Genomic DNA, 56,487 nt, shown 5'->3' with positions numbered 1-56,487 from the left:
CACCCGTACACCAAGACGTTGTTGTCCGCGGTGCCGGTGCCGGACCCGCTGGTGGAGGACAACCGGCAGCAGATCCTGCTCGCCGGTGACCTGCCGTCGCCGGCGAACCCGCCGAGCGGCTGCCGGTTCCACACCCGGTGCCCGTGGCGCCAGGAGACGCGCTGCGACACCGAGCGCCCGGAGATGCGCGAGCTCGGCCCGGGGCACCGGGTGGCGTGCCACTGGGCGGAGGACATCCGCGACGGCAAGATCCAGCCGCACGAGGTGCGTCCGGAGCTCGTCGAGGCGTCCGAGGCGCTGGGCGCGTCGAGCGTCCAGACGGTGACGGCGGAGATCGCCGGCACCCTCCCGCCCGGCCACTGACCGGTGGGGCGCCCGGGTGGCCGGGCGCCCCACCGTCAGTTGGTGGTCAGGGCCAGGTAGCCGTCCTCGAGCGCCGGGTCGACCGGCCGGGCCCCGGGGCCCGGGGCGTCGGCCGCCACGACCCGGTACCGCATGCCGTTCTCGTGCGGCAACGCGGACACGACCGTGCCCTCGGTCGGGGGCGGCCCGTCGGTGACGACCGACCAGACCCGGCCGTCGGCCCGGCGGACCAGTTCGTCGGCCGTGCCGCGGAAGATGAGCCGCCCCTTCGCCAGCACCGCCACCTCCCGGCAGGTCTGCGCGATGTCGTCGACGATGTGGGTGCTCAGCAGCACGGTGCGCCGGCCGGCGAACTGGGACAGCAGCGTCCGGAAGCGGATCCGCTCCTCCGGGTCGAGTCCCGCCGTCGGTTCGTCCACGATCAGCAGCTGCGGGTCGGCGAGCAGCGCCTGCGCGATCCCGACGCGTTGACGCATGCCACCGGAGAAACCGCGGAGCCTGCGGTCGGCGTGCGGGGTCAGCGCGACGACCTCGAGCAGCTCCCCGACGCGTCGCCGCCGCACCGCACGGTCGTCCATGCCCTTGAGCAGCGCCACGTAGTCGAGGAACTGCCGGGCCGTCAGATCCGGGTAGACGCCCAGGTCCTGCGGCAGGTAGCCGAGCTCACGCTGCACGGCGGTGCGCCCGGCACCGGTCGCGAGGTCGTGGCCGCCCACCGTCACCCGGCCGGACGACGGCCGCACGACACCGGCCAGGATGCGCATCAGCGTGGTCTTGCCGGCCCCGTTCGCGCCGAGCAGCCCGAACATCCCGGTGGGGACGGTCAGGTCGAGCCCGTCGAGCGCGGCGACGCCGCCTCGGTAGGTCTTGGTCAGACCGGAGATCTCGATCCGCACGACGAACTCCCTTCAACGAGCCCGGCGGACGCGGAGCGCGTGACCGCAGGCGAGGACGGCGACCGCGAGTGCCAGCAGCACGCCGATGGACAGCACCGCGACCGCAGGCGTCGGGTCGGGCCGGAGAAAGTTCAGCGTCGCGCCGGACACCGGGCCGGCCAGCGTGTCCTCCCCGTCGATGCCGCGGAAGTGCAGCAGCGCGGTGAGCGCGTAACCGCCGAGCGGGTGGACGAGGGTGCCGGAGAGCGTCGGCATCGTGTCCGGGGGCACGACGTTGCCCCAGAGCCAGTAGCCGACGAACAGCACCCGGAACAGCGGGGCCGGCACGACGAGCGGCCCGGCCAGCGCGAGAGCGGCCACGAACAGCAGCCCCGGCACGAACACCACGACGAAGGCGACGAGCGCCCACCCGATCGCGCCCGGCCCGCCGCTGTCGACCGCGTAGGCGAGTGCGAAGCCGAGATAGGCGACCAGGATCGGGACGGCGGTCGCGGCGCCCGCGCCCAGGTACTTGCCGAGCAGACGGGCCCGCGGCTCGGCCGGGGTGGCGTCCAGGATCGACGCCACGCGCAGCCGGTCGTCGCGCACCAGCCGGTCGGCGAGCAGGCACCCGAACCCGATCGCGAGCAGCCCGTGGAGCTGCACGGCCAGGCCGACCACGGCGGTACGCGCCTCGGGCGGCCGCTCGGCCGGGTCGAACAGATCACGCAGCAGACTGCCGCCGATCAGCACGAACAGCACCAGGGTCAGCGCGGGCACGATCCACACCGAGCGTTTCCGGACCTGCATGCGGAACTCGTAACGCAGACTCGCCGCGAACGCGCCGGTCATTCGTCCTCCTCGCCGATGAGACGCTCCGCGCGGCCCAGCACGACCAGCGCGAGCGCGATCAGTGCGGCGGCCGCGCCGAGCAGGGTCAGCCGGTTGGCGGTCCAGTCGTCCGGCGCCGCGCCGCGGGTCGTCGCGAACAGGTAGAGGAGCCGGCCCGCCCGGTGCTCCTGGGCCGCGCCCGCGAAGAACTGCTGGATCGCCCAGATCGTGGTCACCAGCGCGCCGGCGGCTGCCGGGCTGCGGAACACCGCGGCGGCGGCGAAACCGAGCGCGCTCAGCCCGAGCGTCGGCGCCACCCAGGTGAGCTGTCCGACCAGCGCCCCGTGGTTGGCCGGCCATCGCGCCCACCAGCCGGTCCCGATCAGCACGGCAGCGGTCGGCACGGCGAACGCCGCCGCCCAGCCCAGCGTCACGCCCAGTCGCCGCAGCAGCGTGACCCGGTACGACGTGGGCGAGGTCAGCTGCAGCTCCACCGCCGGATCCCGGCCGACGAGCGAGGCGCAGGCGACACCGGCCGCGAGCGGGATCGCCATCTCGAGCGTGCCCAGCAGGATGCGTGCCGTCGTGGTGTCGCTCGGCATCGGGTTTGCCAGCGCGGCCGCGATGCCGACGGCGACGGCGATCGGTGGCCCGAGGAGCGCGGACCAGCCGGCCCGGCGCACCTCGTACTGCCAGAGGGTCAGTGGTTTCACAACGGGTGGGTAGCGCGGTGGTCGCGGTGAGGTTCACTGCGTCCGGCGAGGAGCACCGCCGCGATCGCGAGCGCGGCGCTGAGCGCCAGTACGGGTGCGTTCGTCGACCAGGCCGGCACGATCACCCGCGCCGGCCAGGCGTCCGCGGTGAGGACGCTGACGGCCAGTACCCGCACGGCCCAGAGCCCGGCGGCCACACCGAGGGCGACGTCCGGGCCGAAGCGGACCGCGACGAGCAGGCTCAGCGCGGTCAACAGCATCATCGGGCCGAGCCAGGCGCTGACGAGCGTGTTCAGGTCGGCGGTGCCGGCGGCGCCGGAGACGGTCAGGACGGCCGACGCGGCCAGCGCGAGCACCAGGTCGTAGCCGACGACGAGCGCGAGGCGGACGAGGAGCAGGAGCCGCTCGGACGTCGGGGTGGCGGCGACCAGTTCGGCGACCGGGTCGCGGGCGGAGCGGTACGTGCCGCTGACCCCGGCGGCGGCGACGATCGGGGCGATCAGGGCGAGCGCCACGTCGGCGATCCGCTCGGGGCCGCCGAGGTCGGCTTGGACCAGCACGACGGCGACACCGACCGCCATCACGAGCGCGGAGGCGATCGGCACGGCGAGCCGGATCAGCCGGGCCTCGGCGCCGAGCAGCCCGGCGAGGTGCCGCAGCCGCCGGGTCGGCGTCCCACCGCGAGGCCGCCCGACCGGCTCCTCGAGCGTACTGCGGGCCAACACCTCACGCACCATCCGTCCGGCCTCCGGCGCGCGCGGGGCCGCGCCGGGGACCGGTGGCGCGGCGGCGGCGAGGGCCTGCCAGGTCGACAGGTCGGCGCGGCAGCGGGGGCAGCCCAGCAGGTGGGCGTCGACCCGGGCGCGATCGGCCGCGGGCAGGGAGCCGGCGGCGTAGGCGGGGAGCAACTCGTTCATTCGGGCACCTCCTGGGCGGCGAGCGCCGCGGCGACGGCGGCCCTGGCGTGGAACAGCCGGCTCTTCACGGTGCCGACGGGGATCCCGAGCACCTCGGCGACGTCCGCGAGCGGTAGCCCGGCCACGAAGACCAGCGCGATCACGTCGCGGTGATGGCCGGGGAGCCGGTCGATCGCCGCGGCCACCGGCGTGCCACCGGCCGCCGCGATCGCCAACTCCTCGGGGCCGGTGCTCACGTCGGGCCGGTCGCTCATCTCCGCGGGCGGCGGCCCGGCCCGCAGGCGGAGCCGGTTGTGCGCCTGCCGCCGGGCGATGCCGAAGAGCCACGTCGTCACCCGCGCGCGGCCCTCGAACGAGCCGGCCGACCGCCAGACGGCGAGCATCGTGTCCTGCAGGATCTCCTCGGCGACCATCCGGTCACCGGCGAGCCGGTGGAGGTACCCGAACAGCGCGCCGGAGTGCCGCTCGTAGAGCAGCCGCAACGCGGTCGCGTCGCCGGCGGCGATCGACCGGAGTAACTCGGTGTCGCTCCCCACCCGCTCACCTCCTCCCGGAAGTGGGTAGCGGTCACACCCGCGAATGGTTCAGCGAATCGGGGGGTACTCGCCGGTAACATCGGGACGGAGGCGAGGAGCCCAGGATGAGCGATCCGGCAGAGCTTCGACGCGTGTTCGACGGACAGTGGGCCGAGGTCCGCGAGGAGGCCCGCAAGGCACTCCGGCGGCCCGAGTTCGGGCTCGCCGGTGACCTCGACCGGGACGCCCACCGTCAGCGCGTCTGGGAGCTGCTCCAGCAGCTCGCCACGGTCGGGCACTCCCGGCTCGGCTTCCCGACGCGCTACGGCGGCCTGGGGGACACGGGCGGGTCGGTCGCGTCGTTCGAGATGCTCGGTTACGGCGACCTGAGCCTGATGGTGAAGTCCGGCGTGCAGTGGGGGCTGTTCGGCGGCGCGATCCAGGCACTGGGCACCGAGCGGCACCACGAGCGGTACCTCCCGGCGGTCATGAGCCTGGAGCTGCCCGGCTGCTTCGCGATGACCGAGACCGGCCACGGCTCCGACGTCCAGCACCTGCGCACCACCGCCACCTACGACCCGCAGGCCCGGGAGTTCGTCGTCGAGACCCCGCACGAGGCCGCGCGCAAGGACTACATCGGCGGCGCCGCCCGTGACGCCCGGCTGGCCGTCGTGTTCGCCCAGCTCGTCACCACCGAGAACCACGGGGTCCACGCGTTCCTGGTGCCGATCCGGGACCAGGACGGCAACCCGTGCCCGGGTGTCCGGATCGGCGACTGCGGCGGCAAAGCCGGCCTGGACGGCGTCGACAACGGGCGGCTCTGGTTCGACCGGGTGCGGATCCCGCGGGAGAACCTGCTCAACCGCTACGGCGACGTCGCGGAGGACGGCACGTACTCCAGCCCGATCGAGAACCCCGGCCGTCGGTTCTTCACGATGCTCGGCACGCTGGTGCGTGGCCGGGTGAGCGTCGCCGGGGGAGCCGGTAGCGCCACCCAGACCGCGCTGGCGATCGCCGTCCGGTACGGCGACGTGCGGCGGCAGTTCGCCGCACCGGGCCGGGACCGCGAGGTGGCGCTGCTCGACTACCTCGCCCACCAGCGTGCGCTGCTGCCCGCGCTCGCGAAGACGTACGCGCTGCGGTTCGCGCAGGAAGATCTCGTGCGCACCCTGCACGAGCTCCAGCCGGCCGACGGCCTCGCGGACGGGAACGCGCCCGACGGCGTCGAGCAGCGGGAGTTGGAGGCCCGCGCGGCGGGCTTGAAAGCGGTGGCGACCTGGCACGCGTCGGCGACGATCCAGGCGTGCCGGGAGGCCTGCGGCGGCGCCGGTTACCTCACCGAGAACCGGTTGCCGCAGCTGCGTGCCGACACCGACGTGTTCACCACGTTCGAGGGTGACAACCGGGTGCTGTTGCAGCTGGTCGCCAAGGGCCTGCTCACCGGCTACCGCGACCAGCTCGGTGATCTGGACGCGCTGGGCATGGTGCGCTTCCTCGCCGATCAGGTGTGGGACGCGGTCACCGAGCGGACGTCGGTGCTGCGTCGTTTCGGCGAGGGCGACCTGCGTGACCACGAGTGGCACCTGGCGCTGTTCGAGGACCGGGAGAAGCACGTCCTGGAAGGACTCGCGAAGCGGCTCCGCAAGGCCGGCGAACCGGACGCGGACGCGTTCGCGGTGTTCAACGACGCGCAGGACCACGTGCTGCGGCTGGCCCGTGTGCACGTCGAGCGGGTGCTGCTGGAAGCCTTCGTGGTTCCGGACGTGAGTGACGACCTGCGCGAGCTGCTGGAGCGTGTCCGGGCGCTGTACGCACTCTCCACGATCGAGGCCGACCTGGCCTGGTTCCTCGGGCACGGCCGGATGACGCCGAGCCGGGCCAAGCGCGTCACGAGCACGGTCAACGAGCTCTGCCGTGAGCTTCGTCCGCACGCGTCGTTCCTGGTCGACGGCTTCGGCATTCCGGAGGACTGGCTGGACGCCCCGATCGCGCAGGGCGAGGAGCAGCGGCGCCAGGACGCCATGTACTCCCACGACGAAACGGTCGCGGTGGGGTGAGAAGATCCCGATCGTGACCGAGCGGGGCGCGATCGCCGAAGTTTGCCAGCGGATGGTCGCCGACCGTCTGGTCGTCGGAACGGCCGGGAACGTGTCCTCCCGGGACGGGGACGTCGTCGCGGTGACGCCGACCGGCGTGCCGTACGCCTCGCTGTGCCCGGAAGACGTCGGGCTGTACGCACTGGACGGCACCCCGGTGGACGCGCGGCTCAAGCCCACCAGCGAGCTCCCGCTGCACCTCGCGATCTACGCGGCGCGCCCGGACGTCGGCGCGGTCGTGCACACGCACTCGACGGCGGCCACGGCCCTGTCGTGCCTGGTGCCGCAGATCCCGGCCGTGCACTACTACCTGGGGCTGTTCGGCGGGTCGCCCCGGGTGGCGCCCTACGTCGAGTACGGCACCGACGCGCTGGCGGCCGGTACCGTCAGCGCGCTCGAGGACCGCACGGCGTGCCTGCTGGGTAACCACGGCGCGGTAGCGGTCGGGAAGTCGCTGTCGGAGGCGTACGAGCGAGCCGTCTACCTGGAATGGGTTTGCGAGGTCGCGCTGCGGGTGTTGTCCTCGGGGATGATTCCGCGCTTGTTGGACGGCGTGGAGCTGGATGACGCCACCGCGCGTCTCGCGACCTACGGACAGCGATGACTTACACCCGAACGTACGTGGAAATGACCTCGCCCGCCGAGCTGCGGCCGGGGCGCGAGGCCGACGGCGTGGCGCTGCTGCCGATCTCCGACCGCCCCGAGCTGGTCCGGGAACTGGCCGTCCGGATCGGGGAGCCGCACGGCTGGCGGACGGTCACCCGCACCGACGAGGAGTGGGCGGCCGAATTCGCGAAGCCGGGGCTGCACAGCTGGGCGGTGACCCACCACGACGAACCGGTGGGGCTCGTCGACATGATCGACGCCCCGCCGGAGGTCGAGATCTACACGTTCGGTCTGGTGCCCGAGGCGGTGGGGCGCGGCATCGGCGGGCACGTGCTGACGCTCGCGGTGCGGCAGGCCTGGTCGCTGCGGTCCGGCGTCACCCGTGTGTGGCTGCACACGTCGACGCAGGACCACCCGAACGCGCTGCCCAACTACCAGGCGCGCGGTTTCCGGGCCTACCGCACCGAGGAACGCGGTTAGGGCCGGTAGGCCCGGTTGACGGCGCTCACCACGGCCTTCAGCGACGACGTCACGATGTTCGTGTCGACGCCGACGCCCCAGAGCACCTGGTCCTCACCGATCGCGCACTCGATGTACGCCGCGGCCTTGGCGCCACTGTCGGCGGACATCGTGTGCTCGGTGTAGTCGAGCAGCCGCACCGGGATGCCGGCCGCGTCCAGCGCGGTCACGAAAGCGTTGATCGGCCCGTTTCCGGACGCCTCGATCGTCTTCTCCGTGCCGTCCAGCACGATGTCGAACGAGACCTGGTCACCGACGTTGTGGTAACCACGCAGCGCCAGCCGCCCCCACGGGTTGTCGGGGTTCGGCAGGTACTCGTCGCGGAACACCGACCACATCGCCTCGGGGCTGACCTCGCCGCCCTCGTTGTCGGTGATCTTCTGCACGACCTGCGAGAACTCGATCTGCAGCCGGCGCGGCAGGTCGAACTGGTGCTCGGTCTTCATGACGTAGGCGACGCCGCCCTTGCCGGACTGCGAGTTGACCCGGATGACCGCCTCGTAGGTGCGGCCGATGTCCTTGGGGTCGATCGGCAGGTAGGGGACGGCCCAGCGGAAGTCGTCGACGTCGACGCCGGCGGCCTTGGCGTCCCGCTCCATCCACTCGAAGCCCTTCTTGATCGCGTCCTGGTGCGATCCGGAGAAGGCGGTGTAGACCAGGTCGCCGCCCCAGGGGTGCCGCTCGTTGACCGGCAGCTGGTTGCAGTACTCGACCGTGCGGCGTACCTCGTCGATGTCGCTGAAGTCGATCATCGGGTCGATGCCCTGGCTGAACAGGTTCATGCCCAGCGTCACCAGGCAGACGTTGCCGGTGCGCTCGCCGTTGCCGAAGAGGCAGCCCTCGACGCGGTCGGCCCCGGCCAGCACGCCCAGCTCGGCGGCGGCCACCGCGGTACCGCGGTCGTTGTGCGGGTGCAGCGACAGGATGATGTTCTCGCGGTGGGCCAGGTTCCGGTTCATCCACTCGATCGAGTCGGCGTAGACGTTCGGCGTGGCCATCTCGACGGTGGCGGGCAGGTTCAGGATCACCGGCCGGTCGTCGGACGGCTCCCAGATGTCGCTGACCGCGTTGCAGACCTCGGCGGCGTACTCCAGCTCGGTGCCCGTGTAGGACTCCGGCGAGTACTCGAAGCGGATGAACGTGTCACCCATCGACTCGGCCAGCTTCTGGCACAGCCGGGCGCCGTTCGTGGCGATCGCGGTGATGCCCTCGCGGTCCAGGCCGAACACGACCCGCCGCTGCAACGTCGACGTCGAGTTGTACAGGTGGACGATGGCCTGCTTCGCGCCGCGGACGGCGTCGAACGTGCGGTGGATCAGCTCCTCGCGTGACTGCGTCAGCACCTGGATCGTGACGTCGTCCGGGATCAGGTCGTCCTCGATGATCTGCCGGATGAAGTCGAAGTCGGTCTGGCTGGCCGCCGGGAAACCGACCTCGATCTCCTTGTAACCCATGTTGACGAGCAGCTCGAACATCTTGCGCTTCCGCGCGGGGCTCATCGGGTCGATCAGGGCCTGGTTGCCGTCACGCAGGTCGACCGCGCACCACAGCGGCGCCTCGAGGGTCTGCTTCGCCGGCCAGGTGCGGTCGGCCAGATCGATCGGGGTGAACGGCGTATAGCGGTGGATCGGCATCCCGCTGGGGCGCTGGGGATTGCGGTTCATTGCTGGGTGCTCCTGAAGTCTTGGCTGGTGCAAGCCGGCAAGCACGCCAAGCGCCGCGACGAGGAAGCCGGCTCGTTAACTGGCCTCGCCGCGGCAAAGAAGGAGCAGTCCCACCATCCGCACGTCTTTCACCGTAGCAGCACGGAAGGCCGCGGCAAATCGCCGCGCCCTTCCGGGTGGAGACGGATCAGCTGCCGACGCCGGCCGGAGCCGCGCCACGCAGACGTAAAACGTACTCGACGAGCGAGATCAGCAGCGCCTTGGTCGACTCGCGGCCACGGGCGTCGCAGTTGATGATCGGCACTTCCTGGCCGATCGTCAGTGCGTCACGCACGTCCTGCGTCGTGTACGGCTGAATGCCGTCGAAGCAGTTCAGACCGACGACGTAGGGCAGCCCACGCTGCTCGAAGAAGTCGACGGCGGCGAAGCAGTCGGCCAGCCGACGCGTGTCGACGAGCACGACCGCACCGATGGCGCCACGCACGAGCTCGTCCCACATGAACCAGAACCGTGTCTGTCCGGGGGTACCGAACAGGTACAGGATCAGGTCCTCGTCGAGCGTGATACGGCCGAAGTCCATCGCCACCGTGGTGGTGGACTTCCCCGGGATCTTCGAAGCGTCATCGACGTCGATCGCGGCGGCAGTCATCACCGCCTCCGTCGTGAGCGGACGGATCTCCGAAACCGACCCGACGAGCGTGGTCTTGCCCACGCCGAACCCGCCCGCGATGACGATCTTGGCCGAGGTGGCGCGGCTCGCCGTCACCCGCGGCGGGCGGCCGGGGCTAGAGCTTCCGAAGTCCACTGAGCACCCTTTCCAGCAGATACGTTCCGAGCTGGTCGTCGAGCCTGCCGGGCTCGTGCACGTCCAGCATTCCGGCCTCGGCCATGTCGCCGACGATTACTCGGGCAACCCCGAGAGGTGTGCCGAGGTACGCCGCGATCTCCGCCAGCGACTGCACTTGCTGGCAGAGCTCGACGATCCTCTGCCACTCGTGCCGGGCTGATCCGGCCTCACGGTCACCGCGTGCGGTGGCCGTGACCAGTGCCTCCATCGCGATGTCGACCCGGGATCTGGTTCGCCCCCCGGTCATCGCGTACGGGCGCACCAGCGGCCCGCTTTGGTCGACGTACTCGGTACTCATCGCGCGACGTCTCCTGTCGTCCCTCAGCGCGGAAGGCTGGCGTGGAGTTCAGAGCGTAGGGCAGGTGTGAGCACCTGTCCCACTCGCTCCACGAGCAGTGCCATCTCGTACCCGACCTGACCGATGTCACACGCACGCGATGCGAGAACGGCCAGCGAAGAGCCGTCGCTGATGGACATGACCAACAGGAAGCCGGTGTCCATCTCGACGACGGTCTGGCTGACGCTGCCGCCCTCGAAGCAGAGCGCCGCGCCGTGGGTGAGGCTCACCAGGCCCGAGGCGATGGCTGCCAGCTGGTCGGCCCGGTCCCGAGGCAGGCCGTCGGAGACCGCCAACAGCAGTCCGTCGGCGGACACGGCCACGGCGTGGGCGATGCCGGGGACTCGGTTGGCGAAGTTCGCCACCAGCCAGTTGAGGTTCTGGGCATCGTGGCTCAGCGAGCTCACATCTCCTCCTGCGTTTCAGGTGAGCCGGCAAGGGTCGTACCGGTCGGGGACGGGCGTCCGGCCTGACGCCCTTGCTCGAGACCGCTGCGGTAGCTGGACAGGACGCCCCGCACCGCCTCGGGAGACCGGTGGGAAGTCGGGCGAGGAGCTTTCTTCGCCGCCGTTTCCACACGGCCCGGCACGAAGTGTGCCATCGGAACACGCTTCGGTAGACCCGTCTTGGTGGTACTGCTGGGAGCCGCTTCGGCGACTGCCTGCGCAGCGCGCCATCCGGCGTCCGCCGGAGACTCCCATGCGGCCGTCGCGGGCTGGCGTGCAGCACCGACGCTGACCGGCTCTTCCTGCCGTTCCATGCCACTGGGGGTGGCCGGCTCGTCCGCGTGGCTCCCGTTGGTGCCGTTGCTCCCGTTGGCGCCGTTCGGGCGCGGACGGCTCCAAGCCGCCGTTGCGCTCTGCGCGAACGGCACCTCGCCGCCGACCACCGGGGAGACCGGCGCCTCGGGAAGGCGAGTGGTTTCGGGCGCTTCCTTCTCGTCCGGAACGGTGGCCCGGGTGGCGCCCGGCGCCTCCGGCACCCGCGGCGGCGACCACGAGGAGCCGTTACTGCTGCTGCCGTTACGCGGTGCCGCGGTGGTGCGCGACCGGAACCACTCCGACTCGATCGCGTCGAAGATCGGGAGCGGCATCTCGATCGTCGGGTCGGAGTTCGGCGGGTCCGACGGGCCGGCGCGGAAGATCTTCTGCGCACCGGTCGTGTTCGACCGGTCGGCCGTGGCCTCGCGCCGCAGCGCGGCCATCGCGTCGGCGGCGGAACCGCCACCCGCCCGGCTCGGCGAGGTCGGAGCGGCCTCGGGAGCCTTCTGCGCCGGTGCCTGAGCGGCCTGGGCCGCCGGAGCCGCGGCCGGGCTGGTCGGCGCCAGCGGACCGGTCGGGGCGATCGGCCGGGTCTGCTGCTGCGGCACCTGGGCCTCGCGGCTCGCGAACGGGTCGCGGACCGGAAGCGGCGTCGGAGCGCCCGGCGTCGGGCCGGCCGGCTTCGGCTGGGCCACCGGGAAGCCCGGCTGGGTGTGCGCGGCGTTCGACGACGACTGCTCGTCGGCGACCGGACGCGGGATCCCGCCGGTGCTCCAGGTGAGGTCGGGCTCGCGGGCCTCGTTCGGTGCGGGCTCCGGCCGGAGGTCACCGAGGATGCTGTGCGTTCCGGTGGCCGCGGCGGCCGCCGGGTCACGGATGATCGGCACCGGCCGGGTGGGCTCCGACCAGCTGGGGTCGGGCTGCTCCTCGACCGCGCCCGGCGCCGTGAACGGCGGCTGGGCCGGCGTCGGCGTGGTGGGGGCGAACGGGAAGCCCTGCGCGGCGTTGTCGTCCCGCTCGTCGCGGCGGGGCAGCGGCTCCGGCGTCACCGGACCGAACAGATCCCGTGCGGTCGGCTGGCCCTGCGACGGCGGCCCGTACTGCTCGCGCTGGATGTCGTGCTGCTCGGCGTCCTGGCGGACCCCACCGAACGGCGGTGCGCTGCGCTGCGCCCACGGGTCGGACCCGTTCTGCTCGGCGGCCGGAGCGAACGGCTGCTCGGGCTGCTGCGGCTGACCGAACGGGGGCTGGTTGCCACCGAACGGGGTCGGGGGCAGCTGCGGGGCACCACCGAACGGCGGCTGACCGGGCGCCGGAGCGCCGAAGTTCCCGGTGGGGGCGTACGGGGCGTTCGCGGCCGGCAACGCGGGCTGCTCGCCGGTGCGGTCCACCCGCTCCGACGTGACCCGCTCCACCGGACGGTCGCCGTGCTCGTCGCTCTCGGCGGCCGGCAGCGGCGCCGGGACGACCGGCTGGTCGCCGTGGAGAACACCGGACGGGAGCGTGACGATCGCCAGCACACCGCCACCGGAGGCGTCACGCAGCATGACCTTGACGCCGTGGCGGGAGGCCAGCCGGCCGACCACGAACAGGCCCATCATGCGGGAGACCGCGATGTCGAAGACCGGCGGCTTGGCCAGGCGCTCGTTGAACTCCGCGAGCTGCTCGCGGCTCATGCCGATGCCCTGGTCCTCGATCTCGATGATCACGTGGTCACCGACCCGGCGGGAGTCGACGACGACGTCGGTGCGCGGGGAGGAGAACGACGTCGCGTTCTCCAGGATCTCCGCGACCAGGTGCACGAGGTCGTTCACGGCCGAGGCCGAGATCTCCACCGAGTCGTCGATCGAACCGAGCTTGACCCGGGTGTACTGCTCCACCTCGGCGGTGGCGGCACGGAGGACGTCGACGAGCGGCGCGGGGCGGGTCCACCGGCGACCGGCGTCGGCACCGGCGAGGACCAGGAGGTTCTCGTCGTTCCGCCGCATTCGGGTGGCAAGGTGGTCGAGCTTGAACAGCTCGGAGAGGCGGTCGGGGTCGCGCTCGCCCTGCTCCAGGCCGTCGATCAAGCGGATCAGGCGGTCGACCAGGAGCTGCGAGCGGCGGGAGAGGTTGACGAACATCGTCGAAACGCTCTGCCGCAGCTGCGCCTGCTCGGACGCGACCCGGACGGCCTCGAGGTGGACCGCGTTGAACGCCTGGGCCACCTGGCCGATCTCGTCGCCGGAGCGGATGTCGAGCGTGCGGGCCCTGGTCTCGGCGCTCGCCTGGGCGGCGGTCTGCTGGTCGGCGTCCTGCAGCTTGCGGACGACCTCCGGCAGCGACTGGTACGCGACCTCGAGGGCCGAGGACCGCAGCCGGACCAGCGGGCGGACCATCGAGCGGGCGACGGCCAGCGAGACCAGCAGAGCGATGACCAGGGCGGCGAGCGCCACCGTGATGACGATGATCGTCTTGCGGATCGCGTCGTCGCGGAAGTCGGCGGCGGCCTTGACGGCGTCCGCGTTGAGCTTCTCCTCGACGTTGCGGAGCACCGAGTTCAGCTGCGTGCTGTCCGCGACCCACTGGACCTGGGTGGTGCCGATCGGCTGGCCGATCTCGGTGTTGCGGACCCGGTTGGCCGAGGAGCGGTACTGACTCTCCTGGCTGACCGTGTCGTTGCGGATCTCGCGCTGCGTCGGCGTCGCGGTCTCACCGAACTGGCTGTTGAAGACTTCCTGCTGGGTGGCGGCCCGGTCGACTTCCTTGAACGAGTCGTTCGTGAACTTCTTCTTCTGTTCGACCAGGACGTCGAGGACGAGGACCTGCTCCTTGCCGATCGCCTCTTTGTAGTTGGAGAAGAGGGCTACGGCGGTGAGCTGGTCGGAGAGCTGCCGGTCGTCGGCCGCGCCGGCGAGGTTGTCGCCGATCTTGAGCAGGTCGCCGATGAGCGTGTCGTACTTCTGCGCCGCGAGGCCGACCGAGACGCCGCCCTTGCGTGCCTGCTCGAGCAGGTTCTTGCGCTGGTTGACGAGCGTGGTCGAGCCACGGGTGACGCTCTGCAGTTCGCTCTGGATCGGCGCCTTGGTGTCGGCGTCGAGGCGACCGGACTCGCTCAGGAACTGACGCAGGGAAGCGTCGGTCGCCGCGGCCGCATCGATGAAGCGGCGGAGCGGCGGGTGGTTCTCGTTGTTGCCGGGGTCCGCGACGTAGTACGCGGCCGCGGACCGCTCCAGCTGAAGATCGTTCACGAGCGTCGAGGACTGGCTACCGAGGCGCGCGAGCTGCTGCACCTGCTGGGCCGATTGGGCCTCGTCCGTCACGATGTACGTGAGGATGCCCGCGAATAGGAACATAGCCATCAGCGGGACCAAGGTGATGAGAACAACCTTGACCCGGATGGGAGCGTTACCGAGGAAGCGCTGGCTGCGGGTGAGCGGCCGATTGACCGGCTGCTCGTTGCCCGAGTTACTCCGGTCCTCGGAGGGCGTTCCGGCGTTCGGGACCCGCCTGACCGGCCCCTCTGAGGTGGCGGCCGGACGTAAGCCCTTGAGGGACGTGGGCACGACTCCTCCGTCTACTGTCGCTACTGGCGAAACGCGCCCCCGCGGCCGATGAGCCATTCTCACCCACCGGCGGTGTTCGCTGTGGCATTGCACCACGATCCAGACGACGTGGAAAGCGCGACGGTTCGTAGTGGGGCCAGATGTCCCGCAATGACCTGATACCGGGTGAGAATCTCGTCTACCCGGCGTTGCGGAATCCTCCGAACGTGGGAGGTGGCGCGCATGTGGTCACACCAGTAACAGGTAAACGTGACATTCCGTGGTGTCTTGACGGAAGGCGACCTGACGATGGCGCGACGTGACGAGTCTCCCACGAGTGGTCAATCGGATACCACCCGGGGTGCTGCGGCTGATTAAAGGGGCTGCGACCGCCGGTACCCTGGGCACGGAACTCTGCCTGGTGGGTGCGACCCGCCGGGCCGTACGGAAGGAGCGACGTGGGACTCGTCGTACAGAAGTACGGCGGCTCCTCGGTCGCCGACGCTGAGCGGATCAAGCGGGTAGCGGAGCGCATCGTCGCTACCCGGAAAGCCGGCAGCGACGTCGTCGTCGTGGTCTCCGCGATGGGCGACACCACTGACGAGTTGCTCGACCTGGCCGGCCAGGTCGCCCCGGTACCCCCGGGACGCGAGCTCGACATGCTGCTGACGGCGGGTGAGCGCATCTCGATGGCGCTGCTCGCGATGGCGATCCACTCGCTCGGGTACGAGGCCCGTTCGTTCACCGGTTCGCAAGCCGGTGTGCTCACCACCGCGCGGCACGGCGCCGCGCGCATCATCGACGTGACGCCCGGACGGATCCAGGGCGCGGTCGACGAGGGCGCGATCGCCATCGTCGCCGGGTTCCAGGGCGTCGCCCAGGACACCAAAGACATCACGACGCTGGGCCGCGGTGGTTCCGACACCACGGCGGTCGCGCTCGCCGCGGCGCTCAAAGCCGACGTCTGTGAGATCTACACGGACGTGGACGGCGTCTACACCGCGGATCCGCGGATCGTGAAGAACGCCAAGAAGCTCGAGACGGTCGTGTACGAGGAGATGCTGGAACTCGCCGCCTGCGGCGCGAAGATCCTGCACCTCCGGTCGGTGGAGTACGCCAGGCGTTACGACATCCCGATTCACGTCCGCTCGTCGTATTCGAACAAGCCCGGCACGATCGTGGCCGGGTCGATGGAGGACCCTTCCGTGGAGCAGGCGATCATCTCCGGCGTCGCGCACGACCGGAGCGAAGCGAAGATCACCGTCGTCGGCGTGCCCGACCAGCCCGGTATTGCCGCGTCGATCCTGCGCACGGTCGCCGACGCCGACATCAACATCGACATGGTGGTGCAGAACATCTCGGCCGCCGCGACCGCGCGCACCGACATCTCGTTCACGCTGCCGAAGGCCGACGGCCCGGCGGCGATGGCCGCGCTGCAGAAGGTGCAGCCCACGATCGGCTTCGACCGGCTCATCTTCGACGAGCACATCGGCAAGGTGTCGGTCGTCGGCGCGGGTATGCGGTCGCACCCGGGCGTCATCGCGTCGTTCTGCGAGGCGCTCGCCAAGGTCGGCGTCAACATCGAGATCATCTCGACGTCGGAGATCCGGATCTCCGCGGTCTGCCGTGACACCGACCTGGACGCCGCGGTGCGTGCCGTGCACGAGGCGTTCGAGCTCGGCACCGACGAGGAAGCCACTGTTTACGCGGGGAGCGGACGATGACCAGGAAGCCCACCCTCGCCGTCGTCGGCGCCACCGGTGCGGTCGGCACCGTGATGCTCTCGATCCTGTCCGAGCGCGCCGACGTCTGGGGCGAGATCCGGCTCGTCGCCTCGAAGCGGTCGGCCGGCAAGCGCCTCGTCGTCCGGGGTGAAGAGGTGGAGGTCCGCCTGCTCGAGCCGTCGGTGTTCGACGGCGTCGACGTGGCGATGTTCGACGTGCCCGACGAGGTGTCCGCGCAGTGGGCGCCGATCGCGGTGTCGCGCGGCGCGGTCGCGGTCGACAACTCCGGCGCGTTCCGGATGGACCCGGACGTTCCGCTGGTGGTGCCCGAGGTGAACGGTGCGGCGGCGGCTTCGCGCCCCAAGGGGATCATCGCGAACCCCAACTGCACCACGCTGACGATGATGGACGCGCTCGGCGCGCTGCACGCGAAGTGGCAGCTGACCGAGCTGGTCGTGGCGTCGTACCAGGCGGCGTCCGGCGCCGGGCAGCCCGGCGTCGACCGGCTCTACGACGAGCTCGGTGTGGTCGGTGGGCGTCGTGACCTCGGCGTCCGCGCCGGTGACGTGCGTGCCGCGCTGGCCGAGAAGCTCGGCGACCAGGCGTCGCCGTTCCCGGCTCCGCTGGCGCTCAACGTCGTGCCGTGGGCCGGGTCGCTCAAGGACGGCGGCTGGAGCAGCGAGGAGCTGAAGGTCCGCAACGAGTCCCGCAAGATTCTGGGGATTCCGGACCTGCGCGTCTCGGCGACCTGCGTGCGGGTGCCGGTCGTGACGACCCACTCGCTCGCGGTGCACGCCACGTTCGCGTCGCCGGTCACCGTCGACGAGGCCCACGAGGCGCTCGCCGAGGCACCGAACGTCGTGGTCGTCGACGACCCGGCGAAGGGCGAGTTCCCGACGCCGGCCGACACCGTCGGCGCGGACCCGACGTTCATCGGCCGGATCCGGCAGGCGCTGGACTTCCCGAACACGCTGGACCTGTTCATCACCGGCGACAACCTGCGCAAGGGTGCCGCGCTGAACACCGCCCAGATCGCCGAGCTGATCGCCGCCGAACTCAGCTGAAGTCCCTGGTGAGTGCCGGCTCCACGAGTCGGCACTCACCGGCACGCATAGTTGGGTCGCGGGCGGTTAGTCCACGTCTGTGCCTAAATCCGCGCTGATAGTGATTGACATGATCACGCCGTACGACTATCCGGACGCCGACCGGCTGCTCTCGTCGGCCGAGCAGGTCGTGCCGGCGATCGCCGGGCTGATCGAGCGTGCCGATGACGTCCCGGTCATCTACGTCAACGACAACTTCGGGTCGTGGACGTCGAACCGGGACTCGATCTACCAGCAGGCGGTCGACGGCAAAGCGCCGCACCTGGTCGAGCCGCTCCGGCCCGCCGACGAGACGATGTTCGTGGTGAAGGCGCGGCACTCGATCTTCTTCCAGACACCCCTGGAGTACCTGCTGGGGTCGCTCGAGGTGACCCGGCTGGTGATGACCGGGCAGGTCACCGAGCAGTGCGTGCTCTACTCCGCGCTCGACGCCCACATCCGCCACCACGAGGTCGTCATCCCGCAGGACGCGGTGGCGTGCATCCACCCGCACCTCGCCGAGGCCGCGCTGGAGATGATGGAGCTCAACATGGGAGCGCAGGTGTGCCGCGCCGAGGACGTGCAACTCCGCACGTCATAAATCAGTAGCGCGCCCAGGTAATGTCATTTCCGTGATCAGCTGACGAGCACCTACGCCGCGTGACTACACCGCGGTCCGTCGTCCACCGTGCTCAGCTGATCGTCTCTTTCTTCGCGGCTGGGCACCCCCCTGTTCGGAGGTCGCCTCATGCGTGCACTTTCTTCCCACGAACTCTCGGAATCCGGGCCGAGTCGGGCCGAGCGTCGAGCCGCGGCCCGCGGCCGCAAGAACCCCGTCGATTCGCCCCGCCCCGCGGTGCTGCCCGGCCGGGGTAAGAACGTCGTCCACGACCGCAGCCGCTACGCGATTCGCCGCCGCGGCTGAGTTCCCCGCCGAAGGCGCCGGCCGTCCTGCCCCCTCCCGCAGAACGGCCGGCGCGGTCTCAGACGGACTCGATGAGTGCCGAGACCAAGACGGCCAGTACGAGCACCGTCCACATGAGCACACGAACGACGTCGGCCAGCGCGCTGAGCGCTGTCGCGGTCAGCCGGGCCGCGGTCACGACGACGGCGGCGGCCACGGCGACCGCACCCGCGACTGCTCCGGCGACCCCGGTCGCGAGCCAGGGTGTCGCGTCGGTGCCGGCCGAAGCGTTCGACGGCGAGCAGCCGGAGAGCACGACGAGCACGATCACCATCGCGAAGAGAACCGCGAAGACACGCGAGCCGCGTTTCGGCCCGGCGACCGCGACGATGAGGATCGCGAACACGATCAGCAGCCAGCCGGCGATCTCGTGGGCAATCGCCACCGCGCCCGCGGCGACGAGCTCGGCGGCCTTCGGGATCCGTAGCCGAGCGTCCGTAAAAGTGCTTACCTTGAGCATGGTGGGTCACCCCCATGAAGGCACTGCGGTGCCGGCGGAGACCCCGCCAGCAGGGAACACGGACACCCCTGGCCTTCGCGCCAACGGACAGCCGGGGGTGTTCGTTCACAGGTGCGCCGTATGCCGCGCCGTTGCGGCGACCGACCGATTCGAGATCTGTTCGAAGAGTCGCGTCGTCTCGGCCTCCCAGGGGCCGCGGAAACAGGGATCACGTCGTGGAGCGCCGACGAGAGTCGGGCCAGCGTAGGCGCGGGCCGTCAGCTGAAACCAGAAGCTGACGCTGCCTGGCAATTGCCTAAAAGGCCGGGACGGTCCGCTGGTGTCAGCCGGATCGTCGGGCCGGGTTCGAGCCCGGCTCGGGGTCGTTAGCGGCGACGCTGCCGCGAAGTGCGGGACTTATCGTCTTATGCGGACGAATTCGGCCGGCACGTGCGCCTCAACGATGTCGGGAGTCCCACGGCTAGCCTCCTTCGCTCACCTGACGCTCCCGCACCGGAGCGGGAGATCGTCGAATACCGTTACTAACGAGTAGAGCATTCAGCTGAACGGCTGACAATAGCTGAATCTATTGTACCCACAATATTTGCGCAAAACCGTTACTTCTGTGACTATTGAGGCCAATGAGGTGCTGAGGTAAGCCCTTGCGGGCTGCTCTATCGTCAGGACATAAACCTGCTTCTCTACTTCAGTGAAGAAAGCTGAAACATGTCAGGCCAGGACCCGACGTCGCCACCGGTGCGTCTCGCGCGCAGGCTGCGTGAGCTCCGGCGATCAGGGCTGGGGCGGCGACTGACGCAGGAGCAGCTCGGCCAGTTGCTCGGCGGCGCCGAGCCGCTCAGCGCGCCGCTGATCTCGTCCTGGGAGCGGGACAACGGGCCGACGGTGCCACCGGAAAGCCGAGTGCGGGCCTACGCCCGGGTGTTCGCGACCCGGCGTTCGCTCGAGGCGGGGATCCTCGAGGAGGACGACCTCTCCGACGAGGAGAAGGACCACCTCTACGAACTCGAGAGCGAGCTCGTCCGGCTGCGCTCGGAAGCGGTCGGCGCAGAGGCGGAACCCTCCACGGGCGCGGAAGCCGCGGAGCCACCCATCGGCCGAGCGGTCGGGTACGGCACCTGGCACTTCGAAGACCAGCGTCCGGTCGTCATCGTCGCGAGCGAACTGCCGACCGACGAGCGGCCGGAGTACGCCGATCCGTCCAGTCCTGACTACGTCGAGCTGTTCCGCTACGCGGACCTGGACTCGATGGTCGAGGCCTACGGGCACATCCGGGCCGCCAATCCGCAGAACAACCGGGTCCGTTTCCGCCGGGCGAGCGCCCTGACCCGGGACGACTTCGCCAGTCACCTCGTCCTCCTGGGCGGTGTCGACTGGAACCCGGTGACCCGTGACCTGTTGCGCCGATTGGACCTGCCGATCCGGCAGGTGTCGGCCGACGACCGGGCCCAGAACGGGTACTTCGAGGTCGTCGAGGGAGACCAGCGGCGACGGTTCCGTCCGAAGGTCAGCACCGACCAGGGCGCGGCCGAGCTCGTCGAAGACGTCGCGATGTTCTACCGCGGGCCGAGCCCGCTCAACCGCCGCCGCACCGTGACGATCTGCAATGCGATGTTCGGGCGCGGCACGCTCGGCGCCGTGCGCGCGCTCACCGACGCCTGGTTCCGCGATCGCAACGAGGACTACCTGGCTGAGCGCTTCGGCGGCGCCGAGGAGTTCCTGCTGCTCATCCGGGTGCCGGTCTTCGCCGGGAACACCCTGACGCCGGACTGGACGCTGGAGGAGAACCGGCTCTACGAGTGGTCGCGGACGGCGGGACAGGCGTCGTGACCGGGAGGACCCGCTGGGTTTCCCGCCATCACCACGGCTCGCACCGCGAGCTGCTCCGGCCGGTTCGGGTGTCCGCGCCGAGCAACGCGCGCGTCGACATGATCGCGGTGCCCACCAGCCGGCCGGTCTCCTATCTCGCGCACGCGGTCCGGCTGGCGGAGCGCCTGGACTGCACGCTGCTGGTGCTGGCCAGCGGCCGGTGCTCGGCGTCCGAAGTCGTGCGGCGCTACGGTGCTCGCCTGGACGACCGGCTGATCGTGGTCGACGTCCCGACCGGTTACGCCCAGGGCGAGTCGATGTTCCGGTTCCGCGCCGATGCCGTGGCTTCCGCCGTGATGGCGCGCTCCAGCGACGTCAGCGTGAAGCGCAACCTCGCGCTGGTGCTGGCGCGGTCGCTCGGCGTCCGCTCGCTGTTCTTCCTGGACGACGACATCATCGTGCCGGACTGGGTCGACGTCTGCCGGGCCGCGACCACTGTGGAGCACGGGCACTGGGCGGCCGGGCTGTTCGTCGACGGTTACCCCGACAATTCCGTGGTGTGCCACGCCAACCGGTTGAGCGGCGGGCAGCAGGACACGTTCGTGGGCGGCGGGGCGCTGATGGTCGACGCCCAGCGGGCGAACGGGTTCTTCCCGAACGTCTACAACGAGGACTGGTTCTTCCTGCTGGACAGCGCCGCGGAACGAGCGGTCGCCACGGTCGGTACCGCGGTGCAGCGCCCGTACGACCCGTTCTCCAGCCCACAGCGCGCCCGTGGCGAGGAGTTCGGAGACGTCCTCGCCGAAAGCCTGTTCTGGCTGTTCGACCTGGGTGGTTCCCTCCGCGACGCCGATGCCGACTTCTGGGCCGGTGCGATGCGCCGCCGGCTCCGTTTCATCGACGAGGTGCGGGCGAACGTCGACGTCATGGGCGACGCGTTGTCGCTGCACTGGCGGATCGAAGCGTCTCTCGACGCGGCGGTGGCGGCTCACCGCGCGTTCGACCCGCTCACCTGCGCCCGCTTCGTCGAGAGCTGGCGGCACGACCGGAAGGCCTGGAGCAGGCGGCTGGCACGTGCCCCGTTCGGCCGTCCGCTCGGCGAACTGCTCGGTTCGCTGCACCTGACGCTGACCGGGACGGCCGATCCGGGCATGCGCACGATCCCGGCGCCGACCGTCGTGATGAGCCCGCTTCCCGACCCGCTCGCCGACTCGCACGGCGAACCACTGTGGGGGCTGCGCAGCCCGCTGACGGTGGCGGCGGCCGGGCGGCGAGCGACCGTTCCGAGCGTCGACAGTTCGCTCACCGCCTGACCGGAGCTCAGCCGGGCACCTGGTCCAGGAAGCCGTAGACGCGGCTGATGCGGCCGTCCGCGAACACCGCCACGTCGAACCCGACCACCAGCGCGTCGCCGTCCGCCGGACCCAGCTCCCACTGGAAGCGCGCCTGTTCGTGGTGGGCGTCCACGGCGCCGGCGAGCCGGAAGACGAGACCCGGGAACTGGGTCTGCACCGCTGCGATCGTGGCGTCGATCGCGTCGCGGCCCTCGGCCACCGCCAGCGGGTCGATGTACAGAGCGTCGTCGGACCACACGGCGTCGATCGCGTCGCGCCGGCGTTTGGCGTCGGTCTCGTTCCAAGTCTCGAGGTATCGGGTGACGAGTTGTTCGATGTCGCTCACGGGTTGTGCTCCCTGTAGCCGGGGATTCGGTATCAAAATCCTGGCTTCGTGCGGCGCTCGCGTCGATTACCTACGAGGTAAGGGGTCGGGCGACCGTCCAAATCCCCCGGAATCCACCCTGAACCATTCACGACGGTGAACCGTGTTGGTCGCATCAGTAGGAGCCGATACCTAGGAGGCCGGATGCCTACTCCCCGTCACCGTCGTTCGCCCAGCGCTCGCCGACGGAACATCACCATCTCGTCCGTCGTGGCGGGTGCTGTCGCCACCGCGTTAGCCGCGTTCATGGCCACGGCGCCGACGGCTGGGGCGTCCGACAAGACTGGGACCGACGCGGGCCGGCCGGCGGTCGAGGCTGCGGACACCGGTCCCGGCGCGTACACCGCGGAGATCCGGAAGCTGGCGATCAGCGCGCTCGCGGCCCAGCTCGGCATCTCCGACGAGGACGCGGCGGCGCGACTGGACCAACTGGACAAGCGCACCAAGACCGCGGTGTCGCTGCAGAACTCGTTGGGTGACCGCGGCGCCGGCACCTGGATCAGCAAGACGACCGGGGAGCTGATGGTCGGCGTCACCGACCAGAAGGCCGCCGACGCGGTGCAGGCCGCGGGGGCGACGCCGAAGCTGGTCAGCCGCGACCTGAACGACCTGCAGCAGGTCAAGTCCCAGCTGGACGCGATCGGGCGCATCCCCGGCACGTCGTGGGCGATCGACCCGTCGAGCAACGCGGTGACCGTTCAGGTCTCCCGGAAGGCCGCGGCCGACCCGCGGGCCGACGCGTGGCTGGACAAGCTCGCGGGCTACGGCGACGCGGTGAACGTGCAGCGCACCACGGCCGCCTTCACCACGCAGGCCTTCTTCGGCGGACAGGCGATCGAGGCCGAGGGCGGCGCCGGCCGCTGCTCCTCGGCGTTCAACGCGACGACCGGCCAGGACGCGTTCATCATCACCGCCGGACACTGCACGGCGGCGATCGACACCTGGACCGACGGCCAGGAGGTCATCGGTCAGTCGGCGCTGACCCAGTTCCCCGGCAACGACTACGGCGTCATCCGGGTCGACGACGCCCAGGCGCTCGACCCGCAGCCCGCGGTGATCAACCAGAACCAGGCTCAGCCGATCACCGGCACCGACCAGGTCCCGGTCGGTTCGCCGGTCTGCAAGACCGGTTCGACGACCGGCACCACCTGCGGTGTCGTGCTGGCGTTCGACACCACGGTCGTGTACCCCGAGGGTGCCGTGCAGGGCCTCATCCAGACCGACGTCTGCAGCCAGCCCGGTGACAGCGGCGGCTCGTTGTTCGCCGGTGACCAGGGCCAGGGCATCGTCTCCGGCGGCTCGATCGGTGACTGCGAGACCCCCGGCTTCGTCTCGTTCTTCCAGCCGATCAACGAAGTGCTCGAAGACACCGGTCTGCAGCTCATCCAGTAGTTTCTCCAGCATGACCCGCCGCCCCGCAGTAGGAGAACTGCTGCGGGGCTGGCGGGAGCGGCGTCGGCTCACCCAGCTGAGCCTGTCGCTGCAGGCCGACGTCTCCGCCCGGCACCTGAGCTTCATCGAGACCGGCCGGTCGCGTCCGACCAGCGAGATGATCCTGCGGCTCTGCGACGAGCTGGACGTCCCGTTGCGCGAGCGCAACGCGCTTTTGCTGGCCGGCGGGTACGCACCGGCATTCCCCGAGCACGGTCTCGACGATCCTTCGCTCGACGCCGTACGCAGCGCGTTGCGTCTGGTGCTCGAGGGGCACGAACCGCACCCGGCGGTGGTGATCGACAAGCACTGGAACCTCGTCGAGGCCAACAGCGGGCTCGGTCTGTTCGCCGAGTCGGTCGAACCCGCGCTGCTGGAACCCCCGGTCAACGTCCTCCGCCTGAGCCTGCACCCGGGCGGGATGGCGCCGCGCGTGGTCAACCTCGGCGAGTGGCGAGCGCACCTGCTCACCCGGCTCGAGCGTCAGGTCGCCCAGACCGGCGACCGGGCCGTGGCCGAACTGCTCGCGGAGCTGACCGCCTATCCCGGCGGGCGCGACAGCGAGACGACACCCCAGCCGCACGACGTCGTCGTACCGTTGCGGTACCGGCACGGCGACCAGGAGCTGTCGTTCCTGAGCATGACCGCGGTGTTCGGCACCCCGCTCGACGTCACGGTCGCGGAGCTGGCGATCGAGTCGTTCTACCCGGCCGACGCGGCTACCGCGAAGTTTCTGCGGTCTCCCTGACCTCGGGCCCGACGAAGCGGCGCGCACCGGCGAGCAGCCCGAACACCGCCTGCGGGATCAGCAGCACGATCAGCAGCCCCACCGGAACCGACCACGAGCCGGTGACGTCGTGCACGGCGCCGACCAGCAGCGGCCCGGTCGCGGCCAGCAGGTAACCCACGGTCTGGGCCTGGGCGGAGAGTCGGGCGGTGGCCGCGGTGGTGCGGGTACGCAGGGAGAACAGCAGCAGTCCGAGACCGAACGAGCCGCCCTGGCCGATGCCGAGCAGCACCACCCAGAGGTAGGGCGCACCGGCCGGGGCGAGCATCACGCCGGTGAACCCCGCGAGCGTCGCGACGGTGCACGCGAGCGTGTGCAGACGTTGGTCGCGGGCGCGGGCGGCGATCGGTGGCAGGACGAGCGAGATCGGGATCTGCACGAACGCGGAGATCGAGAGCAGGAGCCCGGCGGTGGCCGGGTCGTAGCCCTCGTCGCGGTAGATCGACGGGAGCCAGGACAGGACGCTGTAGAACGACAGCGACTGCAGCCCGAAGTAGATGGTGATGAACCAGGCGAGGCGGTCACGGACCAGCGAACCGCCGCCCCCGGGCGGTGGCGCGACGGTGGGCTTCCGCCGGGCCGGTATCCAGACCAGCAGCGTCCAGACCGCGAACGCGACGGCCGCGGGGATCGCCCAGAACCCGAGCCCGCCCCGCCACCCCTGCTCGGTCGCCTCGCTCAGCGGGACCGTGACGCCCGCCGCGACCGCCGCCGCGCCGGAGAGCGACATCGTGTAGACGCCGGTCATCGTGCCGGTGTGGCCGGCGAAGTCGCGTTTGATCACGGCGGGGATCAGCACGTTCGCGATCGCGATCGCACCCGCGGCGACGATCGAGCCGACGAACAGCACCGCCCGGCCGTCGGTGACGCGGAGCACCAGCGCGACCGCGATCACGGCCACCACCAGCGCGATCACCCGCTCGCTGCCCCACCGGCGGGAGAGCGACGGCGCGAACGCCGCGATCGCGCCGAGGCAGATCACCGGCAGGGACGTCAGCAGCGACGCCCCGACGCCGGACAGGCCGAGGTCGTCGCGGATGTCGGAGAGCACCGGCCCCACGCTGGCCAACGCCGGTCGGAGGTTGGCCGCGACCAGCGCGATGGCCACCCCGAGGACGAGCGTCCGCCGCTGGTTCGAACTCACGTGGTGCTCCTCTCGCAGCGCTGCGATCCTTGCTGCGCGTTCCCCGGCGCCCGGGGACGTACGCGTGCTACGGCACGCCGAGGAGTCGCAGCCCCGCGGCCGTCGCGGCGGCGGCGATCACCACCACGACGAACGGTGCCTTCCGCCAGGCCAGAACGCCACCCACGAGGACGCCGGCCGGCCGGGCGACCCCGGCGAACCCGCCGCCCTCCAGCGTGGCCGTCGTCGCGACCAGCGCGACCAGCAACACCACCGTGAGCCGCCCCATCAGCGACTCGATCCGGGGCGAGAGCGTCAGCCGCTCCCGCAGCAGCGGCCCGGCCAGCCGGAACCCGAGCGTTCCGACGCCGAGGACGGCGATCGCCACGAGCAGCCCGGTCATGCCGGTGTCCGTTCGCGCCGGCGGACCAGCTCGACGACCGCGACGCCGACCAGCGCCAACAGCACGGGCGCGCCGGCCGGCAGCACGGGCGTGGTGGCCAGCGCGACGACGACGCCGATCAGCGCGGCCCACCGTGTCCGCGGATCGCTCAGCGACGGCAGCACCAGCGCGAGGAGCACGGCCGGGAACGCCGCGTCCAGCCCGAGCGCGTCGGTGTCGCTGATCGCGGTGCCGGCCAGTCCGCCGAGGACGACGGCGACGTTCCAGCACACGAACAGCGCGCTCCCGGTGGCCCAGTACACCGCGCGGCGACGCCGCGGATCGTCCTCGGCCAGCGTGAACGCCACGGTTTCGTCCGTCATCAGGTGTGAGCCGATCAACCGTCGGAGAAAACCGGCGCGCGCCAACGCGTCGCCGACCGCGAAACCGAACGGGAGATGGCGGGCGTTGACCAGCAGAGCGGCCGCGACCGCGGCCAGCGGATTGCCGCCGGCGGCGACCAGTCCGATGAACAGGAATTGCGCCGCACCGGCGAAGACCACTACCGACAGCAGGATCGGGATCCACAGCGGAAAGCCGGCGCTGACCGCGATCGCCCCGAAGGAGACCCCGACCAACGCGTCGGCGAGGCAGACGAGGGTGATACTCCGGATCACTTCCGGACCGAGTGTTCGGTAGATCGAACGCATAGCAAGCTACGATGAACGCTGGAGCGGCGTTCGTCAAGACGAACGATCAGACCGATGGAGCGAACCCAGTGACCGACAACCCGCGGCGGGGAGCCCCGCTGGACGTCATCGCGGCCTCACTGCGGCGGGAGCGCGCGCGTGCCCGGATGTCGTTGAGCGAGGTCGCGAAACAGGCGGGCATCGCCAAGTCCACGCTGTCCCAGCTCGAGTCCGGGTCGGGCAACCCGAGCGTGGAGACGCTCTGGGCGCTGAGCGTCGCGCTCGACGTGCCGTTCTCCCGACTGGTCGAACCGGCGATCCCGAAAGTGCAGGTCATCCGAGCCGGCGAAGGCCCGACGATCGCCTCCGAGCACGCCGAGTACGTCGCCACGCTGCTGGCGTCCTGCCCGCCGAACGCACGCCGGGACATCTACCTGGTGTCAGCGGAACCGGGGCGGCCGCGTGCATCGGAACCCCACCTGCCGGGAACCATCGAACACGTGGTGATCTGTACCGGCCGGGCGTTGGTGGGGTTGACCGACGATCCCGTCGAACTGGGCCCCGGCGACTACGTGAAGTACCCGGGCGACGTTGCCCACGTCTTCGAGGCGGTGGAGGCGGGGACGCGCGCGGTGCTGCTGTCCGAGAACGTATGACGTTCCTGCTGCTCGTCGTCGCCGGTTTCGGAGCCGGGCTGACCGGCACGATCGCCGGGCTGGCCTCGCTGGCCAGCTACCCGGCGCTGCTCGCCGTCGGTATACCGCCGGTCGCCGCGAACGTCACCAACTCGGTGGCGCTGCTCGCCAACACCGTCGGCGCGGTGTCCGGGTCCCGCCCCGAACTGCGGGGTCACTGGAAGCGCGCACTGGAGCTCGCCGCGGTGAGCCTGCTGGGCGGCATGGTCGGCGGTGCTCTGCTGCTGTGGACACCGTCCGACGCCTTCGAGAAGATCGTGCCGTTCCTCATCGCCGGGGCGTCGGTGGCGATCCTGGTGCGTCGCCCGGGTGAGGCCGCCGAGTTCGAACGCCGGCCGGGGTGGCCGACCCTGCTCTCGATCTTCCTGATCGGCATTTACGGCGGGTACTTCGGGGCGGCCGCGGGGGTGTTGATGCTCGCGGTTCTGCTGGCGATCGGCACCGGCACGCTGGCCAGGGCCGGCGCCTACCGCAACGTGGTGCTCGGCGCGGCGAACGGCGTCGCCGCGATCGGTTTTGCGCTCTTCGGACCGGTGGTGTGGTCGGCGGCGCTGCCGCTGGCGATCGGCTGTCTCGTCGGCGCCCGGATCGGTCCGATCGTGGTGCGGCACTCCCCGTCCGACGCGCTCCGGGTCGTGATCGCGGTGGCCGGCCTCGGTCTGGCGGCCTGGCTCGGGTACGACGCGTTCCGCTGAGCGGCTACTCGTAGAACGCCTCGTCGGCTTCCTGGGCGTCGGGCTTCTCGACGTCGAGCGGCTGCCCCAGCGCACTCAGCGTGGCGTCCATCCGCAGCGTCGGGCTGTCGGTCGGCGTCAGCTCCATCGAGACCCCGACCACCCAGCCCTTCGGGTCGACCGTGACCGTGAACGGTGACACCCGCATCCCGATCGACCACAGGCTCGGTGCGCCGATCGGCAGGAACGGCTCCTTGAAGTTCTCGGTGTCCGGCTGGAACCGGCCGCTGTAGGTGTTCGGGCCGGTCTTGTGCGCGTCGGTGATCGCGTCGGCGAACTGGAGGAGGCCGGTGGCGTCGGCCATCCCGAAGTGCAGCTGGCTGTCGGCCTTGAGGCGCTCCAGGTCGACGTGCACCCAGCTGTCGCCGGGTTCGCGCTGGTAGTAGTCGTCGCCGACGACGATCCGGTCGAGCGTTCCGGTCGACGAGCGGTACAGCCGTTTCGTCACGTCGAACTCGCCGCTGGCGGTCAGGTGCTCGTTCTTGGGCAGGTCGGCGTCGACGGCGAAGTGGTGCGGAACGCGCTGGGTGCGGCGTAACGCGGCGACGAGATCGGCCTCCTCCTGCGTCGGGGAGGGGGACGGCTTGGCGCTCGGGACCGGATCGGGGTCCGTCGGCGAGAAGTTGCACGCGGTGACGAACACGAGCGTGGCGGCTACGAGAGCGCGCGCGAACCCCGTCTTCATGCCTACCCGCCTTAACTGACCACTGTGGCCGGTGAGACGGAGGATAACCGGATCGGACACCGGGTACCGAATCCGTACAGTAGATGAGTGTTCCGCATGGGCGCCGTGGTGCTGACGATGGTCCTCCTCGTGGTGTCCGCGTGCACGGCGCCGGAGCGTGCGGCCGAAGACCTGGGCTGGCGGACGATCGCGCTCCCGGGCGCGTTCCCGCGGACGCTCGCGGTCGACGGGGACCGGGTGCTGGTGGCCGGCGAGAAGGGGCGCTACGAGCCGGCGGCCTGGGTCGTCGACCGCTCGGTGACCGCGCTCGCGCTGCGTCCCCACTCGGGGTACGGACCCACCGCCGACCTGGTGGCGGCGACGCTCTCCGGTGACACCGTGACGTTTGTCGGGCAGCGCGCGGGCGGCGCGCACGGTATACCGCGCTGGACGATCTGGGGCGGCACCGTGTCGGGCGGCGCCGACGACCTTCCGCAGACGTTCGAGACGTTCGGCGGGCCGGACAGCCTGGGGCTGGTGGGGCTGCAGACGGTCGCCGGGGAGCCGCTGCTGCTGGGCAACTGGGCCGACGGGCCGTCGGGCCCGGCGTTCTGGCGTGCGACCGGGGCGCGGTGGGCACGCGCGCCGACCACGCTCACCGGGTTCCTGGCCAGCGGGTTCGGCGTGCTCGGCGGCCGACCGGTGGTGGTCGGGCACTCGACGTCGGGGGGATCGCTGCGCCCGACCGTGTGGTTGGGGTCGACGGACCTCCGCTCGTGGCGGGCCGTGCCGCTCGGGGACGCACCGGTGGCACGCGCGCTCGACCTGTCCTGCGCCGGGGCGGTGTGCCTGGTCGCGGTACGCACGCCGGGTAAGGGCCTCTCGGTGTGGGAGATCGGGGAGACCGCTCGCGAACTACCTGCTCCCGAGATGGCCGGCGGAGCGGAGTGGGCCCAGGTGGTGGCCGGTCCGGACGGTGGACGGGTGGTCGCGTTCGGGTCGGCGGACAGGTCGGTGTTCTGCTACTGGAAGGTCGACGACTGGCGTTACGCGGTGCCGCCGACCGGCGTGGTGCGTGATCTGGCGGCCGTCGGGAACCGGTTCGTGGCGATCGTCGGGGACGGCGAGCAGGAGAGCTCCCCGCGGGAACTCGTCACGACCTGACCGCGGGCGTCAGCGCGCCGGGCGGAACCAGCGGCGGTGATGACGTCGGCGGTTGACACGCACCAGACCGAAGGCCAGCCACCCCACCGATCCCACGATCAGCAGCAGCCAGCAAATGCTCGTGATCAGCTCTCCTGCGCTCACGGAACAGCCGTACCCGTCGGCGATGCCCACCAATCGCACCAGCGCGCGGAACACGTCGTCCTAGAGTGGCGCAGGTGGGCTTACCGAAGGTGTCCGACCGGACGCAGGGCAGGGGAGCCGCCGGAATCGTGCTGCGCCGGAGCGACCGATGAGACTGCTGATCGCCAACCGCGCCGAGATCGCGGTCCGTATCTGCGCGACGGCCGCGGCGCTCGGCGTCGAAACCGTTGCCGTTCATCCCGACGACGACGCGAACTGTGCGCACGTCGCCCGCGCCGACCGGGCCGTTCGCCTGCCGAAGGCCGGCGCCGCGGCGTATCTCGACGTGGACGCGATCGTCGACGCGGCCGTCCGTACCGGCTGCGACGCGCTGCACCCCGGCTACGGCTTCCTGTCCGAGAGCCCGGCGCTGGCCCGGGCGTGCGCCGCGGCCGGGATCACGTTCGTCGGGCCGTCGCCGGAGTCGCTGGAGCTGTTCGGCAACAAGGTCGCGGCCCGGGAACGCGCCCGAGCGCTGGGCATCCCGGTGCTCGCGAGCACGTCCGACCCGGCGGCCGCGCGCGATTTCCTCGCCAGGCACGGCGCCGTGATGGTGAAGGCACGCGCCGGTGGTGGCGGCCGGGGAATGCGCCCGGTGACACGTCCGGAAGATCTGGACGAGACGCTGCGCCGGTGCGCGTCCGAAGCGCGCGCGTCGTTCGGCGACGACGCGGTCTACCTCGAGCAGCTGATGGTCGGGGCCCGGCACATCGAGGTGCAGGTCGTCGGCGACGGGGCGAGCACGGTGGTGCTCGGCGACCGGGACTGTTCGGCGCAGCGGCGACGCCAGAAGCTGGTCGAGATCGCGCCGGCGCCCGCACTGCCCGACACGCTGCGCGACGCCCTCCACGAAGCGGCGGTACGGCTCGTGAGCGACTACCGGGGCCTCGCGACCGTCGAGTTTCTCGTGGCCGGATCGGAGTTCGCGTTCCTCGAGGTCAACCCCCGGATCCAGGTGGAGCACACGGTCACCGAGGAGGTGACGGGCCTGGATCTGGTGGAGCTCTCGCTGCGGGTCGCCCAGGGTGAGCCGTGCCCCGAGCCGGTCCCCAGCCGCGGGTTCGCCGTGCAGGCACGCGTGAACACCGAAGGGGGCGGAACGCTCACCCGCTTCCAGCCGCCGACCGGCCGAGGCGTCCGGGTCGACACGCACGGTTACGTCGGCTGGGAGATCGGGCCGCGGTACGACTCGCTGCTGGCGAAGGTGATCGGCACCGGGCCCACGCTGGAGGCGGCCGTCGCCCGGGTGTCCCGCGCCCTCGCCGAGTTCGACCTCGACGGAGTGCCGGTCAACACGGTGCAGCTGGCGACCGTGCTCGCGCATACCGACGGCACGCTCACTACGACGTTCGTCGACGAGCAGGTACCGGATCCGGCGCCCGTCGCGGCGGCCGGTGCGGTGGTCAGCCCGGTGCTCGGTGTGGTCGTCGCGGTGTCGGTGGGCGAGGGCGACGTGGTGCCCGCGGACGCGGAACTCGTTGTCCTCGAAGCCATGAAGATGGAGCACGTCGTTCGCAGCGGGCGCGCGAGTCGCGTCGAGAACGTGGCCGTGAAAGTCGGCGACACGGTCGCGCTCGGCGCGCCGGTGGTGTTCCTCTCCGACGCGGCTTCCGCTGCGATTCCCGCCGCGGCCGAGACCGCCGATCCCGACCGCATCCGTCCGGACCTGGCCGAGGTCCTCGAACGACAACGGCTCGGTTCCGACGCGGTGCGCGTGGCCGCGGCCGAGCGGCGGCACGCCGGCGGGCGTCGAACCGCACGGGAGAACCTCGCCGACCTGGTGGATGCCGGCAGTTTCGTGGAGTACGGCGCGCTCACGATCGCCGCGCAGCGCCGCCGCCGTGACCTGGCCGACCTGATCGCACGTACCCCCGCCGACGGGCTGATCACCGGCACCGGAACCGTCGACGGCCGACCGGTCGCCGTGATGACCTACGACTACACGGTGCTCGCCGGCACCCAGGGCATCCACAACCACCGGAAGACCGACCGGCTGTTCCAGCTCGTCGCCCGGGAACGGTTGCCGCTGGTGATCTTCGCCGAGGGTGGTGGTGGGCGCCCCGGCGACACCGACACGTCCGCCGTCGCGCAGCTGGACGTGGAGACGTTCCGGCTGCTCGCGTCGCTGCGTGGGGTGGTGCCCACGCTCGCGGTGGTGGCGGGGTACTGCTTTGCCGGCAACGCCGCGCTGGCCGGCAGTTGCGACACGATCATCGCCACCGAGGGAAGCAGCCTCGGCATGGGTGGACCGGCGATGATCGAGGGCGGCGGCCTGGGCGTGGTCGCACCGGGTGACGTCGGCCCGATGGACGTCCAGTGGGCGAACGGTGTCGTCGACTGCCTGGTGCCCGACGAGGCCGCGGCGGTCGCGCACGCGCGTCGGTACCTCTCGTACTTTGCGGCCGCGGCCGAAGGCGCCGCCGGTGACCAGCGCGTGCTGCGCCGCCTGGTGCCGGAGAACCGGCTGCGCGCGTACCGCATCCGCCCCGTGCTCGACGCGCTGTTCGACACCGGCAGCGTGCTGGAGCTGCGTGGCGGGTTCGGCGCCGGTGTCGTCACCGCGCTGGCGCGCCTCGAGGGCCGTGCGGTCGGCGTGCTGGCCAACAACCCCGAGCATCTCGGCGGCGCCATCGACGGCGACGCGTCCGACAAAGCCGCGGCCTTCCTGCAGCTCTGCGAGGCGCACCGGCTGCCGGTGGTGTCGCTCTGCGACACCCCCGGTTTCATGGTCGGCCCCGACGCCGAGCGCACGGCCACCGTCCGCCGGTTCAGCGCCCTGTTCGTCGCCGGGGCGCGGCTCACCGTGCCGCTCGTGACCGTGGTGCTGCGCAAGTGCTACGGCCTGGGCGCGATGGCGATGGCCGGCGGTTCACTGCACGCTCCGGTGCTGACGGTCGCCTGGCCGACGGGCGAGTTCGGCGGCATGGGCCTGGAGGGCGCGGTGCGGCTGGGCTTCCGCGCCGAACTGGACGCGATCGCCGATCCGCCGGCCCGCCGCGCGCGCTTCGACGAGCTGGTGGCCGACTACTACGAGCGGGGGAAGGCGCTGAACGTCGCGACGGTGTTCGAGGTGGACGACGTCATCGACCCGGCCGACACCCGCCGGGTGATCAGCGGCGCGCTGGCCCACTCGCTCCGAGCTCCATGATCGTCCAGTCGGCGGCGCGACGGATCGACCGTGGCGTCAGGCCGACGGATGCCGCCAGCTCACGGGCCTGTTCCAGGGTGCGTTCCTTGCCCCCGTAGTACATCAGCATGCGGAGGTCGGTCTCGGTGTCGGTGTCAGCGCCTTCGTCGGCGGTGAATTCGTCGATCACCAGCACCCGGCCGTGCGCTCCGGCGGCGTCGGCGCAGTGGCCGAGAATGATGCGGACGTCGGCGTCGCTCCAGTCGCTCTGAACGCGCGACAACACGTAACCGCCGGCCCCCGGAGGCAGCGGCTCCAGGAAACTGCCGCTGAGCGCCGTCGCCCGGTCGCTCAGGCCGGCCTCGTCGAGGGCCCGGGTCGCGGGCCCGGCGTCGCGGTCGAGCAGGGTGCCCCGCAGCGTCGGGTGCGCACGCAACAGGCCCACCAGCAGGGTGCCGTTCCCGCCGCCGACGTCGACGACGCGGCCGAGCGCGGCCCAGTCGTAGGCCACCGCGATCTCGTCGACCCGCTTCTTCATGCCGTCGGCCATCACCTGGTCGAACTGGACCGCTGACGAGGGTTCTTCGCCGAGGTCGGCCCAGAAACTCGTGCCGTACCGGGCCGCGTACGCCACCACGTCGCCGCTCCGGACCACGTCCAGGAGGTGCACGAACGACAGTTCGGCCCGGCCCACGACCGTGGTGAGATCGAGGAACTCCGGCCTGCCGTCGTCGATCAGCAGCTGGGTCCCGAGCGATGTCAGGCCGAACCGGCCGTTCTCGTCCCGGGTCAGCACTCCCGCGCCGGCCAGATGCGCCAGCACGCGTTCCAGCACGTCGGTGTCGGAGTTCGTGTCGGCGGCCAGCTCCGCCGCGGTGGCTGCGGTCGCGGAGATCCGCTGCGGAATACGCAGAGTGACCGCAACGCGAATGGCCATCGGAGTGATGAGATCAGATAGCTCGCGAAGAGTGCGCTCTCCGCGATCGCTGGGTACGGCCGCCGACGTCATCGTTTCTCCTCTGCATTTCATCCGGACCGGGAAACGTCGATTCACGGTGCCCGGGTGGGCCCGATGACGAATTACCGCCGCCACCGGACCCGCCCGAGCCCCGCGGCGAAAGTGGCTGTTACCACTTCCACAGTCGGGCCGGCTTGCTGTGGAACACGCGTCGCAGCATTGCCTTCATGGTCGAACACCCCCTTCCGATAGCAATTTCCTCCGCCTTATCGCAGAGGAGAACGGAGGACGGTGAAGGGTCGGGGCACGGCGCCCTCGACCATCACCGGCCGCGGATCGGCCCCGGCGACGGTCAACCGGGCGTCGTCGGTGAGCGCAGTGAGCATTTCGGTCATCAGCGTCAGCGCCACCGAGGAACCCGGACAGGTGTAGGGGCCGGCGCCGAACGGCACGTACGGACCGCGATGACCCGATTCCGCCCATCGATCCGGCCGGAAGACCTCGGCGTCGGCCCAGCGGTCCGGGTCGTGGTGCAGCAGGAACGGGCTGACCGAGAGAACGTCGCCAGGGCTGACGGCCTCCCCGGCGAACTCCGTCGGCCGCTCGATGGTGCGACCGACCATCCAGACCATCGGGCGGTGCCGCATCGCTTCCCGCACGATCCAGCGGGAGGGCCACGGCCACGGGGCGTCCGACCGGTGATCGAGGCCGGCCAGCAGCACCGACCAGGCCAGAGTCGAACTGACCGGCGCGACGATCGAGCGGAACAGCACGAGGAACACCTCGGCGACGGCCCGGTCGTTCAGGTCGGGCGGGCACGCACCGAGGACGGCGTCCAGCACGTCCGCCGGTCGTGTTGCACGCTCGCGACGCCCCGCCTCGTCGGCGACGGCGGCGATCAGCTTCTCGCGCAGCAGCTCCGCTCGCATCCGCTGCCAGACGAACGGCGCCCGGAACACGACCCCGCCGTGCACGGCCCGGTGCAGCAACCGGCGCGCCGGTGCCGGGGTCCCGGGGTGGAGCAGGACGTCGGCCAGGCTGCGGTGGACCAGGTCGGAGGCGGCGGCCGGCCAGCTGCTGGTCGAGGGGAACTCGGCCACGGCCAGGGCCAGCGCGTCCCGGAAGTCGGGCAGGTGCTCCCGTACGACGTCGCGCGCCGCCTGGCCGACGTCGACCTGCGCCGCCCGCGTCGGGAGCAGGTCACCGAAAAAGCCGGACCGACCGGCGTTGAATTCCGGGCCGCGTAACAGTGCGTTGGCCAGCTCCGGATCACTGACGCACCAACCGCCCCAGGGGAACCGGAACATACCTGTTGTCGCGTGGCGTCGAAGGGTCGTGAGGTACTCGAACGGATCGCGCCGCAATTGACTCCGGTATCCGGCACGCACGAATTCAGGCACCATAACCTCCCCCGTTGAGGTCGTGCCGACGCATTCATATTCGCTTGTGGACAGTCCCGATCATTGCACCGCGCGACCGGTTCTTGTCAAGCGTTCTGGCAACGCCGGGTTGATCGGTAGTAACGCTGAGTGGTTGACGAGCGTCAAGCCTCGGATCGCGCTCGAGGTCTTGACGGTGACGTTGTTCGAGGGCTGAACGCCTGCGCGGCCCAGAGCGCGAGCGCACACAGCGTGCTCAGCAACCCGGCGCCGGCGACCACCACGGCCGTGGGCACCACCGTGGCCAGCCCTCCGGCGAGGACGACGCCGATGCCCTGGCCGGCCACCAGACCGGCGGACACCACGCCGAAGGCCTGTGCGCGGTCGGTGTTCGGTGCCGCCCGTACGAACGCGACGTTCGCCGCGAGCTGGTAACCGGACCCGGCCCCGGACAGGGCCCAGAGCAGTCCGCTCACCACCGGTCCGGGATGCAGCGCGCAGAGCACCAGGGGTAGGCCGGCGGCGACCGCGAGCGGTTCCAGTAACCGCAGACGCCGTTCGGCCGGTACCCATCGGCTCAAGACGATCATCGAGACCGCGGTGCCGGTGGCGCTACTGGCGAGCAGCAGTCCGACCGTGCGCGCGCCACCGCCCGAATCCGACGCGTACGGCGCGGCGACACCCAGCGGCACGACCAGGAACGTGGCCAGCCACGCGTAGAACGTGAGCCTGCGCAGCCGTGGATCACCGAACACGAGTCGGACGCCCCGAAGCAGCGAAATCTTCTCGAGGTGAGCATCCCGCGCCGCCGGCCGTTTCCGGACGTATCGCCGCACCAGCGCTGCGGACAGGAGGAACGTGATCGCGTCGAGGAGCAGCGCCTGTCCCGGTGTCGTGGCCGCGGCTACGAGGCCCCCCGCCGCGAAGCCGACGACCTGAGCGAACTGGGCTGTCACCGACCCGATCGCGGTTGCCGACGCATACCCGTCGTCGTCCGGGAACACGTCCCGTACCAGCGCGGACCGCGCGGCCGAGAACGGCACGTCGAGCAGCGTCGCGAGGAAGAGCAACGCGTAGAGCAGTGGCAGCGCCAGTCCCGGCACCGCCATCACCGCGATCAGTGCGGCGCTCGCGAGGTCGCAGCAGAGCAGCACCGCCCGCCGGGGATACCGATCGCCGATCCAGCCGAGCAGCGGGCCACCGATCAACCACGGCAGCAGAGTGACCGCATAGGCGGCGCCCGCAGCCAGCGCCGACCCCGTGACCTGGAACGCGAGGACGGTGAGCGCAACTCGGGCGAATTGGTCACCTGCTCGGGAGAGGATCTGAGCGATCCACAAAGCTCGAAATTCCGCGTCGCGGAACGCTCCGTGCCGGCTCATTGTCACCTTTCGGGTCGGCCGGGCCCGGCCACCAGCCGGGTCGGTGGCCGGACCCGAACCGACCGACTACCCCCGTGGTAGCCGGCTGTGTTTCGTCAGGTCCAAACGATGTCGCGCTTGCGCGTCCACACGACGTCACGCATTCGGCCACCTCCTTCCGTTGCGGCGCAGGCTCATCCGGCGCTGCCACGAGCATCGGTGGTGGCGAGGTCGGGCAACAGGAGGAAGAACGGCGGTTACCCGGCAGTTCACCGGCGAAGAGGCTGTTTTAGTCTCTCGTGGACTAAACAGGAGACTGCCGAAAGAACTTCGCCGTCGGTTTCGTCAAGGAAGCCGCAGCTCAGACGTCTGGGTTTGCCGCCGGTTCGGCGCATGGCCGGGAATGAAATTCAGGCTCGATCTGTCACGGGGGCAGGTGGTGCTGGTGTTCGGTGGTGCTGTGCGCGGCCATCGGTTGCGGATGGGGCTGACTCAGGAGGTGGTCGCTGATCGAGCAGGGCTGAGCGTGCGAAGTCTTCGCGAACTCGAGCGTGGACGGGTCGCTCGCCCGCGTCCCAGTACGGTTGACCGCCTCGCCGACGTCTTCGGGCTGGTCGGTATCGAGCGCGTGCAGTTCCATGCGCGAGCCGCGGCGGTGGCGGGCGTCGGGACGAGCGCATCGGTCTATGCGCCGAAGGACCCTGCTCAGCTCCCGATCGTGGGGCCCGACTTCGCCGGGCGTCAGGACACGGTGCTCCTGCTCGATCGCCTCGCGCTGGGAGCGGCGCGACCTGCCTCACCGGCAGTCGTGCTGCTCTCGGGTGTGGCCGGGACGGGCAAGACCGCGCTGGCGCTGCACTGGGCGCATCGGGTCGCGGATCAATTCGTCGACGGCCATCTCTACGCCGACTTACGCGGATTCCACCCGTCGAAATCGGTGCGGTCCGCCCTGGAAGTGCTCACGAGCTTCCTCGTCGCCCTCGGCTGGCCGCCGCACCTGGTTCCGAACGGACTGGACGCGGTCGCCGCCCTCTACCGCAGTCTCGTCGCCGACCGCCGGCTGTTGATCGTCCTCGACGACGCCCGGGACGCGACGCAGGTGCGGCCTCTGCTGCCGGGCGGATCGCGGTCGGTGGTGCTGGTGACGAGCCGGCTGCAGCTCACCGGCTTGGTGGCCGCGGAGGCGGCTCGGCGTGTGCCGGTCGGGCAGCTCGACGTCGGCGAGGCGCGCGAGCTGCTCAGCCGAAGACTCGGATCGTCCCGGATCGCGGCCGAGCCGGAGGCCGTCGACCGGATCATTGCCCGATGCGGGCGGCTCCCGTTGGCGTTGGCGCTGTTCGCCGCTCGGGCCGCCGCCCATCCGACGTTCTCACTGACCGCGCTGGCCGACGAACTGGACGAGTCGCCGAACCCACTCGACGGGTTGCACAGCGAGGACGCGGCTACCGACCTGCGGACCGCACTCGGGCGCTCGCTCCGGGCTCTCAGCCCGGATGCCGCCAGCCTGTTCGTCCGGCTCGGAACCGCCGATGACGGACACCTGACGGTGCCGGAAATCAGCGATCTGACCGGGCTACCGCGGCGGCGGGTCGGCGAACTGCTGCGTGAGCTCGTGCTCGCCAACCTGCTTTCCGAGCAGGCACCCGGGCGCTTCGCTCTCGACTATCTGCTGCAGGCCTACGCGATCGCGGTCGACGAGGAACGGCTCACCCGAGCCGTCGGCGGGTAGCTCGGACGAACCGACCCGGAGGGCCAGGGTCGAACGACGGTGGAACAGCAGAACGGCCAGTTTCCCGGCGAGGGGAAACTGGCCATCTAGCTGCACCTACGTGGTCGGGGTGGCGGGATTCGAACCCACGGCCTCTTCGTCCCGAACGAAGCGCGCTACCAAGCTGCGCCACACCCCGGCGGCACGGAGCAAATACTAGCTGACTCCGGCAGCGTCTCGCGCACGGGTATCGCGTGCGCCGTGTTCGGGGCGGGGGACCAGGGTGAGCAGGCTCACCTCGGGCGGGCAGGCGAACCGGATCGGGGCGTACGGAGAGGTGCCCATACCAGCGGAAACGTGGATCCAGGTGTCGCCGTTCCAGCGGTGGGCGCCGCGAGCGAGATCACGTTCGATGCCGCAGTTGGTGACCAGCGCCCCGTAGCCGGGGACGCGGAGCTGGCCGCCGTGGGTGTGGCCGGCCAGCACCAGGTCGTAGCCGTCGGCCGCGAACTGGTCGAGCACCCGGGGCTCGGGAGCGTGCACCAGCCCGAGGTGCAAGTCGGCGCCGGGATCCAGCGCGCCGGCGATGGCCGGGTAGTCGTCGAGCTTCAGGTGCGGGTCGTCGACGCCGCCGAGTTCGAGCAACCGGCCGCCCGCTACGACGGTGGCCTTCGCGTTCGTGAGGTCGGCCCAGCCGGCCTCGGCCAGGGCGTCACGCAGGTCCGTCCACGGCAGCGACGGGCCGTGCACCCGCTTGTGGTTGCGCAGGAAGTACTTGAACGGGTTCTTCGGGACCGGGCCGTAGTAGTCGTTCGAGCCGAACACGAACGCCCCGGGGCGGTTCAGCAGCGGCCCGAGCGCGTCCAGCACGGCCGGCACGGCGTCGGCGGAGGACAGGTTGTCGCCGGTGAGCGCGACGAAGTCGGGGTCGAGCGCCTCCAGGCCGCGCACCCACGTCTGCTTGCTGTGCTGACCGGCCAGCATGTGCAGATCGGAGATGTGCAGGATGCGGAGCGGCTCGGCGTCCTGGGGCAGCACCGGTACGTCGTACCGGCGGAGCGTCCAGTGCCGGCGCTCGTAGGCCGACGCGTACAGCAGCGTCGCCGCACCCGCGCCGACGACACCCAGTGACAGACGGGTACCCCACTTCATGTCCGGGAGCGTACCCGCCGACGCCCAAAATCCTTCCCGCCCCGGGAGTAGCGTCGTACTCATGAGCACTGCTGCGGGCGGCTTGAAGAACCGCCTCACGACCGATCTCACGACCGCGATGAAGGCGAAGGACGAAATCGTCACTTCGACCATCCGGATGGCGCTCACCGCCATCCGCAACGAGGAGGTGGCCGGGAAGGCCGCTCGTGAGCTCTCTGAGGACGAAGTGCTCCGGGTGCTTACCCGGGAAGCCAAGAAGCGCGTTGAGGCCGCTGAGGCCTTTGCATCGGGCGGACGGGGCGATCGTGCGGAGCGCGAACGAGCCGAGGGTGAAGTCCTCAACCGGTACCTGCCGGCTCAGCTGAGCGACGAGGAACTCGCCACCGTCGTCGCGGGCGCGCTCGCCGAGGCCGGCGTCGACGACGTCAAGCAGATGGGCAAGGCCATGAAGGCGGTTCAGACCGCGGTGGCCGGGCGCGCCCAGGGCGGCCGGGTGGCCGCCGAGGTGAAGCGCCAACTCTCCGCCTGAGAACGCGAACGGGGCCCCGTCGGGGGCCCCGTTGACGTCAGTTCTGGCACATCGGCAGATCCGGGTTGGCGGCGCAGATCTGGTCGCGTATCCCGTCGCCGGGATCCTGCCCGTCTTCCGGCTTCTCCGGCTCGGGCGCCTGCCCGTTGCTCACCGTGATCGTGACGACGCCGCCCTTGGTGCTGCTGCTGCCGCCCGCCGGGTCGGTGCGAGCGACCCGCCCCTCACCCTGATCGGAGTTCTCCCTGGTGGGGGAGACCCTGACTTCGAAGCCGGCCGAACGGAGCTTGCTCGTCGCGGCATCGACCGAGTCGCCGGTGGTGTACGGCACGGTCACCCGGACGCCGAACGCGAGCTTGTTCGTCGGCGCCACGAAGTTCTTCACCGGCAGCTTTTGGAGTGCGGTGTTCATTGCTTCGCGGGTGGCGTCGATCGGGATCTGCGTGCTCTTCACTTCGTCGTTGTACTTGTCGGGGTTCGCGATGAAGCCCGCCGCGGCGAGGTTCGGCGTGAAGCCGACGAACCAGGCCGCGTTGTTGTCGTCGGTGGTACCGGTCTTGCCGGCCACCGGGCGGTCGATCGTCCGGCTGACGCTGGCCGCGGTCCGGCCGCCGCCCGGGTGCGTGCAGTTGAGGCCGACCATCGAGTTGTCGCCGACCGGGCAGCGGGCCATGTCGGCGGCCGCGTCGGCCACCTGCTGCGGAATCGTCTGCTTGCAGGTCGGGTTGGCGACCTCGGTCAGCTGCTTGCCGTCCTGGTCGGTGATCGACTTGAGCGGCAGCGGCGCGCAGTACTTACCGCGCGCGGCGATCGTCGCGTAGGCCGTCGCCATGTCCAGCGGCGAGACCTGGGCGGTGCCGAGCGTGAACGAACCCCAGGCGGTCGGGTCGGTCTGCGCCGCTTCCTTGTTGTCGATGTCGACGCTGGCCCGGAACTCGACGCCGGCCTTCTCGGCCGCGTCGACCGCCGACTTGACCGAGACCTGCTCCTCCAGCGGGATGAAGTAGGTGTTGGCCGACTCGCCGAACGCGCTCGACATCGTCTGCAGGCCCTTCATCGAGGGCGACGCGTTCTTCGGGCAGTACTTGTTGCCGCCGGTCTTGCACGACCCGGTGTACTGCGACGTGTACCGGTCGGGCGCGTAGATCGAGTGGCTCAGCGGGATGTTCTTCTCCAGCGCCGCCACGGCGGTGAACATCTTGAACGTCGAACCGGCCTGGTAACCCGGCGAGACCTGCGAACCGGACAGCAGCGGGTTCGTCGTGTACGGGTAGGTCTTGCCGCCCGGGTTCTTCTTGATGCCGAACTTGCGGTTGATCGCCATCGCCTTCACCCGGCCGGTGCCCGGCTCGACCATGACGATGCCGGTCGCGAACCGGCTACCGGCCTCCAGCCGCTTGTCGATCTCCTTCTGCGCCCCGTTCTGCATGCGGACGTCGAGCGAGGAGATGATCCGGTACCCGCCCTTGTTGAGGTTCTCCTCGCGCTCGGTGCGGGTCTTGCCGAACGCCGGGTTCGACTTCCACCAGTCGAGGAACCAGCCGCAGAAGAAGCCGAAGTTGGTGTTGCCGTTCTCGCACCGTCCCGACGAAGCCTTCGGCTTGAGACCCAGCGGGGCCTTCTTCGCCGCGTCCGCCTCGGCCTGGGTGACGTACTTCAGCTTCACCATCTGGTTGAGCACGTACTCGCGGCGGTCGAGCGCCGCCTTGGTGCCGTTCTGCTTGTTGACCGGGTTGTACTGGGTCGGGTTCTGCGCCATCCCGGCGATCATCGCGGCCTCGGGCAGCGTCAGCTGCGACGGCGGCTTGCTGAAGTACGCCTGGGACGCGGCGTAGATGCCGTAGCCCTGGTTACCGAAGAAGTTGATGTTCAGGTAGTTCTCCAGGATCTGGTCCTTGGAGAGCTCCTTCTCGAGCGCGATCGCGTAGCGGATCTCACGCAGCTTCCGGCCGGCCGTGTCCTCGGTGGCCAGCTTCTTCTCCGTTTTGTTCTTCGCGCCGTACTTCAGGATCCACCGCACGTACTGCTGGGTCAGCGTCGACGCGCCCTGGGTGGTCTCACCGTTGCTCTGGTTCTTCACGAACGCGCGGACGATGCCTCGGGCGTCCACACCCTGGTGCTCGTAGAAGCGGTTGTCCTCGGCCGCCACGACGGCCTGGCGCATGACCGGCGCGATGTCGGCCAGCTTGACGTTGCGCCGGTTCTCCTCGAAGAACCGGGCGATCTCCGTCTTGCCGTCGCTCGCCAGCAGGGTCGAGATCTGCGGCACCGGCGGGATCTTGAGTTCCGCCGGAAGGTCACTGAACGAATCCGAGGCGGACTTAGCGGTTAATCCGGACACGCCGACTGCGGGGAAAGCCGCAGCGGCGATCACGACGCCGGCGAGGATTCCGCAGAGCACCAGTGAGACGACGTTGGCGACCGTGCGGTCCTGAGGCAACTTCACGGCGCCCAGAGTACGCAGCGTTCTCCAGAATCCTCGGCGGCGTGGTTACTCGTGAGTTGGTGTGACGGGAGGCACTGCCCTTGAGCTGGGTAGCTTCCCCTGTTCGGTGGATGGCCACTGCCCATTAGTGCTGTTAAAAGATCACCCGTATGGCCGCTGCCAACCAACGCTGTCGCTTTCTTACCGTCCTGGGGCAGGCATGCCGGACCGACACGGCGTCGCCCACACGGATATGCGTGCCTGACGAGCCTTGCCGGGACGGCGTGACGCTGAAGGGGGCCGGAGATGACGATGATCGCTGACTGGGCTGGACGTGCGGCCTGTCGTGCCAGCGATCCGGACTCGCTCTTCGTCCAAGGTGCGGCTCAAAACCGCGCCAAGACGGTCTGCATGGGCTGTCCGGTTCGCACCGAATGCCTGGCTGACGCGCTGGACAACCGGGTCGAGTTCGGTGTTTGGGGCGGTATGACCGAGCGCGAGCGTCGTGCGCTCTTACGTCGCCGCCCGGACGTGACTTCGTGGTGGAAGCTGCTCGAGGCCGCGCGCAAGGCGCACGAGCTACAGCCCACCGGCTAGGGCCGCCCCGACTCGACGGAGACCGTCGAGGTCGTGGACGTCCTCGGCCTCGGCGGGAACCTCGACAACCGGGACGTCCGGGTGCGCGGTGGTGAACCCCGCCGCGATCCGCCGTTCCCGCTCCACCAGCCGGGAGAGCCCGGCGTGCATCCGGAGCACCTCGGCCGTGACCGAGTCCCCGAGCTTCTCCGCGGCGGCCAGTGCGTCGGCGGCCGAGAGGTTCGGCACCTCGGTGGCGTGCACGCGGTTGAGCACCAGACCGGCCAGCGGCATTCCTTCGCTGGTGAGCCGGTCGGCGAAGTACGAGGCCTCCCGCACGGCGTCGGGCTCGGGCGCGGCCACCACGACGAACGCCGTGCCCGGCGTCTTCAGCAGGTCGTAGGTGCGCTGGGCGCGCTCACGGAAGCCGCCGAACATCGAGTCGAGCGCGGACACGAACGTCGAGACGTCGTCCAGCAGCTGCGTACCGAGGATCTTCGTGATGACGCGGCTGAACAGCGAGAACGTGCCCGACATCACCTTCAGTACACCGCGCCCGCCGGTCTTGGCCGGCGCCAGCAGCAGCTTGAGCAGCCGCCCGTCGAGGAACCGCGCGAGGTTCTGGGGCGCGTCCAGGAAGTCCAGGGCCGAACGGCTCGGTGGCGTGTCGACGATGATCAGGTCCCACTCGTCGGCGGCGCGGAGCTGGCTCAGCTTCTCCATCGCCATGTACTCCTGCGTGCCGGAGAACGACGACGACATGGCCTGGTAGAACGGGTTCGCGAAGATCTCCTCGGCCCGGGCCGGGTCGGTGTGCGCGAGCACGACCTCGTCGAACGTCCGTTTCATGTCGAGCATCATCGCGTGCAGCTCGCCGCCGTTCTCCCCGGCGCTTTTCACCCGCCGCGGCACGTTGTCGAGCTCCGAGAGCCCCATCGACTGCGCGAGGCGTCGCGCCGGGTCGATCGTCAGCACGACCGTGCGCCGACCGGCCTCGGCGGCGCGGAGCCCCAGCGCGGCCGCGGTCGTGGTCTTGCCGACGCCACCCGACCCGCAGCAGACGATGATGCGGGTCGCGGGATCGGTCAGCAGCGTCTCGACGTCCAGAACCGTCATGGCGCGCGCACCCCCGCTTTTCGCAACACATCGGCCAGCTCGTACAGCCCGTCGGTGTCCATTCCCTCGGGCACGAACGGCAGATCCACCACCGGACGACCCAGTTCAGTCAGTTCGCCCCGCAGACGCTGTTCCAGGCCCGCGCGGCGCACGTGGTCGGCGACCTCGTCGGCGAGGCCCTTCACGGTCGCCCGGTCGGCGGGCAGCCCGGCCGCCGCGAGGCCACGCTTCAGCTCGGCCTGGGTGACCTTCGCGTCGACGAGCGACGTGCCGCGCACCGCGTTGACGAGCACGGCGCCGATCGGCAGACCGATCTCGGCCAGTTCGGTGACCGCGTCGGCGGTCTCCTGCACCGGCATCTCCTCCAGCAGCGTGACGACGTGCACGGCCGTCATCGGCGAGCGGAGCACCGCCATCACGCCGTCGGACTGGGTCTTGATCGGCCCGACCTTCGCCAGCCCGGCGACCTCGGCGTTGACGTTCAGGAACCGCCCGACCCGACCGGTGGGCGGAGCATCCATCACCACCGCGTCGTAGACGCGCCGACCGCGGTCGGCCCGGGTGACGGCCTCCTTGACCTTCCCGGTCAGCAGGACGTCGCGCATGCCCGGCGCGATCGTCGTGGCGAAGTCGATCGCGCCGAGCTTCTTCAACACCCGGCCGGCCCGGCCGAGCTTGTAGAACATCTCCAGGTAGTCCAGGAGTGCTTCCTCGGCGTCGACGGCCAGCGCGCGCACCTCGCCACCCTCGGGTGCCACCGCCACCGGCCGCTCGGCGTAGGGGAGCGGATCCAGGCCGAACATCGGTGCGATGCCCTGCCTGCCCTCCACCTCGACGAGCAAGGTGCGGCGACCACCGGCGGCCAGCGCCAGCGCCAGCGCCGCGGCGACCGTCGTCTTCCCGGTGCCGCCCTTTCCGGTGACTATGTGCAGCCGCGCCTGGGGGAACGCGATCAAGTCCTCGGGCACATTACGAGCGTAACCACGCAACCCAGCAAGTTGCCTGTCGACGCCGGTCGCGAAAGCGTCCCCAGTAGGGTGCGGCCATGACGAAGTGGGAGTACGTAACGGTTCCGCTGCTCGTGCACGCCACGAAGCAGATCCTGGACAACTGGGGTGAAGACGGCTGGGAACTGGTCGCCGTCGTGCCCGGCCCGAACGCCGAACAGCTCGTCGCGTACCTGAAGCGCCCGAAGTGAGCAAGATCGCGGAAAAGCTCGCCGAGTTGGGGCTGACGCTGCCCACCGTGCCGGCTCCGGTGGCCGCGTACGTGCCGGCCGTGCGTACCGGGTCGTACGTCTACACGTCCGGGCAGCTGCCGATCGTCGAGGGCAAGCTCGGCGTCACCGGGCTGGTGGGCGCCGAGGTCTCCGCGGAGACCGGGTACGAACTGGCCCGCGTCGCCGGGCTCAACGCGCTCGCCGCGGTCGCCTCGGTCGTCGACCTGGACGACGTCGTGCGGGTCGTGAAGGCCGTCGGCTTCGTCGCGTCGGCGCCGGGCTTCACCGGTCAGCCGGGCGTCGTCAACGGCGCCAGCGAGCTGTTCGGTGCCGTTTTCGGCGACGCGGGCAAGCACGCGCGCAGCGCGGTCGGGGTGGCGGTGCTGCCGCTGAACGCGCCCGTCGAGGTGGAGCTGATCGTCGAGGTGCGGTGAGTCACGGGGCGTCGGAGGGTATCCCGACGACGCCCCGCACCACGCGGCTGAGCTGCACCTCGAACGTGGCGGTGACCAGCGCCGTCGCCACCGCGGACATGCCGGCGTAGTTCTCGATCCGGCCGTTTCCGGACGGACGCTGCGCGAAGATGCGGTTGAACGAGTCCAGGATCTCCCGGGAGAGGTCGAACGCGGCCCGGGCCACCTGCAACTGCAGGCGGGTGATCTCGGTCGACGGCATACCCATCTCGCGGGCCCGCCGGCCGACCGCGACCAACACCGGGTGCGTGCCGTGCCAGTTGCCGTCGGGACCGCGGGTGACCAGCCCGTACGACTGCAGCGCCTCCCACGCCCCCGGCTGCGCGTGCAGCTCGGCGACGCCCTCGGGCTCCACCTGCAGGTCGGGGTCGGAGTCGTCGGTGAGCGTCGGGAACCGCATCGCGAGGCCCTCGGCGTGCCAGGCCAGCGCGAGCTCAGGGGCGTTGTGCCCGGTCTGCAGCAGGGCACGGATCGCGGCGAGCGAGAAACCGGCCTTCTGTAATCGCTGGATCAGCGCCAGCCGGTCGATGTGCGAGTGGTCGTAGATGCTGCGGCGCCCGACGCGGCGCGGCGGGTGGAGCAGCCGGCGCGACTGGTGGGCTCGAACCAACCGGACCGTCACCCCGCAGTGTTCCGCCAGCTGTTCGACGCTCAGTTCGTCGGGCAGTGTCCGTTTTTGAGCGGGCAACGCGGAGATTGGGGTGGTGTCAGACTCTCCGTGTTCTCCGCGGTGGCGCCCCGTCACAGCTGGCACCGTACTCCAAGACGGCACCTCGGATCGCCGACAGCAGGTCGACGACCGGCCGGAACAACCTACGATGCGTTCATGGTTTCCGGAGTGCGCGACGCCGCCACCACGGTCCTACTCCGGGACGCTCCCGGTGGCCTGGAGGCGTATCTCATGGTCCGGTCGACGCGGCTGTCCGCGTTCGCCGGTCTGACCGTCTTCCCCGGTGGCTCGGTCGACCCCGGCGACCACGTCGCGGACGGGCTCTGGCGTGGCCCCGATCCCGCGCAGTGGCCGCTCTCGGCCGACCCCGGCCTGTCCCGCGCGCTGGTCACCGCGGCCGTGCGTGAGACGTTCGAGGAGATCGGCGTCCTGCTGGCCGAGGGCGCCTCGTTCCCGTCCGCGGCCGAACTCGAGCGTGACCGCGCCGCGCTGGAGGATCACCGGGTCACGCTGCCCGAGCTGCTCACGGCACGCGGGCTGGTCATCCGCACCGACCTGATCCGGCCGTGGACGCACTGGATCACCCCGGAGGCCGAGAAGCGCCGCTTCGACACCCGCTTCTTCGTCGCGGGCCTGCCGGCCGGTCAGGACGCGCAGCAGCCGTCCGGCGAGGCCACCCGCGGGTTCTGGCAGTCACCGGCCGCCGCGCTCGCGGCCGTCGAGCGCGGCGAGTTCGGCATGCTGCCGCCGACCGCGTCGACGCTGTTGGGGCTGGTCGAGTACGGCACGCTCGCGGACGTCTTCGCTGCCGCCGGGAACCGCACGATCCGGCCCATCCGGCCGGTCTACCGCGGCGACGCCGAGGGCCCGCGGCTCACGTTGCCGCCCGAGTCGCGCGAGCTGCTGCCCGAGGGCGTCACGCCGGAGTTCATCGCGGGTCTGATGTCGGGCATCGCCCGGCACGGCCGTCCACCGGCGGTCGAGGGGGAACAGCCGTGACGCTGCCCGACTGGGTCCCGTCCTGGGCGACGCTGGTCCGTGCCGACAACCCCTCGCCGATGACGCTCGACGGCACCAACACCTGGGTGCTGCGTGCGGCGGGCTCGGCCGGGTGCGTGGTCATCGACCCGGGGCCGCTGCTGGAGCCACACCTCGAGAAGGTGGCCGGCTACGGCCCGGTAGTGGCCACGCTTCTCACGCACGGCCACCCCGACCACGCCGAGGGGGCCGCCCGTTTCGCCGAGATGACCGGCTCGGACGTGCTCGCGCTCGACCCGCGGCACGGTCAGCCGCTCGTTCCGGACGGCGAGCCGCTGGACGTCGCCGGCCTGAGCCTGCGGACATTCGGCACGCCGGGGCACACCGCGGATTCGGTGTCGTTCGTCATCAACGACGAAGCCGTGCTCACCGGCGACACGATCCTGGGCCGGGGCACGACCGTCGTCGCCTGGCCCGACGGCATCCTCGGTGACTACCTCACCAGCCTCGAGCGGCTGCGCGGCCTGGGGAACATCCCGGTGCTGCCCGGCCACGGGCCGGTGCTGCCCGACGCCGAGGCGGTCGCCGCGTTCTACCTCGAGCACCGCGCCCAGCGGCTCGCCCAGGTCGAGGCCGCGGTGGCGGCCGGCGCGTCCACCCCGATGGAGGTCGTCGAGACCGTCTACGCCGACGTCGACCGCTCCGTCTGGCCGGCGGCCGAGCTCTCCGTGCGGGCCCAGCTCGACTACCTACGGGCGTCTGGCCGACCATGACCTGTCCGGTCTGCGGCACGGTCGCGGTGCCCGGCGCGCGGTACTGCCACCACTGCGGTACGCGCTTGCCGGACGTCGAGCCGACCGGGTTCGCGACCGAACGTCGTGTCGTCACCGTGCTCTTCGGTGACCTGACCGATTTCACCGCCTGGTCCGAGGACCTCGACCCGGAACGGGTGGGCCGGCTGACCGACCGGGTGCTGGCGGCGTGCGCCCAGGCCGTCACCGCCTTCGGCGGTCACGTCGACAAACTGACCGGCGACGGCATCATGGCCGTTTTCGGCGCTCCGGTCGCTCACGAGGACGACCCGGAGCGCGCGGTCCGCTCGGCGCTGGCCATGCAGCGGGCGGTCAAGCGGGTCATCGAGGACGAGCTGGGCGGCGGACGCCGGCTGGGCCTGCGGGTGGGCGTCAACACCGGTGAGGTCGTCGCCGGGGTGCAGGCCGCGCTCTCCTACACGGTCATCGGCGACACCGTGAACACCGCGGCCCGGCTCTCCGACGCGGCCGGCATGGGCGCGGTCTACGCCGGGGCCCGGACCCAGCGCGCGACTCGGGACCGCGCGGCGTGGCGTCGGCTGCCGCCGTTGCGGTTGAAGGGCAAACGGGCGCCGGTCGAGGCGTACGAACTCCTCGGCCTGCGTGACGCGCCGGGTATCCGGCCCGGTCTGGGCGACGAGGCGCCGTTCGTCGGGCGCGAGGTCGAGAGCGGCCGGCTGCTCGGCCGGTTCGCGGAGGTCGCCGAGGAGAACGAGCCGCGTGTCGTCGTGGTCACCGCCGAAGCGGGCGCGGGCAAGACCCGGCTCTCGGCCGAGGTCGCGCGGATGGTCGGCGACTCGTTCGGCGCCCGCGCGCTCTCCACGCGCTGCCCGGCGTTCGGCGAGACCGGCCGGCTGGCGCCGCTGGCCGACCTGGTGCGTCAGGCCTGCGGCGTCGAGGCGGACGAGCCCGACGACCGGATCGCCGAACGCATCCGCCGGGTCGCCACCGACCTGCCCGACCCCGGGCTGGGCCCCGGCGGCGTCGAGGTGCTGTTCGACCTGGTCGACGTCGAATCCGACGTCGACGCGCTGACCGGCGTACCGGGCATCTCGACCGCGGCCGGGCGCCGGGCGCGGGTGCCCGAGGTGATGGCCGCGCTGCTGGGCGGGCTGGCCGTCAGCGAGCCGGTGCTCGTCGTGGTGGACGACGTCCACAACGCGTCGCCGGAGACGCTCGACGCGCTCGGTGGCCTCGTCGACCGGCTCGACGGCGCGGTGCTCGTGCTGCTGCTCGGGCGGCCCGAGCTGGTGCGTACGCACGGCCTGCTCACCCGCCTCGCGGGGGCCGAGCCGCTGCCGCTGCCGCCGCTGACCGGCGCCGCGGTCTCGCGGCTGCTCCGGTCGTACCTGGGCGGGCCGCTGGACCGGGCCGACGAGACGCGCCTGCTCGCCACGGCCCAGGGCAACCCCTTCTACCTGGCCGAGCTGGTCTCGCTGCTGGTCGAGCAGGGCCGGCTCACCGGAGGTGCGAGCGGGTGGCGGCTCGCGCCGGGCGGATTCCGCGGCCGGCTGCTCTCGTCCGACCTGGCCGCCGTGCTCACCGCACGCATCGACGCGCTGCCGACGTACCCGCGGGCCGTGCTGCGTGACGCGGCCGTCGTCGGGGACCGGGTGCCGGCCGGCGCGCTGGAGGAGCTGCAGGGCAGCCGACGCGCACCGGTCACCGTGACGTCCGACCTCGACCGCGCGCTCGGCGACCTGATCAGCCGACGCATGCTCCGGCGCACCGCGAGCGGCGGCTACGGCTTCGTCACCGCGTTGATGCGTGAGGCGGCCTACAGCGGCATCGGCCACGCCGACCTCGCCGCCCGGCACGCCCGGATCGCGCGCTGGGCCGACTCCGGCCCGATCCGCGGCCTGTCCGACGTGGAGCATGACGAGTTCGTCGCCCGGCACGCCGAGCGCGCGCTGCGCCTGGCCGACCAGATGTCGCTGCCGCCGTCGCACGAGGCCCGGCGGGTGGCGGCGATCGGCGTGGCGGCACTGCACCGGCTGGCCGAGCGCACGATCGCGGTCGGGGAGCCGGCGCGGGCGTTGCGGCTGCTGGACCGGGCACTCGCGCTGCCTCCTTCCCGGGGCGCGGTCGGCGCCGACGATCTCCGGCTCCTGCGAGCGCGTGCGTTGCTGGCCAGCGGCCGTACCGAGGAGGCCCGCTCGCTGGCTTCCTCGGTGGCCGGGGGCGACGGCCCGGTGGCGGTGGCCGCGCTGCTCGTCAAAGGCGAGGCGCTGCGTGCCGGTGGGGAGACGCGCGCGGCCGTCGCCGCGTGGAGCCTCGCGCTGCGCAAGTCGCGCGCGGCGGAGCTGCCGCACTGCGAGAGCGAGGCGCTGCGCCGGCTCGGGATGCTCGACTACCTGGGCGGGCGGCTGCCGCTGGCCGAGCGTCGGTTCACCGCCGCGTACCGGGTCGCGTCGGCGTGCGGCGACGGGCCGGGCACCGCGTGGGCGCTGCAGCACCTGGCGTGGTCGGCGACGACGCGCGGCGACTTCGCCCGGGCCGACCGGGTGCTGGAGGAGGCACGGGCGGTGTTCGCCCGGCTCGACGACCCGGCCGGGCGCTCCTGGGTACGCGGGACGACCGCGTTCGTCCGTCTGCTCGAGGGACGCCTGCACGAAGCGCGCCGACTGGCGGAGAAGTTCGTCCCCTACGCCGAGCGGGTCGCCGACGGCTGGGCGGTGGCCGCGCTGCGCATCGTCGACGCGTTCGCGGCGGCCGAGCTCGGCGACCTGACCCACGCCACCCAGCAGGCCGACCTCGCGCACGCCGCGTTCCTCACCGGGCACGACCCGTGGGGGGCCAGCCTCGCGCTGACCGTCCGCGGCGTGATCGCCAGGGGCATGGACCGGCTCGACGACGCCGTCGAACTGCTCAGCGAGGCGCTGGAGATGGGCGCGCAGGTCGGGCACCCGCTCACCGCGGGCATCGCGTTGACCGTGCGCGGCTACTGCTACCTGGCGTCCGGTGAGCTGGCCGCGGCCGAAGCCGACGCGGTGCGCACGCTGGAACTCATCGAGCCGCTGGAGGTCGATCCGTCCACCCGCGTCGGGCCGCTCGTGCTGCAGGCGCAGGCGCGGCGGCTGTCCGGTGACCGGGACGGGGCGCTGGAGCTGCTGGGCGAGGTCGTGAACGATCCGAGCGGGCCGTCGCTGCTGTTCCCGCGCAGGCAGGCGCTGGCGCACTACGCCGGCGTGCTGCTCGAGGCCGGCAAGTCCGAGGAGTCGCTCGAGTGGGCGCGCCGGGCGTCGCAGGTGCCCGCGGAGGACGTCCGCAGCCGGGTCGTCTCCCGGCGGGCGTTGGCGGTTTCGCTGGCTGCGACCGGTGCGTTGCCCGAGGCGATGGCCGCCGCGGACGAGGCGGTTTCGCTCGCTTACGGCACCGAACAGGCGTCGGAGCGGGCCGCCACCGATACCGTTCGTGACCGAGTTGCCCTAGCTCACGCACTGGAGCGACCGTCGGGTTAGTTAAGAGCAGCTATGGCGAGGCAGCTCACGGCCCATCGTTAGCGGGAACTCGGTACGGTCGTCCACGTGCGAAGTGAGGCGTCCGGAACCCAGCCGGCATCCCCGGTGGCCGGTCTGTCCGATCTGTCAGTTTTGGCCCGTGGTGGTTACTCAACCGTGTACCGCGCGCGCCAGGACTCGATCGGACGCGAGGTCGCGCTCAAAATCGACACCCGTGCCCTGCAGTCCGAGCGCGATCGCCGTCGTTTCGTCCGCGAAGCCGAGTCGGCCGGCCGGATGTCCGGGCACCCGAACGTCGTCAACATCTACGACGCCGGGGTCACCGAGGACAACCATCCGTACCTGGTCATGGAGCTCTGCACCGGCGGTTCGTACGCGAGCCGTCTGCGACAGCAGGGGCCACTCTCCCCGGTGGAGGTCCGCGACGTCGGCGTGAAGATCGCCGACGCGCTGCAGGCCGCGCACGACAACGGCATCCTGCACCGCGACGTGAAGCCCGGCAACATCCTGATCAACCGGTACGGTGTGCCCGGCCTGGCGGACTTCGGCCTGGCCGCGCTGCCCGACCCGAGCCGCGAACTGTCGGTGACGATCGAGGCGCTGACGCCGGCGTACGCGCCGCCGGAAGTGTTCCGGATGGAGCCACCGTCGCCGCTCGGTGACCAGTACGCGCTCGGCGCGACGCTGTACGCGCTGCTGCAGGGGCGTCCGCCGCGGTGGCCGGAGACCGGCACGCCGAGCCTCGCCACGATGGTGATGATGCTCGACGAGCCGATTCCCGACATCCCGGGGATCCCGGCGAACCTGTCGGCCGTGCTGCGGCAGGCGATGGCCCCGTACGCGGAGGACCGGTACCCGACGGTGGGCGAGTTGCGTGACGCGCTGGCGTCGCTCGACCTCGAGTCCGACACCGGGTCGCGGCACGCGTCGTTCGGGGGCACGCCGCCGGTGACCCCGTCCTCGGGCGGCCCGTCCGGTGGGCCTTCGTCCGGTGGGCCCTCGTTCGGGATGCCTTCGTCCGGGGGGCCTTCGTTCGGAGCGACGTCCTCCGGTGGGGGGAGCTACAGCTCGCCGGGGACGGGGTGGCAGCAAGGGCCGCCCAGCCCCACCTCGGCGTTCTCGAGCAGCCCGTTCAGCCCGGTGCAGCAGGTCTCGGGGGGCTCCGGTGGCCGGCCGGCCGGTGGACCGCCCTACGGGCCACCGCACGGCTTCCACGCCCCCCAGCCGGTCAAGCAGGGGCTCTCGCCGCAGACCAAGCGTCTGATGGTCATCATCATCGCCGTCGCGACCGCGTTGCTGATCTGCGGCGTCGTCGGATCCGCCCTGCTGGCCGTCGTGGGTGACTCGGACACGAGCTCGGAATACTCGCCGGTGGAGGAAGAGACGCCGACCGGCCCCACGAGCGCCGACGCGACGCCGGCCCCCAGCCCGAGCCAGTCCGGTGAACTACCGGGCTTCCCGCTCGACGGGCTGCCGTCGGCCTCCGCCACCCCCGGCGCGTTCGCGAGCGCGTGCGAGGTGGCCGTGCTCGCGGCGAGCGGCACCTCCGCGCAGGCGTCGTGCCCGGCGAAGCCCGAGTGCTGGCGCGACCAGTCCGACGGCGGCATCCGGGCCCGTGGCTGCACGAACAACCACACGTGGGAGACCTACGTGATCGGGACGCTCTCGTCGAGCGCGACCGACGCCAAGGCGATCAGGAACGACCCGAACGTCCGGCTCCTGTGCTCGCCGGCCGTCCTGGAGGCAGCGCTCACGGCGACCGGTCAGGACGCCAGCGGGTGGCGGACGACCGTGTCGGCCTACGGCGCCTCGAAGTTCCGCTGCCTGGCCGGCAAAGGCACCGACGAGCTAAAGCAGGCCTACTTCGTGAAGTAGTGCACGGCCCGTCCAGAACGACGCTGCCGAGCGGGCGGCGTCGCCCTGGACGGGCTCCAGGTTAGAACTTCTCAGCGGGCGCGGCGGGAGAGGCGCTCGGGGTCGAGGAGCACGACGCTCTTGCCCTCGAGGCGGAGCCAGCCGCGCGACGTGAAGTCGGCCAGAGCCTTGTTCACGGTCTCCCGGGACGCCCCGACCAGCTGCGCGATCTCTTCCTGCGTCAGGTCGTGGGTGAGGCGCAGCGCGCTGCCCTCACGCGTCCCGAACCGCTTCGCGAGCTGCAGCAGGTTCTTCGCGACGCGACCGGGCACGTCGGTGAAGATCAGGTCGGCGAGCGCGTCGTTGGTGCGACGCAGACGCCGGGCCAGCACCCGCAGCAACTGCTCGGCGATCTCGGGCCGGTTGGTGATCCACGGCCGCAGCGACTGCTGCCGCATCCGCGCGACCTTGGCGTCGGTGACCGCGACGGCGCTCGCCGTCCGCGGGCCGGGGTCGAACAGTGAGAGCTCGCCGAACAGGTCCGACGGACCCATCACCGCGATCATGTTTTCGCGACCGTCGGCAGCGCGGCGACCGACCTTGATTTTCCCGGACATCACGATATAAAGCGAGTCACCGAGCTCTCCTTCGGAGAAGATCGTGTGCCCCTTCGGGATGTCGAGGTACTCCAGGTGGGCCGCGAGAGCCTCAGCTGACTCCGGCTCGACCCCCTGAAACAGCCCTGACCGGGCAAGTACCTCGTCCATGACCCCACCTCCAGCAGCGGCCGATTGGCCTTGAGTCTATGGGGCGCGTGGGACGGGACAGGCAATGACCCGCTCCCGACTCCCTTGATCGTTTCGGTTTCCGCACTTTAGGGCATCGGAAAAAGACGGACGGATAGCCTGAAATGGTGGTGCTGTCCGGTGTCCGACTCGTGCGAGCGCCGGTGCACCGTAGGCTTTCAGTCCGGTGGTCGGACGACGGGAGGCCGGGTGGAGATCGCTTTCCCGGTCCCGGGGTACACGATGCTGTCGGTGCTGGGTAGAGGCGGTTTTTCCACCGTTTACCGTGCGCTGCAGGAGTCGATCGGCCGCGAGGTCGCGGTGAAAATCGACCACCGTGTTCTGCTCGACGAAGCCGACCGCGCCCGATTCCGGGCGGAGGTTCGCGCCGCGGGCCAGGTTTCCGGCCATCCGAACGTGATCGACATCCACGACGCCGGAATCACGGCCGACGGACGTGCCTATCTGGTCATGGAACTCTGCCCGGCCGGGTCGCTCGCCGACTACCTGCGTCAGCACGGTCCGTTGCCGCCCGACCGCGTGCTGGACATCGGCGTCGCGATCGCGGACGCGCTGGCGGCCGCGCACCGGTACGGGGTGGTGCACCGCGACGTGAAACCCGCGAACGTCCTCTACGACCGGTACGGCCATCCCGAGCTCGCGGATTTCGGCCTGGCCGCCCGGTACGACCCCACGACCGAGTCGATGTCGACGTTGGAAGTGCTCACCCCCGCCTACGCGGCCCCGGAGATGTTCTGGTCGCGGCGCCCGACACCGGCGGTCGACGTGTACGGGCTCTCCGCGACGCTGTACGCGCTGCTGTCCGGGCATCCACCGCGGTGGCCGCTCGCGGAAGCGAACCCCACCGATGCCGAGATCGCGGCGCTGCACGCCGCGCCGATCCCGGGGATCGAGGGCGTGCCGGACTCGGTGATCGCGGTGCTGCGTGCCGGGATGGCCCGGGAGCCCGAGAAGCGCCTGCCCACGGCCGGTGTGCTCCGGGACGCGCTGCGATCCGCGCGTGTCACGGTCGGTGCGTCGCCGGACCGGATCTCCGACCCCGGCGCTCCCGGGGCCGACCACGATCTGGCCGATCAGCCCACCGCCCGCCTCCCGCGGCTACGCCCAACTGTCGGAGGGGATGGCTAGTCTTCTCCGCGTGACAGTTGCCGCCGCCCCCGAGAGCCCGCTGGCCTTGAAGCGCCGGGCGCGCCGGATGCACCGAATCCTCACCGAGACCCATCCCGACGCGCACTGCGAACTCGACTTCACGACGCCGCTGGAGCTGGCGGTCGCGACGATCCTGTCCGCCCAGACCACCGACGTGCGGGTCAACCTGACCACGCCGACGCTGTTCGCGAAGTACCGCACGGCGGAGGACTACGCCGGCGCCGATCGCACCGAGATGGAGACGATCCTTAAGCCCACCGGCTTCTTCCGAGCCAAGACGAACTCGCTGATCGGGCTGGGCCAGGCGCTGGTCGAGCGGTTCGACGGCGAGTTGCCGCGCACGCTCGGCGAACTGGTGACGTTGCCCGGTATCGGCCGCAAAACCGCGAACGTCGTGCTGGGGAACGCGTTCGACGTCCCCGGCATCACGGTCGACACCCACTTCGGGCGCCTGGTGCGACGGTTCGGCTGGACCGCCGAGGAGGATCCGGTCAAGGTCGAGCACATCATCGGCGATCTGTTCCCGCGCAAAGACTGGACGATGCTCAGCCACCGGCTG

The 56,487-nt window shown here is 71.0% G+C and carries 53 protein-coding genes, 1 tRNA gene and 1 pseudogene (2 of these 55 running past the window's edge); 28 read left to right on the top strand and 27 right to left on the bottom strand.

Going from position 1 to position 56,487, the window contains the following annotated elements:
- Positions 1-363 carry the final stretch of an ABC transporter ATP-binding protein gene (locus tag ABD437_RS28900; RefSeq protein WP_344652087.1) on the top strand. The gene continues 741 nt to the left of window position 1, outside the view, so the window shows 363 of its 1,104 coding nt (coding positions 742-1,104); the start codon falls outside the window, past its left edge; its stop codon occupies positions 361-363.
- A gap of 35 nt (positions 364-398) precedes the next feature.
- Here ABD437_RS28900 and ABD437_RS28895 read toward each other — a convergent pair whose 3' ends face one another.
- The 5 genes from ABD437_RS28895 to ABD437_RS28875 are packed head-to-tail and all read right to left on the bottom strand — an operon-like array spanning position 399 to position 4,235.
- Complete coding sequence (locus ABD437_RS28895) at positions 399-1,259, bottom strand: ABC transporter ATP-binding protein (protein ID WP_344652086.1); 861 nt, start codon at positions 1,257-1,259, stop codon at positions 399-401.
- A gap of 12 nt (positions 1,260-1,271) precedes the next feature.
- Entirely contained in the window at positions 1,272-2,090 is an 819-nt protein-coding gene (locus ABD437_RS28890; protein WP_344652085.1) for a hypothetical protein, read from the bottom strand.
- Positions 2,087-2,782, bottom strand: a complete 696-nt coding sequence (locus tag ABD437_RS28885; protein ID WP_344652084.1) for a hypothetical protein — start codon at positions 2,780-2,782, stop codon at positions 2,087-2,089. The genes ABD437_RS28890 and ABD437_RS28885 overlap by 4 nt, the downstream gene beginning before the upstream one ends.
- Positions 2,779-3,699, bottom strand: coding sequence for a zf-HC2 domain-containing protein (locus ABD437_RS28880; RefSeq protein WP_344652083.1), 921 nt, complete (start codon positions 3,697-3,699; stop codon positions 2,779-2,781). The genes ABD437_RS28885 and ABD437_RS28880 overlap by 4 nt, the downstream gene beginning before the upstream one ends.
- The gene (locus ABD437_RS28875) at positions 3,696-4,235 is read right to left on the bottom strand and encodes an RNA polymerase sigma factor (RefSeq protein WP_344652082.1); all 540 of its coding nucleotides are present in this window, start codon (positions 4,233-4,235) and stop codon (positions 3,696-3,698) included. The genes ABD437_RS28880 and ABD437_RS28875 overlap by 4 nt, the downstream gene beginning before the upstream one ends.
- A gap of 104 nt (positions 4,236-4,339) precedes the next feature.
- Here ABD437_RS28875 and ABD437_RS28870 point away from each other — a divergent pair, with 104 nt between their 5' ends.
- From ABD437_RS28870 to ABD437_RS28860, 3 genes are read left to right on the top strand one after another with little or no spacing between them, the layout of a single operon-like run.
- A complete protein-coding gene (locus tag ABD437_RS28870; RefSeq protein ID WP_344652081.1) occupies positions 4,340-6,271 on the top strand; it encodes an acyl-CoA dehydrogenase family protein in 1,932 nt (643 codons plus the stop codon).
- 4 nt (positions 6,272-6,275) lie between these two features.
- The gene (locus tag ABD437_RS28865) at positions 6,276-6,914 is read left to right on the top strand and encodes a class II aldolase/adducin family protein (protein ID WP_344652232.1); all 639 of its coding nucleotides are present in this window, start codon (positions 6,276-6,278) and stop codon (positions 6,912-6,914) included.
- Positions 6,911-7,396, top strand: coding sequence for a GNAT family N-acetyltransferase (locus ABD437_RS28860; RefSeq protein ID WP_344652080.1), 486 nt, complete (start codon positions 6,911-6,913; stop codon positions 7,394-7,396). Before ABD437_RS28865 ends, ABD437_RS28860 begins: the two co-directional genes overlap by 4 nt.
- Here the strand turns inward: ABD437_RS28860 and leuA are convergent.
- The 5 genes from leuA to ABD437_RS28835 all read right to left on the bottom strand — a co-directional run bounded on the left by leuA (position 7,393) and on the right by ABD437_RS28835 (position 14,385).
- A complete protein-coding gene (gene leuA, locus ABD437_RS28855) occupies positions 7,393-9,099 on the bottom strand; it encodes a 2-isopropylmalate synthase (protein ID WP_344652079.1) in 1,707 nt (568 codons plus the stop codon). The genes ABD437_RS28860 and leuA overlap by 4 nt on opposite strands.
- 187 nt (positions 9,100-9,286) lie before the next feature.
- Positions 9,287-9,904 carry a GTP-binding protein gene (locus ABD437_RS28850; protein WP_035847694.1) on the bottom strand — a complete coding sequence of 206 codons (618 nt, stop codon included), beginning with the start codon at positions 9,902-9,904 and terminating at the stop codon, positions 9,287-9,289.
- The gene (locus tag ABD437_RS28845; protein ID WP_035847696.1) at positions 9,885-10,244 is read right to left on the bottom strand and encodes a DUF742 domain-containing protein; all 360 of its coding nucleotides are present in this window, start codon (positions 10,242-10,244) and stop codon (positions 9,885-9,887) included. Before ABD437_RS28845 ends, ABD437_RS28850 begins: the two co-directional genes overlap by 20 nt.
- Positions 10,245-10,267: 23 nt before the next feature.
- Positions 10,268-10,690: a roadblock/LC7 domain-containing protein gene (locus tag ABD437_RS28840; protein WP_035847699.1), complete on the bottom strand. Its 423-nt coding sequence runs from the start codon at positions 10,688-10,690 to the stop codon at positions 10,268-10,270.
- Positions 10,687-14,385 carry a sensor histidine kinase gene (locus ABD437_RS28835; protein WP_344652078.1) on the bottom strand — a complete coding sequence of 1,233 codons (3,699 nt, stop codon included), beginning with the start codon at positions 14,383-14,385 and terminating at the stop codon, positions 10,687-10,689. Before ABD437_RS28835 ends, ABD437_RS28840 begins: the two co-directional genes overlap by 4 nt.
- A gap of 641 nt (positions 14,386-15,026) precedes the next feature.
- Between ABD437_RS28835 and ABD437_RS28830 the strand changes: the two genes are divergently transcribed.
- The 4 genes from ABD437_RS28830 to ABD437_RS28815 all read left to right on the top strand — a co-directional run bounded on the left by ABD437_RS28830 (position 15,027) and on the right by ABD437_RS28815 (position 18,299).
- Complete coding sequence (locus tag ABD437_RS28830) at positions 15,027-16,292, top strand: aspartate kinase (protein ID WP_344652077.1); 1,266 nt, start codon at positions 15,027-15,029, stop codon at positions 16,290-16,292.
- Positions 16,289-17,356: an aspartate-semialdehyde dehydrogenase gene (locus tag ABD437_RS28825; protein WP_344652076.1), complete on the top strand. Its 1,068-nt coding sequence runs from the start codon at positions 16,289-16,291 to the stop codon at positions 17,354-17,356. Before ABD437_RS28830 ends, ABD437_RS28825 begins: the two co-directional genes overlap by 4 nt.
- Positions 17,357-17,435: 79 nt before the next feature.
- Complete coding sequence (locus ABD437_RS28820; RefSeq protein WP_344652075.1) at positions 17,436-17,975, top strand: cysteine hydrolase family protein; 540 nt, start codon at positions 17,436-17,438, stop codon at positions 17,973-17,975.
- Positions 17,976-18,122: 147 nt separating this feature from the next.
- The gene (locus tag ABD437_RS28815) at positions 18,123-18,299 is read left to right on the top strand and encodes a hypothetical protein (protein WP_344652074.1); all 177 of its coding nucleotides are present in this window, start codon (positions 18,123-18,125) and stop codon (positions 18,297-18,299) included.
- 58 nt (positions 18,300-18,357) lie between these two features.
- Here the strand turns inward: ABD437_RS28815 and ABD437_RS28810 are convergent, their stop codons facing one another.
- Positions 18,358-18,798: a hypothetical protein gene (locus ABD437_RS28810; RefSeq protein WP_344652073.1), complete on the bottom strand. Its 441-nt coding sequence runs from the start codon at positions 18,796-18,798 to the stop codon at positions 18,358-18,360.
- A gap of 705 nt (positions 18,799-19,503) precedes the next feature.
- On the opposite strand from ABD437_RS28810, the gene ABD437_RS28805 reads away from it, so the two are divergent.
- On the top strand, positions 19,504-20,625 hold the full coding sequence (locus ABD437_RS28805) for a helix-turn-helix transcriptional regulator (protein ID WP_344652072.1): 1,122 nt from the start codon (positions 19,504-19,506) through the stop codon (positions 20,623-20,625).
- The gene (locus ABD437_RS28800) at positions 20,622-21,917 is read left to right on the top strand and encodes a hypothetical protein (RefSeq protein WP_344652071.1); all 1,296 of its coding nucleotides are present in this window, start codon (positions 20,622-20,624) and stop codon (positions 21,915-21,917) included. Before ABD437_RS28805 ends, ABD437_RS28800 begins: the two co-directional genes overlap by 4 nt.
- 7 nt (positions 21,918-21,924) lie before the next feature.
- Here ABD437_RS28800 and ABD437_RS28795 read toward each other — a convergent pair whose 3' ends face one another.
- Positions 21,925-22,284, bottom strand: a complete 360-nt coding sequence (locus tag ABD437_RS28795; RefSeq protein WP_344652070.1) for a nuclear transport factor 2 family protein — start codon at positions 22,282-22,284, stop codon at positions 21,925-21,927.
- A gap of 249 nt (positions 22,285-22,533) precedes the next feature.
- Here ABD437_RS28795 and ABD437_RS28790 point away from each other — a divergent pair, with 249 nt between their 5' ends.
- Together ABD437_RS28790 and ABD437_RS28785 are read left to right on the top strand one after the other, a co-directional pair.
- A complete protein-coding gene (locus ABD437_RS28790) occupies positions 22,534-23,715 on the top strand; it encodes a S1 family peptidase (RefSeq protein ID WP_344652069.1) in 1,182 nt (393 codons plus the stop codon).
- 10 nt (positions 23,716-23,725) lie between these two features.
- Positions 23,726-24,502: a helix-turn-helix domain-containing protein gene (locus ABD437_RS28785; protein ID WP_344652068.1), complete on the top strand. Its 777-nt coding sequence runs from the start codon at positions 23,726-23,728 to the stop codon at positions 24,500-24,502.
- Here ABD437_RS28785 and ABD437_RS28780 read toward each other — a convergent pair.
- The 3 genes from ABD437_RS28780 to ABD437_RS28770 form a co-directional block, all read right to left on the bottom strand.
- Positions 24,474-25,685 (bottom strand): CynX/NimT family MFS transporter, encoded by a 1,212-nt coding sequence (locus ABD437_RS28780; RefSeq protein ID WP_344652067.1) that lies wholly within the window; start codon positions 25,683-25,685, stop codon positions 24,474-24,476. The genes ABD437_RS28785 and ABD437_RS28780 overlap by 29 nt on opposite strands.
- Before the next feature lie 67 nt (positions 25,686-25,752).
- Positions 25,753-26,067, bottom strand: coding sequence for an AzlD domain-containing protein (locus tag ABD437_RS28775; protein ID WP_344652066.1), 315 nt, complete (start codon positions 26,065-26,067; stop codon positions 25,753-25,755).
- A complete protein-coding gene (locus ABD437_RS28770) occupies positions 26,064-26,756 on the bottom strand; it encodes an AzlC family ABC transporter permease (protein ID WP_344652065.1) in 693 nt (230 codons plus the stop codon). Before ABD437_RS28770 ends, ABD437_RS28775 begins: the two co-directional genes overlap by 4 nt.
- Before the next feature lie 68 nt (positions 26,757-26,824).
- Here ABD437_RS28770 and ABD437_RS28765 point away from each other — a divergent pair, with 68 nt between their 5' ends.
- Entirely contained in the window at positions 26,825-27,391 is a 567-nt protein-coding gene (locus ABD437_RS28765) for a helix-turn-helix domain-containing protein (RefSeq protein ID WP_344652064.1), read from the top strand.
- The gene (locus ABD437_RS28760) at positions 27,388-28,125 is read left to right on the top strand and encodes a sulfite exporter TauE/SafE family protein (protein ID WP_344652063.1); all 738 of its coding nucleotides are present in this window, start codon (positions 27,388-27,390) and stop codon (positions 28,123-28,125) included. Before ABD437_RS28765 ends, ABD437_RS28760 begins: the two co-directional genes overlap by 4 nt.
- Positions 28,126-28,129: 4 nt before the next feature.
- Here the strand turns inward: ABD437_RS28760 and ABD437_RS28755 are convergent, their stop codons facing one another.
- The gene (locus ABD437_RS28755) at positions 28,130-28,849 is read right to left on the bottom strand and encodes a hypothetical protein (protein WP_344652062.1); all 720 of its coding nucleotides are present in this window, start codon (positions 28,847-28,849) and stop codon (positions 28,130-28,132) included.
- Positions 28,850-28,936: 87 nt separating this feature from the next.
- Here ABD437_RS28755 and ABD437_RS28750 point away from each other — a divergent pair, with 87 nt between their 5' ends.
- Positions 28,937-29,992: a hypothetical protein gene (locus ABD437_RS28750; RefSeq protein WP_344652061.1), complete on the top strand. Its 1,056-nt coding sequence runs from the start codon at positions 28,937-28,939 to the stop codon at positions 29,990-29,992.
- A 9-nt stretch (positions 29,993-30,001) separates the two neighbouring features.
- Here ABD437_RS28750 and ABD437_RS28745 read toward each other — a convergent pair whose 3' ends face one another.
- A complete protein-coding gene (locus tag ABD437_RS28745; protein WP_344652060.1) occupies positions 30,002-30,190 on the bottom strand; it encodes a hypothetical protein in 189 nt (62 codons plus the stop codon).
- Positions 30,191-30,284: 94 nt separating this feature from the next.
- Here ABD437_RS28745 and ABD437_RS28740 point away from each other — a divergent pair, with 94 nt between their 5' ends.
- Positions 30,285-33,323 carry an acetyl-CoA carboxylase family protein gene (locus ABD437_RS28740; RefSeq protein WP_344652059.1) on the top strand — a complete coding sequence of 1,013 codons (3,039 nt, stop codon included), beginning with the start codon at positions 30,285-30,287 and terminating at the stop codon, positions 33,321-33,323.
- Here the strand turns inward: ABD437_RS28740 and ABD437_RS28735 are convergent.
- The 3 genes from ABD437_RS28735 to ABD437_RS28725 all read right to left on the bottom strand — a co-directional run bounded on the left by ABD437_RS28735 (position 33,286) and on the right by ABD437_RS28725 (position 37,021).
- Complete coding sequence (locus tag ABD437_RS28735; protein WP_344652058.1) at positions 33,286-34,239, bottom strand: methyltransferase; 954 nt, start codon at positions 34,237-34,239, stop codon at positions 33,286-33,288. The two genes, ABD437_RS28740 and ABD437_RS28735, sit on opposite strands and share 38 nt — an antisense overlap.
- 287 nt (positions 34,240-34,526) lie before the next feature.
- A complete protein-coding gene (locus tag ABD437_RS28730; protein ID WP_344652057.1) occupies positions 34,527-35,567 on the bottom strand; it encodes a cytochrome P450 in 1,041 nt (346 codons plus the stop codon).
- A 236-nt stretch (positions 35,568-35,803) separates the two neighbouring features.
- Entirely contained in the window at positions 35,804-37,021 is a 1,218-nt protein-coding gene (locus ABD437_RS28725) for an MFS transporter (protein ID WP_344652056.1), read from the bottom strand.
- 382 nt (positions 37,022-37,403) lie between these two features.
- Between ABD437_RS28725 and ABD437_RS43105 the strand changes: the two are divergent.
- Positions 37,404-37,568 (top strand): annotated as a pseudogene (locus ABD437_RS43105) (helix-turn-helix domain-containing protein); the annotation flags it as partial.
- 150 nt (positions 37,569-37,718) lie between these two features.
- The gene (locus ABD437_RS28715; RefSeq protein WP_344652054.1) at positions 37,719-38,729 is read left to right on the top strand and encodes an NB-ARC domain-containing protein; all 1,011 of its coding nucleotides are present in this window, start codon (positions 37,719-37,721) and stop codon (positions 38,727-38,729) included.
- Between the two features lie 101 nt (positions 38,730-38,830).
- On the opposite strand, the gene ABD437_RS28710 is transcribed toward ABD437_RS28715, so the two are convergent.
- Positions 38,831-38,907: transfer RNA gene (locus tag ABD437_RS28710), tRNA-Pro, on the bottom strand.
- A 17-nt stretch (positions 38,908-38,924) separates the two neighbouring features.
- Positions 38,925-39,860, bottom strand: a complete 936-nt coding sequence (locus ABD437_RS28705; protein ID WP_344652053.1) for a metallophosphoesterase — start codon at positions 39,858-39,860, stop codon at positions 38,925-38,927.
- A 61-nt stretch (positions 39,861-39,921) separates the two neighbouring features.
- On the opposite strand from ABD437_RS28705, the gene ABD437_RS28700 reads away from it, so the two are divergent.
- A complete protein-coding gene (locus tag ABD437_RS28700) occupies positions 39,922-40,389 on the top strand; it encodes a GatB/YqeY domain-containing protein (RefSeq protein WP_344652052.1) in 468 nt (155 codons plus the stop codon).
- A gap of 37 nt (positions 40,390-40,426) precedes the next feature.
- Here the strand turns inward: ABD437_RS28700 and ABD437_RS28695 are convergent, their stop codons facing one another.
- Positions 40,427-42,835 carry a penicillin-binding protein gene (locus ABD437_RS28695; protein ID WP_344652051.1) on the bottom strand — a complete coding sequence of 803 codons (2,409 nt, stop codon included), beginning with the start codon at positions 42,833-42,835 and terminating at the stop codon, positions 40,427-40,429.
- Between the two features lie 285 nt (positions 42,836-43,120).
- Here ABD437_RS28695 and ABD437_RS28690 point away from each other — a divergent pair, with 285 nt between their 5' ends.
- Positions 43,121-43,411: a WhiB family transcriptional regulator gene (locus ABD437_RS28690; protein WP_084699898.1), complete on the top strand. Its 291-nt coding sequence runs from the start codon at positions 43,121-43,123 to the stop codon at positions 43,409-43,411.
- Here the strand turns inward: ABD437_RS28690 and bagB are convergent.
- Both bagB and bagA read right to left on the bottom strand, forming a co-directional pair.
- Positions 43,394-44,506, bottom strand: a complete 1,113-nt coding sequence (bagB, locus tag ABD437_RS28685) for an ArsA family ATPase (protein WP_344652050.1) — start codon at positions 44,504-44,506, stop codon at positions 43,394-43,396. The two genes, ABD437_RS28690 and bagB, sit on opposite strands and share 18 nt — an antisense overlap.
- Positions 44,503-45,474: an ATPase BagA gene (gene bagA / locus ABD437_RS28680; protein ID WP_344652049.1), complete on the bottom strand. Its 972-nt coding sequence runs from the start codon at positions 45,472-45,474 to the stop codon at positions 44,503-44,505. Before bagA ends, bagB begins: the two co-directional genes overlap by 4 nt.
- Positions 45,475-45,551: 77 nt before the next feature.
- On the opposite strand from bagA, the gene sp36 reads away from it, so the two are divergent.
- Positions 45,552-45,704, top strand: a complete 153-nt coding sequence (sp36, locus tag ABD437_RS28675; protein ID WP_169744978.1) for a Sp36 family protein — start codon at positions 45,552-45,554, stop codon at positions 45,702-45,704.
- Positions 45,701-46,159: a RidA family protein gene (locus tag ABD437_RS28670; RefSeq protein WP_344652048.1), complete on the top strand. Its 459-nt coding sequence runs from the start codon at positions 45,701-45,703 to the stop codon at positions 46,157-46,159. Before sp36 ends, ABD437_RS28670 begins: the two co-directional genes overlap by 4 nt.
- Position 46,160: 1 nt before the next feature.
- Here ABD437_RS28670 and ABD437_RS28665 read toward each other — a convergent pair whose 3' ends face one another.
- Positions 46,161-46,886 carry a MerR family transcriptional regulator gene (locus ABD437_RS28665; RefSeq protein WP_344652047.1) on the bottom strand — a complete coding sequence of 242 codons (726 nt, stop codon included), beginning with the start codon at positions 46,884-46,886 and terminating at the stop codon, positions 46,161-46,163.
- Between the two features lie 138 nt (positions 46,887-47,024).
- On the opposite strand from ABD437_RS28665, the gene ABD437_RS28660 reads away from it, so the two are divergent.
- From ABD437_RS28660 to ABD437_RS28645, 4 genes are all read left to right on the top strand, one after another.
- On the top strand, positions 47,025-47,867 hold the full coding sequence (locus ABD437_RS28660) for an NUDIX hydrolase (protein ID WP_344652046.1): 843 nt from the start codon (positions 47,025-47,027) through the stop codon (positions 47,865-47,867).
- Complete coding sequence (locus ABD437_RS28655; protein ID WP_344652045.1) at positions 47,864-48,619, top strand: MBL fold metallo-hydrolase; 756 nt, start codon at positions 47,864-47,866, stop codon at positions 48,617-48,619. Before ABD437_RS28660 ends, ABD437_RS28655 begins: the two co-directional genes overlap by 4 nt.
- Positions 48,616-52,119 (top strand): adenylate/guanylate cyclase domain-containing protein, encoded by a 3,504-nt coding sequence (locus ABD437_RS28650; RefSeq protein ID WP_344652044.1) that lies wholly within the window; start codon positions 48,616-48,618, stop codon positions 52,117-52,119. Before ABD437_RS28655 ends, ABD437_RS28650 begins: the two co-directional genes overlap by 4 nt.
- A 66-nt stretch (positions 52,120-52,185) precedes the next feature.
- The gene (locus ABD437_RS28645; RefSeq protein WP_344652043.1) at positions 52,186-53,994 is read left to right on the top strand and encodes a serine/threonine-protein kinase; all 1,809 of its coding nucleotides are present in this window, start codon (positions 52,186-52,188) and stop codon (positions 53,992-53,994) included.
- Positions 53,995-54,065: 71 nt separating this feature from the next.
- On the opposite strand, the gene ABD437_RS28640 is transcribed toward ABD437_RS28645, so the two are convergent.
- Positions 54,066-54,740, bottom strand: a complete 675-nt coding sequence (locus ABD437_RS28640; protein ID WP_035847775.1) for a Crp/Fnr family transcriptional regulator — start codon at positions 54,738-54,740, stop codon at positions 54,066-54,068.
- A gap of 228 nt (positions 54,741-54,968) precedes the next feature.
- On the opposite strand from ABD437_RS28640, the gene ABD437_RS28635 reads away from it, so the two are divergent.
- Entirely contained in the window at positions 54,969-55,907 is a 939-nt protein-coding gene (locus ABD437_RS28635; RefSeq protein ID WP_344652042.1) for a serine/threonine-protein kinase, read from the top strand.
- Positions 55,900-56,487, top strand: the 5' portion of a protein-coding gene (gene nth, locus ABD437_RS28630; protein WP_344652041.1) for an endonuclease III. Its footprint extends 168 nt past the window's final position; the window shows 588 of its 756 coding nt (coding positions 1-588); it begins with the start codon at positions 55,900-55,902; the stop codon falls past the right edge of the window. The genes ABD437_RS28635 and nth overlap by 8 nt, the downstream gene beginning before the upstream one ends.

The sequence above is a fragment of the Cryptosporangium japonicum genome (assembly GCF_039524755.1).
Lineage (GTDB): Bacteria > Actinomycetota > Actinomycetes > Mycobacteriales > Cryptosporangiaceae > Cryptosporangium > Cryptosporangium japonicum.
The sequence above is the reverse complement of the archived record's forward strand: the minus strand, read 5'-3'. Positions and strand labels throughout refer to the sequence as shown.

Excerpts from the sequence above, each read along its gene's own strand:
- ABD437_RS28690 (WP_084699898.1), top strand. The coding sequence starts at position 43,121 with ATGACGATGATCGCTGACTGGGCTGGACGTGCGGCCTGTCGTGCCAGC.
- ABD437_RS28640 (WP_035847775.1), bottom strand. The coding sequence starts at position 54,740 with ATGGACGAGGTACTTGCCCGGTCAGGGCTGTTTCAGGGGGTCGAGCCG.
- ABD437_RS28845 (WP_035847696.1), bottom strand. The coding sequence starts at position 10,244 with ATGAGTACCGAGTACGTCGACCAAAGCGGGCCGCTGGTGCGCCCGTAC.
- ABD437_RS28730 (WP_344652057.1), bottom strand. The coding sequence starts at position 35,567 with ATGTTCCGGTTCCCCTGGGGCGGTTGGTGCGTCAGTGATCCGGAGCTG.
- ABD437_RS28700 (WP_344652052.1), top strand. The coding sequence starts at position 39,922 with ATGAGCACTGCTGCGGGCGGCTTGAAGAACCGCCTCACGACCGATCTC.
- ABD437_RS28760 (WP_344652063.1), top strand. The coding sequence starts at position 27,388 with ATGACGTTCCTGCTGCTCGTCGTCGCCGGTTTCGGAGCCGGGCTGACC.
- ABD437_RS28860 (WP_344652080.1), top strand. The coding sequence starts at position 6,911 with ATGACTTACACCCGAACGTACGTGGAAATGACCTCGCCCGCCGAGCTG.
- ABD437_RS28880 (WP_344652083.1), bottom strand. The coding sequence starts at position 3,699 with ATGAACGAGTTGCTCCCCGCCTACGCCGCCGGCTCCCTGCCCGCGGCC.
- ABD437_RS28740 (WP_344652059.1), top strand. The coding sequence starts at position 30,285 with ATGAGACTGCTGATCGCCAACCGCGCCGAGATCGCGGTCCGTATCTGC.
- ABD437_RS28785 (WP_344652068.1), top strand. The coding sequence starts at position 23,726 with ATGACCCGCCGCCCCGCAGTAGGAGAACTGCTGCGGGGCTGGCGGGAG.
- ABD437_RS28825 (WP_344652076.1), top strand. The coding sequence starts at position 16,289 with ATGACCAGGAAGCCCACCCTCGCCGTCGTCGGCGCCACCGGTGCGGTC.
- ABD437_RS28890 (WP_344652085.1), bottom strand. The coding sequence starts at position 2,090 with ATGACCGGCGCGTTCGCGGCGAGTCTGCGTTACGAGTTCCGCATGCAG.
- ABD437_RS28835 (WP_344652078.1), bottom strand. The coding sequence starts at position 14,385 with ATGGCTATGTTCCTATTCGCGGGCATCCTCACGTACATCGTGACGGAC.
- leuA (WP_344652079.1), bottom strand. The coding sequence starts at position 9,099 with ATGAACCGCAATCCCCAGCGCCCCAGCGGGATGCCGATCCACCGCTAT.
- ABD437_RS28810 (WP_344652073.1), bottom strand. The coding sequence starts at position 18,798 with ATGCTCAAGGTAAGCACTTTTACGGACGCTCGGCTACGGATCCCGAAG.
- ABD437_RS28870 (WP_344652081.1), top strand. The coding sequence starts at position 4,340 with ATGAGCGATCCGGCAGAGCTTCGACGCGTGTTCGACGGACAGTGGGCC.
- sp36 (WP_169744978.1), top strand. The coding sequence starts at position 45,552 with ATGACGAAGTGGGAGTACGTAACGGTTCCGCTGCTCGTGCACGCCACG.
- ABD437_RS28755 (WP_344652062.1), bottom strand. The coding sequence starts at position 28,849 with ATGAAGACGGGGTTCGCGCGCGCTCTCGTAGCCGCCACGCTCGTGTTC.
- ABD437_RS28770 (WP_344652065.1), bottom strand. The coding sequence starts at position 26,756 with ATGCGTTCGATCTACCGAACACTCGGTCCGGAAGTGATCCGGAGTATC.
- ABD437_RS28725 (WP_344652056.1), bottom strand. The coding sequence starts at position 37,021 with ATGAGCCGGCACGGAGCGTTCCGCGACGCGGAATTTCGAGCTTTGTGG.
- bagB (WP_344652050.1), bottom strand. The coding sequence starts at position 44,506 with ATGACGGTTCTGGACGTCGAGACGCTGCTGACCGATCCCGCGACCCGC.
- ABD437_RS28705 (WP_344652053.1), bottom strand. The coding sequence starts at position 39,860 with ATGAAGTGGGGTACCCGTCTGTCACTGGGTGTCGTCGGCGCGGGTGCG.
- ABD437_RS28660 (WP_344652046.1), top strand. The coding sequence starts at position 47,025 with ATGGTTTCCGGAGTGCGCGACGCCGCCACCACGGTCCTACTCCGGGAC.
- ABD437_RS28735 (WP_344652058.1), bottom strand. The coding sequence starts at position 34,239 with ATGGCCATTCGCGTTGCGGTCACTCTGCGTATTCCGCAGCGGATCTCC.
- ABD437_RS28775 (WP_344652066.1), bottom strand. The coding sequence starts at position 26,067 with ATGACCGGGCTGCTCGTGGCGATCGCCGTCCTCGGCGTCGGAACGCTC.
- ABD437_RS28815 (WP_344652074.1), top strand. The coding sequence starts at position 18,123 with ATGCGTGCACTTTCTTCCCACGAACTCTCGGAATCCGGGCCGAGTCGG.
- ABD437_RS28805 (WP_344652072.1), top strand. The coding sequence starts at position 19,504 with ATGTCAGGCCAGGACCCGACGTCGCCACCGGTGCGTCTCGCGCGCAGG.
- ABD437_RS28650 (WP_344652044.1), top strand. The coding sequence starts at position 48,616 with ATGACCTGTCCGGTCTGCGGCACGGTCGCGGTGCCCGGCGCGCGGTAC.